Below are 57,322 nucleotides of genomic sequence, written 5' to 3' on the forward strand. Positions count from 1 at the left end.
GATCAAGTGCCTCGCAGGTTCTGCGTGCCCCTGGATCAGCCGCCTTCGCCTGGCGCTTCGGAGAAATACTTCTCCAACTTGCCCTCTTCCCCGTCGCGCTCCTCAGCTTCAGGAAGCGGGTCTTTCTTGGAGACAATGACGGGCCACATTTCAGAATATTTGCGGTTGAACTCAACCCATTTATCCATGTCCGGTTCCGTATCCGGGCGGATCGCATCCGCCGGGCATTCCGGTTCACAAACACCACAATCAATACATTCATCCGGGTGGATCACCAATGTGTTCTCACCCTCATAGAAGCAATCGACCGGACAGACTTCGACGCAGTCGGTGTATTTGCAGGCAATGCAGTTATCCGTAACGACATAAGTCATGGTTGGCCGAGTCCCGTAGCTGTTTGGCTTGTAGCTAAATCACCGAAGCGCCGGCTTCAAGATGTCAAAACGCACCATCCCTGCGACTAAGATCAAGCGCTCTGCGCTCTTTCTTATCCGGGCGACCTTTTCCCTCGTAACGCGGGTTGCGCGGCACGGGGTCCTGTTTTTCGGTCAAATCAAAGTACAGCGCCTGTGCCTCTGGGGCCGGTCCGCGCCGTATTCCGAGGGCTTCGATCCGCACGGTTCGGATGATGCGGCCCTGCGGGAAGGTCAGAACGTCCCCGGAAGAGACGTTCTGAGCCGGTTTTGCGATTTTGCTGCCATTGAGACGAAGATGACCGCCACTGACCATTTTGGCGGACAGGCTGCGGGTCTTGAAGAACCGCGCCTGCCACAACCATTTGTCAATTCTGATCTTCTCGCTCACCAGCACACTCTTCGGTTTCAGCAGCCGATCAATCGGATTGCTTCAGCCCCATCAGCGCTGCGGCAAAGGGGTTGTCCGGGTCAATCTGCTTTTCCTTCTTCGGCGGACGCGCCGAATAGGTCTTGCTGCCCTGATCTTGACGGCCGCCCTTCTTACCAGGTTTACCATCACGACCGCCCGGCTTGCCGCCGCGCGGTTTGCCCTTGCCACGCGGGGCATCGCCACCGCGTTTGGCACCACCGCGTTCGCCGCCAGCCTCCTGACCGCGCCGATTGCCGTTGCGGTTGCCACCGGTCTTGCGGGCGCGGCCCCAGGTGAAGGTATAGAAAACCTCGGTTTCCTGTTCATCAACCTTCGCATCGGCCGCATCGCCGACAGGTGTCTCAATTTCTGCGGTTTCCGGAATCGGATCGGCAGCAACCGGATCTGCGAGCTCTTCCGCCACGGGCGCAACGCCCGCATCTTCGATCCCGGTAACCTCAACCGGGACGTCAGCAGGCACGGCCGGGTCGGCAACAACCGCATCGGTGGTTGCCGCGGTATCAGCCTCATCCGGCGCAGCGGCGGGCGTGTTCTCAACCTGCTGAGCGGCGTCCATAACAGGTACGTCGGCCTCGGGTGTGCCGGTTTCAGTCACCACGGCATCAACGGCCTTGGCTTTCACCCGTTCACCCTTGTCAGCCTGATAGCCAAGCCCCTGCATCAGGTCGGCAAACTGCTCAAGCGTCATACCCGTGATCGACAGCATATCGGCCTTGGCTTCAAAACCGCCACGACTGTCTTCGGCTCGCAGCATATCTGCAAGGCGTTCCAGCATATCGATACGGATCATGCGTTCGCCTGCGTTGCGATACCCGCACATGGTATCATACCCCTGCGGTGCATCCTTGATAACCGGTACGGTCACAAGGCCAGCTGGTGGTGCATCCGGGAACTCCCCCAGACCTTCGGCAAGCGCCCAGAGCACCAGACGCAGTCGGGTCGGTGCCGGCTTCAGCAGCAGCGGCATGAAGATGGTGAACTGGCCAAACCGAATGCCGTGCTTGCGCAGCGCGCCACGGGCATCCTGATCCAGATCCTTCACCTCTTGCGCGACGGCTCCACGCGGCAGAAGGCCCAGCCCCTCGACCATGCGGAAGGCAAAGCCACGCGCAAGGCCGGTTAGCTCTTCGTCCCGCTGTAGGTTGAGCAGCGGCTCAAACAGCGCGTTGATTTTGCGGGAGATGAAATGCTGCAGGCGGCGTTCGACTTTCTGAGCGACGTCTGCCCCGGCAGCGTCATCGACAAAAACCTCGATGCGTGGGTTCAGCGGATCTGCGCCGGCCACCAATTTGCCAACAGCGTGTTCGCCCCACATCAGGCCGCCCTGATCGGTAAAATCAATTTCAGTATCCGGCGCGTTGTAAAAACGGTCAGCCCGGAGATGGAAATGCGGTGCGAGTGCTTGCAGGGAGGCGGATTTCAACGCCTTTGCCTCGGCGCCCTGAGCGCTTTTGTCCGGCGAGAACCGGAACCCTTCAAGACGACCAACGAATTCACCTTCGACGGTCACTTCACCCTTGTCATTCACTTCGGCCAAAAGGGCCTCCTTCTGTTTGAGCCGGCGCAAAAGCACGGATGTGCGCCGGTCCACAAATCGCTGAGTCAGACGTTCGTGCAAGGCGTCCGACAATCTGTCTTCTACAGCGCGCGTCTCTCCGCGCCAATGACTTTCATCACGGACCCAGCCGTTCCGTTGTGCAACGTAGGTCCAGGTTCGGATAAAGGCCAAACGTTTCGACAATGCGTCAATGTCGCCATCAACCTTATCGATCCGTTTTATCTGTCGTGCCAACCAATCGTCCGGCACTACACCGGACCCGTGCAGATACTGGAACAAAACGCCCAAAAGGCCAGAATGTTCCGACTGAGAGATGCCGCGAAAATCAGGCACCCGGCAGACATCCCACAGCAACCGCACAGAGGGAGCGTTGGTTGTCCGCGCCAGAATTTCATCCTGCTGGGAAAGCGATTTCAGCGCGATGAGATCATCCGCTTCGCGTGCGCGAACAAGATTCTGGTCCTCTGGTGCTGATTCGAGGGAACGGATCAGCGCTTCTACAGTGCCAAATTGAAGCTTGGAGGAACGCCAGTTCAGCTTTTTCAGCGGCGTGAACCGATGCTCCATGATGGCTTGCGCCACACCATCGTCCAGCGGCGGTGCGTCACCGGTTACCCCGAAGCTGCCGTGGCTCATGCCGCGCCCTGCCCGCCCGGCGATCTGCGCCAGTTCATTGGGCGCCAGCTGCCGCATCCGGCGCCCATCAAATTTGGTCAGCGAGGAAAAAGCAACGTGATCAATATCGAGGTTAAGCCCCATGCCGATGGCATCGGTCGCGACCAGATAGTCCACCTCTCCGTTCTGGTAGAGCTCCACCTGGGCGTTGCGAGTCCGTGGGCTGAGCGCGCCCATGACCACCGCCGCGCCGCCCTTCTGGCGGCGTAGTAGCTCAGCAATGGCGTAGACATTGTCGATGGAAAACCCGACGATAGCTGTGCGCGCGGGCATCCGGCTGAGCTTTTTTGAGCCGGAATAGACCAGATCCGAGAGCCGCTCCCGGCGCAGAAACTGGACACCGGGGATCAGTGCCGCGATCGGACCGCGCATGGTATCCGCACCCAAAAACAGCGTCTCCTGCGTGCCACGCGCCCGCAGCAGCCGGTCAGTGAACACATGCCCGCGTTCCGGATCGGCGCAGAGCTGGATCTCATCAACCGCCAGAAAATCACAGCCCATGCCCTCGGGCATCGCCTCAACCGTGCAGATCCAATACTGCGCGCGGGGTGGAACGATACGCTCCTCCCCGGTGACCAGCGCCACCACCGAAGGGCCCCGGGCCGCCACCACCTTGTCATATACCTCCCGCGCAAGAAGACGCAGCGGAAACCCCATGACACCGGTGCGGTGCCCCAACATGCGTTCGATTGCATAATGGGTCTTGCCGGTGTTGGTCGGTCCCAGAACCGCCAGGACCCGGGAGGTCCCGGAACTCTGCATGCCTGTCATGATATCGCCCTCAACACCCGAACCGCGTACAATTGTCCGCCTTACAGCTCTCTGCCTTCGACTGTGGTCTTCAGCCGGTCGAGCGCGTTGCTTATCGCCTCGTGATGCGGATGTATAGCCTGCGCCCTCTGATAGGCCTCATAGGCGTTTTGCGGATCATTAAACTGTTCAAACATCGCTCCCAGCGCGAAGATCGCGTTGTAGTCATTGGGGTTCAACATCAACGTCCGCTCCAGATCCGCCACCGCAGGCCCGAAAAGCCCCGCAGTGAAATAGGCCCGCGCACGTTCGTACCAACCCGTCGCAAATCCGGGCGCATGATCGGTCAGCGCGGTCAGATGCTCAATGGCAATGCGGGTGTCGCCCCGCTCCAGAGCGTCCTTGCCTCGTTTCAGCAAAAGGTCCATCGCCGGAGAACCACTGCTCCCCCAAAGCGCCTGCAACGATCTATCCAGACCGATCGCCTCGTCCGGATCAGACTGGGCCAGCGCCGCAAGCAATCCGGCCTCATCCACAGGGTCCTGCGCGCGCGCCTGCAAAGGCATGGAAAACAGGACTGTCAAAGACGTTGCCGCCACGATAGCTTTGAGATTGGAGAATTTTGCAACCATGATGGGTTAAGTGTAACCGCGCAGCCTGCGTTTTCCAGAGCTGGAGGGTCTTCCCTCACATAAATTTGCAGCTGCGGACCAAATATGAGGACTGAACATGAGCGAAACGCTGACCCAAGCGGCAGAAACGCTGAACGAAAAAATGGACGGCGGCTTTGATGGCTCTGCCAAATTCGACATCACCGGCATGGGCAGCATCGTGCTGGATCAGAACGGCGCCCGCGTCGCCGACGACGAAGCCGACGTCACCATGACCGCCGATGCAGAGACTTTTCAATCCATCATCGAAGGTGAGTTGAACCCCACCACCGCCTTCATGAGCGGCAAGCTGACCATTGACGGTGACATGGGCACCGCGATGAAGCTGGCATCGGCAATGGCCTGATGGACGCGCCCCTGATGGATCTGACACCCGCCCCATTCTTTGCCGATATCGCGCGAGGACCCGACGGTGGGCAGGCTCATTGGGTGACCACGAGCGATGGCCTGCGCATCCGCGTGGGCCATTGGCGTCCGGATGGCGCCGAAAAAGGTACGTTGTTGCTGTTTCCGGGACGCACTGAATATATCGAGAAATACGGCGCCGCAGCCCAGGACCTGGCCAATCGCGGCTATGCCACATTGGCCATTGACTGGCGCGGTCAGGGGCTTGCCGACCGGATGCTGCCCGAGCGCCTTCTGGGCCATGTTGTTGCGTTTCGCGATTTTCAGAAAGATGTCGACGCTGCCGTGGATCTGGCGGAGCGACTGGCGTTGCCAAAGCCTTGGTTTGTGCTTGGACACTCCATGGGCGGGGCCATAGGGCTGCGCGCCGTGATGGAGGGGCTGCCGGTGAAAGCCTGTGTGTTTTCCGCCCCGATGTGGGGCATTCAGATTCCCCCGGCCCTGCGCCCTGTGGCGCGGCTGCTCAGCGCGATGGGCGACCGGTTCGGCATTGGCGCGATGCGGACCCCGACAACCACCCTTGCTCCTTATGTGCAGGCCAGCCCGTTTGAGGGCAATTCGCTCACCAATGATGCGGAGATGTATCGTCTCATGCAGGATCAGCTGGCGGCACAGCCGGAACTGTCGCTCGGCGGGCCGACGGTGCGGTGGCTGGGTGAGAGTCTGCGGGAATGCGCCGATCTCGCAAAAATGCACTCGCCTGCACTGCCTTGTATCACCTTCCTCGGGACGCAGGAACAGATCGTCAATACCGCAGCCATCCATGATCGCATGGCCCGCTGGCCCGGCGGAGAACTGGATCTGGTCAAGGACGCGCAGCACGAGGTGATGATGGAAGGGGCTGACACACGCCGCAGCATTTTTGACAAGATGACCCGGCTGTTTGACCAATACGCCGATTAGGCTGCCCCTTCGGGTAAGGCTGACCCGGAGCGCACCGCCCTCGTCTTGCGCATAAATCACTACAACACACAGGGCGGTTGCTTGTGATCCCCTGCCCCCGCGCTTAGATGTCGAAGCAGACATAAAACAGCCTGAGGTGCCCTGATGATCAACGCTCCCTTCCTTGACCGCGACCTGATGCGAGACGTCAATGCCAATGCCGCAGGTGGGGCTGGGCCGGACGGGTTGGGCAATCTGCCCGAATGGGACCTCAGCGATCTCTACACCTCTGAGGATGCGTCTGAGCTGGACCGGGACCTGGCCTGGCTGGAAGAGGAATGCGCAAGCTTCGCGGCTGATTACGAGGGCAAGCTGGCTGATCTGGATGCTGATGGCCTGCTCAATTGTGTCCTGCGCAATGAAAAGATCAACGCGATTGCTGGCCGGATCATGTCCTTTGCCGGATTGCGCTATTATCAGCTGACCACCGATGCAGGTCGGGCGAAGTTCATGTCCGACATGCAGGAGAAGATCACCATCTTCACCACACCGCTGGTTTTCTTCACATTGGAGATCAACCGGCTTGAGGACGCCGTGCTAGACGGCCACTTCGCCGCCAATAGTGATCTCGCCCGCTACAAACCGATCTTTGACCGAATCCGCGCGATGAAGCCTTATCAGCTGTCGGATGAGCTGGAGAAATTCCTGCATGACCTGGGCGTTGTGGGCGATGCCTGGGAGCGGCTGTTTGACGAGACGATTGCCGGTCTGACCTTCACCGTGAACGGCGAAGAGCTGAATATCGAAGGCACGCTTAATCTCCTGACCGAACAAGACCGCAGCAAGCGCGAGGCCGCAGCGCGGGAGTTAGCGCGTGTCTTCGCAGAGAACATCAAAATCTTCGCCCGCGTCCACAACACCCAAGCCAAGGAAAAGGAAATCCTTGATCGCTGGCGCGGCATGCCGTCGCCGCAGATGGGGCGCCACCTGTCCAACCATGTCGAGCCGGAAGTTGTCGAGGCCCTGCGCGAAGCCGTTGTGGCCGCCTACCCCAAGCTGTCGCACCGCTATTATGAACTGAAGCGCAAATGGCTCGGCCTGGACCGGATGCAGGTCTGGGACCGCAACGCGCCCTTGCCGATGGAAACCTCGCGCACCGTGAACTGGGGCGAAGCCCGCAAGATGGTGATGGACGCCTATAGCGCCTTTGACCCGCGGATGGGCGATCTGGCCGAGCCGTTTTTTGACAGAGGCTGGATTGATGCAGCTGTGAAACCGGGCAAGGCGCCCGGCGCATTTGCCCACCCGACCGTGACCGACGTGCACCCCTATGTGATGCTGAACTACCTCGGCAAACCGCGCGACGTGATGACCCTCGCGCATGAGTTGGGCCACGGTGTGCATCAGGTGCTGGCGGCGGATCAGGGCGAGATGCTGTCATCGACACCGCTGACACTGGCCGAGACCGCCTCGGTCTTCGGCGAGATGTTGACCTTCCGCAAGATGCTGGAAAACGCCAAGGATAAAACCGAGCGTAAGATCCTGCTGGCAGGCAAGGTCGAGGATATGATCAACACGGTCGTGCGCCAGATCGCGTTCTACGATTTCGAGTGCAAACTGCACGCCGCCCGCGCCGAGGGGGAGCTGACACCAGACGATATCAACGCGCTGTGGATGTCAGTGCAGGCCGAAAGCCTTGGCGAGGCTTTTGACTTCATGGAAGGTTACGAAACCTTCTGGACCTATGTGCCGCATTTCGTCCATTCCCCGTTCTACGTCTATGCCTATGCCTTTGGCGACGGGTTGGTGAACGCGCTTTACTCGGTCTATGCCGAGGGGGCTGAAGGGTTTGAAGACAAGTATTTCGAGATGCTGAAAGCCGGTGGATCCAAACACCACAAGGAACTGCTGGCGCCCTTTGGCCTTGATGCGTCTGATCCCACGTTCTGGGACAAGGGGTTGAGCATGATCTCCGATATGATCGACGAGCTGGAGGCGATGGAGGACTGATCCTCACGCATATCTCCGGACGAAGAAAGGAAGGGCGTGGTCAATCGGCTGCGCCCTTTACTCTTTGTCGGCGGTTATTTGAGCTGACTGTCCTTGCTGCCACGCCGGTTGGTACCACCCCGCGCGCTGTAGGCACTGTCGCGATCCTGCTGGCACTCGATACAGAGCTTCACTCCCGGAATGGCCTTGCGGCGCGGCTCCGGGATCGGTTCCTCGCAATCGGCACAATGGGTGAGGCTTTCGCCCACTGGCGCAGGCCGAGACTTAAGACGCGCTAGCTCGTCACTGATCGACGCCTCGATCTGTTCGCTCACCGCGCCGTCGCGCGCCCATCCTCCGGCCATGGTCCATCTCCTCTCATAGGGCTACATCCTATCACATCCGGCAGGCATATGCTGCAATTGCCCCTGATGTGATGTGATCGCTGTGGGTGAAACACCTGACTGGGCATGCTGGTTCCACTCTCCGATAACTCCGATGCGCCGCAGCGGCAGGCCCCAGGAACAAAATCGCGCCCCAAACCGTTGGACACACAACGGCGGCGAAAAGGCCGCCCTTCCTTTTGCGACCGAGTTCTGGAGACCCCCCCCCGCCTCCCACCCCAATCCGAAACCGACACCCTCTGCAAGGAGACGCCGCCCATGCTGACGATACATTGCCTCGCCTATTCGCGCGCGATCCGCCTGATCTGGCTGATGGAAGACCTGGGGCAACCCTACACCGTTGTCACCTATGACCGCACCGCCTCCTTCAGGGCGCCCGAAAGTCTGGCCAAGGTACATCCGCTGGGCAAATCCCCCGTGATCGAGGACAGGGACATAATGATCGCGGAATCCGCAACCTGCTTGCGCTACATTACCGACCGATACGGGGATACCCATCATCACCCCTCCCCCGGCAGCGCTGAGGCGGTGCATCACGAAGAACTGCTCGACTATGTCGAAAGCTCCTTTGCAGAAGTCGCCATGGGCGTGCTACTGCCTGCCCTGAAGGGTGAAGAGGCCACTCAGGCGGCCAGCCGTGCCATGGCTCAACACCTTGATTATCTTACCCAGAAGCTGCCCGAACAGGGGCTGCTGTTTGGCGACACCGCCACGCTGGCGGATATCCAGTTTTCCTACATCCTCGCCAATCTGGCAGCTATCAGCGCGTTAGAGAACGCGCCACGGGTTGCGCGCTATTGGACCGATCTGCAGCAACAGCCTGGCTATCAAGCCGCCGTGGCCAAGGTGGGTCCGATGGCTCCATCGTTCTGAGCCGCCAGCTGTCGGCCACCAATATCATTCACAGGAAATAAGGAGATCACCATGCAAGTTCTCGTAGTCGGCGCCACAGGCAATACCGGTCGCCGGGTCGTTGAAAAGCTCCTGCGTCTCGGCCACCACCCAATCGCCCTGATCCGCGAAGGGTCAGACACAAGCATTCTGCCGCGCGGCACCGCCACCCGACACGGAGACCTCACGGATCTGCCAGCGGAGGCCTGCGCGGGATGCGATAGCGTCGTTTTTGCAGCGGGATCCGGCGGCGACACATCGGCGGAGATGACAGAGAAGGTGGACCGCGATGGCGCAAAAGCCCTGATTAATTCGGCCAAACGTGCGGGTGTTTCCAAGTTTGTCATGCTCAGCTCAATCGGCGCGGACGACCCTGCTCCGGACAGCGACCTCGCCCATTACCTACAGGCCAAACATGACGCCGACGAACACTTGATACAGTCGGGACTAGACTACGCAATCCTGCGTCCGGTTCGCCTGACTGATGGCGATGGCAACGGTGACATGCTTTTCGGTGAGGAGGTCGATCCCGACGGGGTCGCTGCGCGTGGTGATGTCGCCACTGCCCTCGTAGATGCTGTCACAAATCCGGCATGGACGTGTAGGACAGCACTGATGCAGTCACTGTAATCAACTTGGATCGGCCGCGAACCACAAAAGGCCCCGGTGCATAGCAGCCCGGGGCCTACTATTTGCTAACGCAGGCGCTGCTCGGTCTCCCCGTCGAAGACATATGCATCCGCATCATCAAAGCCCAGGGCAACGGCCGTCCCCTCAGGCAAGGCTTCGTCGCCGCGGGTCTCAACTATGAGCTTTTCACCGGTTGGCGTGCTGAGATAGTCGTAGGACACACCGCCAAGTCGCTCCCTGAGGTCCAGAACCAAGCTGCTGTCCGCCGCTGTCACGCTCAGATGCTGTGGGCGCAGACCCAACAGCACCTTGCTGCCGTCTGCTGGCAAGGCCACTGAAGTCGCAACTCGGCGATTCTCAAGCGCGGGCACAACGACACCGTCGCCCTGCACCGTACCTTGAAGGAAGTTCATGCTGGGTGAGCCGATGAAGCCCGCCACAAAGCGATTATCAGGATCTGCATAAAGCTCCATCGGGCTGCCGACCTGCTCCACACGTCCGGCGCGCAGCACCACGATCTTATCCGCCAGTGTCATCGCTTCGACCTGGTCATGGGTCACGTAGATCATCGTCGCGCCGATTTCCTTGTGCAGGCGCGCGATTTCGACACGCATGTCGACCCGCAGTTCGGCGTCAAGATTGGACAGCGGTTCGTCGAACAGAAACACCTCAGGCCCCCGCACAATCGCGCGGCCAATCGCAACCCGCTGACGCTGACCGCCTGACAGAGCCTTGGGCTTGCGTTTGAGATAGTCGTCCAGCTTCAGGATTCGGCTGGCTTCTGCCACTTTCTCACGGATCTTCTCCTTGGGGTGACCGTTCATCTTGAGGCCAAAGCCCATGTTGTCTTCCACCGTCATATGCGGGTAAAGCGCATAGGACTGGAAGACCATCGCAACGCCGCGATCTGCCGCGTCAAGGCGGGTCACTTCCCGATCGCCGATATGAATATTACCGCTGCTGGTTTCTTCCAGCCCGGCAATCATGCGCAGCAACGTTGACTTCCCGCACCCCGAAGGACCAACGAAGACACAAAATTCGCCGTCGTCAATGCTCAGATCCACATCATGGATCACCTGCACATCTCCGTATTTCTTGACGGCCTTGGCCAAAGTGACCCCTGTCATACGTCTTCTCCCCTTCGGTTAACTTGGAAATTGCCAGGTCTCGGCAGCGGTTGCGATATCCTTGGCCGTTTGAAGCAATGCCGGGCGCAGGGCCGTCAGCCCCTCCAACGATTGGCGTTGCAGCGATGATGTGATCGACAGCCCGCCCATAACCTTGCCCGCCTCCGACAGGATCGGGGCGGCGATGCAGATAATACCCGGTTCATGCTCTTCCCGATCAAAGGCCACGCCATCACGGCGGATCTCGGCAAGCTCGGCCAGCAGCGCCTCAGATGTTGCAAGGGTGTGAGCGGTGTGGGCGAAAAACGCCTGCCTGCGAATGGCATCGGCCTGTGCCTCGGCTGACAGATGGGCAATCATGGCCTTACCAACGCCGGTGCAATAGCCCGGCCCGATCTTTCCAGCCTGACTGAACATTTCAATCGGCGTTTCGGCATTGCGCTTGTCGACATAGAGCACCTGCCCATGGTCAAGCTGCGCCAGGTGGATGGTTTCCCCAACATCTGCTGACAGTTGGTCCAGATAGGGACGTGCCACGGGTGCCAATGCGCTTTGCCGCCACGCAGCATGGGCCAGCCGCACCAACCGCAGGCCCGGCGCATAGGTCTGATTGGTTTCGTCGTAGGCCAACATCCCCTGATTGGTCAGGGTCTGGACCAGCCGATAAAGCGTTGCTTTGGGATGATCGGATGCGGCCAGCACCTCGCCAAACCGCATCGGGCGACCAGCCTCGGCAATCTGATCCAGCACCGCCAGCGCCTTGCCGACGGTACCATCCGACTCTCGTGATTGGGGCGCAGCTTTCGCCATCACAGTCCTTTCCCTGACCGAACCCAGCCGATGTAACTGTTGACATCCTTAGCTCGACCCGTTCATAGTTTCAATAGTTGGAATTTGGTTCCACTATATGAAACCAAAAGCCCCACGTCAATAGGGAGGACGTCATGAAGACTTTGAAAGGTACGGTTGCGGGTCTCGCTCTCAGCCTTGGCCTGGCCACTGCGGCACAGGCTGAATTGAGTGGCACGCTCAAGATTTTTTCGGACATGTCCAATCCTGCGCCCCGCGCAGTGATGGAGCAGATGGCGGAGGAATTCGACGCCATGCATCCCGATCTGTCAGTCGAACTGACCGTGATCGACCGCGAAGCCTATAAGACACAAATCCGCAACTTCCTGTCGGCGAACCCGCCGGATGTGGCCAACTGGTATGCCGCGAACCGTATGCGGCCCTACGTCTCTGCAGGTCTGTTCGAAGATATCAGCGACCTATGGGCGGAACCTGAAATCGCCGATGCGTTGGCCTCCACCAAGGGCGCGATGACGCTGAATGGTAAGCAATGGGGCGTGCCCTATACCTACTATCAGTGGGGCGTTTACTACCGCGAAGACATCTACAATGAGCTCGGTCTCGAAGAGCCCAAGGACTGGGCGACCTTCAAATCCAATTGTCAGAAGATCCTCGATTCCGGGCGCAAGTGCTTCACCATCGGCACCAAGTTCCTGTGGACCGCAGGCGGCTGGTTTGACTACCTGAACATGCGCACGAATGGGTATGACTTCCACATGGCGCTGACCAATGGCGAAGTCGCCTGGACCGATGACCGCGTGAAGCAGACCTTCGCCAACTGGCGCGAGCTGATCGACATGGGCGCCTTCATCGACAACCACCAGTCCTACAGCTGGCAGGAAGCCCTGCCGTTCATGGTCAAGGGGGAGGCAGCGGCCTATCTGATGGGTAACTTTGCAGTAGCGCCACTGCGCGAAGCGGGCCTTGGCACGGATCAGCTGGACTTCTACCAGTTCCCCAGCATCAACCCTGATGTTCAACTGGCGGAAGATGCGCCAACCGATACCTTCCACATCCCGTCCGGTGCACAGAACAAGGAAGCCGCGCGCGCCTTCCTGCGCTTTGTTGTCTCCGCAGACAACCAGACCAAGATCAACGGCGGCAGCGCCCTCGGTCAGCTGCCCGTCAATTCCGGCTCTTCGGTCGATGATGACGAAATGCTCAATCAGGGGTTCGAGATGCTGTCGTCCAACGCCCCGGGTGGTATTGCACAGTTCTTTGATCGCGATGCGCCTGCCGAAATGGCCTCGGTCGCGATGGAAGGCTTCCAGGAGTTCATGGTGTTCCCGGACAATCTGGATGACATTCTGAACCGCCTGGAGAAAGCCCGCGAGCGGGTCTACTGATCGCCATCAAGGTTCTAAAAATCGCGCAAGGCTGACTCACCATGGTCGGCCTTGCCGCCCCTTCCCCAGACCCGACGGCGCGGTATGCTGACAGCATTGACCAAGCGCATTGACGCAAGCCGTCATTGATACACAACAAGGGAGATCTCCCGTGGCTGAGATGAACCTCGCTCCAGAAACCGGATCGTCTGCCACCTCACCCGGTGTCAGTGACAGCTGGCTTAGGCGCAACCGGCAAGCCCTTGCGCCTTGGCTGTTTCTCGCACCCGGTGTGATTTTCTTTCTATTCTATGTAATTTTCCCAATTCTGCAGAGCTTCAACCTATCGTTTTATCGCTGGGACGGTCTGGGCGACCCGCAGTTCATCGGAATGGAGAACTATCGCGAGCTGATGGATGACCGCGCATTCGAGGTCTCTCTGTGGAACAATCTCAAATGGCTGCTGCTTTACCTCCTTGCGATCCCGGCAGGCCTGTTCATCGCCTTGTTCCTCAATCAGACCGTGACAGGTATCCGCCTCTACAAATCATTGTTCTTCTTTCCGTTTGTGATCAGCCAAGTGGTTGTCGGGTTGGTGTTCAGTTGGTTCTATGACCCCACATTCGGCCTGCTCAATCAGGTGTTGGGCTGGGTCGGCCTCGGCCCGATCAATGTGCTGGGCGATCCGACACTGGTGACCTATGGCATCATCATTGCCGGCCTGTGGCCCCAGACAGCCTATTGTATGATCCTCTATCTCACCGGCCTCAACGCGGTTGACCCCGAACAGGTCGAGGCGGCGCGCCTGGATGGCGCGAAAGGTGCCAAGATGCTGTGGTATGTGATCATCCCACAATTGCGGCCTGCGACCTTTGTGGCCTTTGTCGTGACGATCATCGGCGCTCTACGCAGCTTTGATCTGATTTCCATCATGACCAACGGTGGTCCGTTTGGATCAAGCCGGGTGCTGTCGTTCTATATGTTTGAGAAAGCGCTGTCCGAATATGGCTTCCGTATGGGCTATGGCGCGGCCATCGCGGTTGTGCTGTTCCTGATCATGCTGTGCTTCATCGCCTATTTCCTGTGGTCCATGTACCAAGACGACAAAGGGGGCCGCTGATGTTTCCAAAACCCATTCAGAACAGCTCGCGCGCGTGGCAGACAACCTATCAGGCGCTGGTCCCGGCGGCCCTTGTCATGTGGCTGCTGCCGCTGATTGCCGTGGCGATTTTCTCGATCAAGCCTGAGGCCGATTTCACCACCGGAAACTACTGGGGTGTGCCGTCATCCTTCGAAGGGGTCAGCAACTACGGACGGGTCTTCTTTGGTTCCGACATGCCGCGCTATCTGCTGAATTCTGTCCTCATTACAGTCCCCACTGTGATCGGTGCCGTCGCGCTCTCCTGCATGACCGGCTTTGCGCTTGGCGTGTATAAATTCCGCGGCAACCTGTTGCTGTTCTTCATGTTTGTGGCAGGCAACTTCGTCCCGTTTCAGATCCTTATGGTGCCGGTGCGCGATCTCACACTGGACATGGGGCTTTATAATACCAAAACCGGTCTGGTGCTGTTTCACATTGCGTTCCAAACCGGGTTCTGCACGCTGTTCATGCGTAACTTCATCCGCGCCCTGCCATATGAGCTGATAGAGGCGGCCCGCGTCGAAGGTGTCGCAGAGTGGCGGATCTTCTGGTTCGTAGTTCTGCCGCTGATGAAACCTGCAATTGCCGCGCTCAGCGTCCTGATTTTCACCTTCATCTGGAACGACTACTTCTGGGCCGTTGTCCTGACGCAGGGCGCCGAGAGCCAGCCTGTCACAGCAGGTATCACATCGTTCAACGCGCAATACCGCGCGGCTTACCATCTGATGAGTGCGGGCAGCATCGTCGCTGCCCTGCCGCCAGTTGCAATGTTCTTCCTGATGCAACGCCACTTTATCGCCGGTCTGACTCTGGGGGCGGTGAAGTGAACACGGCCACCGCTATCCGCTGTTGGGCGCTTCAGGATCAGAGGCAAAGCCTGATCCTCGCCGCCCATGGCACAGGTCTGCCAGAGATCATCTACTGGGGGCCGCGTCTGCCAGATGGGACTGATCTGGAGATGCTTGTTGCCGCCGCGCGCATGGATGTGACGGGCGGCATGCTGGATGCCATGCCGCCGCTGTCGATCTGCCCTGAGGCCCGGCGGACCTTTCCCGGCCAGCCGGGTCTGTCGCTCACAGACAGCACAGGCAAGGCGCTGCTGCCCCGGTTTAGCTTTGAACGGGCAGAAGAAGGCGACCTGAGCCTCATCCTACATTACCGCGACGCCGAAAATGGCCTTCACTATCAGGCAGAGTTTGCACTGACGCCAACAACCGGCATGATCTGTGCGCAGGCCTCTCTCACCTCCGAGCAGCCGATCAGCCCGACCTGGTTCTCCGCCCCGGTTTTCCCGGCACCGCAGAACAGTCACGAGATGATCGACTTTCATGGTCGCTGGATCGGAGAGTTTCAGACCGGCAGGACGCCCTGGAGTGCCGGCGCGCGGCTACGGGACAATCCCACCGGTCGCACCGGGCATGAGTATTTCCCCGGCCTGATCGTGCCCTGCACAGGCACCACAAACAGCCAGGGGTCCGCCTACGCTTTTCACTATGGCTGGTCCGGAGGCCACAAAATGCTGGCTGAGGAGCTGCCCGACGGGCGGCGCCAGATCCAATGGGGGCACGCAACCGGCAGCCGCCGCACACCCGGCACCCAGTTTGAAACCGCGCCGCTATATGCCGTATTCTCGGATCAGGGACTCAATGGCTGCGCCGTTGCGTTCCAGCGCCACCTGCGCGACGAGATCCTGAAACTGCCCGTCCCAATCCGCCCGCGTCCGGTGCACTATAACTGCTGGGAAGCGGTCTATTTCGACCATGACCACGCCACGCTCTGCGATATTGCAAGCCGAGCCGCTGCGCTTGGTGCCGAACGGTTCGTGCTGGACGATGGGTGGTTCGGCAAGCGCGATGACGATACCAGCTCCCTTGGCGACTGGACAATCGATACGCGCAAATATCCCGATGGGCTTATGCCCCTGATCAACCATGTGCATGCAGAGGGCATGACATTCGGCATCTGGTTTGAACCGGAAATGATCAACCCGGACAGCGACCTATTCCGCGCACATCCCGACTGGGTTCTGGGGGACACGGATCAGGTGTTGGGCCGACAGCAGATGGTGCTGAATATCGCCCTAGCAGAGGTTCAGGACTATCTCTACGAACGTATCGCAGCTGTGCTGGCCGCTCATCCTATCGACTATGTGAAATGGGATCACAACCGTGTCCTGCCGGAACCAGACAGCGCGCAGGCTGAGGCAGTTTATGCGCTCTTTGATCGGCTGCACACAGACTTCCCCACGGTGGAATTTGAGAGCTGTTCATCCGGCGGCGGGCGTATCGACTTTGGCATTCTGTCGCGCACCCACCGGATCTGGCTTTCAGATAGCAATGATCCAATCGAGCGGCTACGGATTCAGCATGAAGCCGCGCTTTTCCTGCCGATGGTCGTCACGGGCAGCCATGTCGGTCCACGCAAATGCCATACCTCTGGTCGCATTACAGACATCCGCCTGCGCGCCTGGGTCGCGGCACAGCGGCATATGGGGTTTGAAATGGACCCGCGTGAGCTGACAGAGGATGAGGTCAAGGTCCTGCGCGACGTCACCAACTGGTGGAAAGACAACCGGCATTGGACCGAGCGAGCAGATATTCTGCGCCTCGACAGTGACGATCCGGCAGTAATCGCAGAGCTGCAACGCGCCGAGGATGGCAGTCGGTTCGTCGCCTTTGCCGGTCTCTCAGAAGCCAGTGCGCAGATCCTGCCCCGCCCGCTGCGCCTCACTGGACTGGAGGCGGATGCGACCTATGACATCCGCCTGCTGAACCGCGACGACGCCCCCGGCCTGTCACGTGGCTCGCCGCTCCTGAAAACCGAAACCGCCCCCCTCAGCGGCCAATATCTGATGCACCAAGGGATCACCCTGCCCTGGACCTTCCCACAGTCGATCTGGGTGATTGAAGGAACACGCCTATGACCAAAGACAGACGAAATCGCGCCTGGTACGGCAAACTGGACAAAGACGGCTTCATCCACCGCAGCTGGATGAAAAATCAGGGCTTTCCCGATCACGCTTTTGACGGCCGTCCCATCATCGGGATCTGCAATACATGGTCAGAACTGACGCCCTGCAACTCCGGCCTGCGCGATCTCGCCGAAGGGGTGAAGCGCGGCGTCTGGGAAGCGGGCGGGTTCCCTGTGGAATTCCCGGTGATGTCGCTGGGCGAAACGCAGATGAAGCCAACCGCGATGCTGTTCCGCAACCTCCTTGCCATGGATGTGGAAGAGTCGATCAGGGCCTACGGCATCGACGGTGTTGTGCTACTCGGCGGTTGTGACAAGACGACTCCCGGCCAGCTGATGGGCGCCGCCTCTGTCAATCTGCCCGCAATCGTGGTCAGTTCCGGGCCGATGCTGAACGGGAAATGGCAGGGCAAGGATATCGGCTCTGGCACGGATGTATGGAAGTTCTCCGAAGCGGTGCGTGCAGGGGAAATGACGTTACAGGACTTCATGGCCGCCGAATCAGGCATGAGCCGCTCCAAAGGGGTGTGCATGACCATGGGCACGGCCTCCACCATGGCGTCCCTCGTTGAAGCGATGGGGATGAGCTTGCCAACAAACGCCGCCCTGCCCGCTGTGGATGCCCGCCGCATGGCGCTGGCGCATCTGACCGGCAAGCGGATTGTCGAGATGGTCGAGGAGGATATCAAACCCTCCGACGTGCTGACCCGTGATGCGTTCATCAACGCGATCATGGCCAATGCGGCGGTTGGCGGCTCCACCAATGCCGTTGTCCACCTTCTGGCGCTGGCGGGTCGCGTCGGGGTGGAACTGACGCTGGATGACTTCGGCCTTGGCAGTGAAATCCCACTCTTGGTGAACTGCATGCCGTCCGGCAAATATCTGATGGAAGACTTCTGCTATGCCGGCGGTGTGCCGGTTGTGCTGAAACACCTGGCCAACGAGGGTCATCTACGCAGCAATACCACCGTTCTGGGCGGCGATATCACGGCCTACGCCGAGGGTGCCGAGTGCTTCAATGATGATGTCATCAAGAGTTTTGACAACCCGGTCAAACCAGCCGCCGGCCTGCGGGTCCTTCGCGGCAATCTTGCGCCCAATGGTGCCATCGTCAAACCCTCGGCTGCGACCGATCATCTGCTGGAGCATGAAGGCGTCGCCCATGTGTTCGAGACCATTGAGGACATGAAGGCCAATATCGACCGCGACGATCTGCCGGTCACCAAAGACAGCATTCTGGTGCTGAAAGGTGTTGGCCCCAAAGGCTATCCCGGCATGCCAGAGGTCGGCAATATGCCGATCCCGCGCAAACTGGTCCGCGAAGGGGTGCGGGATATGATCCGCATTTCAGATGGCCGCATGTCCGGGACGGCTTTTGGTACGGTGATCCTGCATGTTTCGCCAGAGTCTCAGGCAGGTGGTCCCCTTGGGTTGGTGCAATCCGGCGACCGGATCCGGGTCAGCGCTCAGAACGGCACGCTTGATCTGCTGGTGTCCGAGGATGAGCTGACAGCGCGCCGGGAGGCCTGGCTGCCGGAGCCGCCGCATTACACCCGCGGTTATGCAAAACTCTACATCGACAGCGTGCTTCAAGCTGAGCAAGGCGCTGACCTTGATTTCCTCGTGGGCAAAGATACCCGCCCCGTCACACGGGAGAGCCACTGATGAGCGATACTGCGACATTTCCCGACCTTACCGGTGCGTCCGTTTTCGTCACAGGTGGCGGCTCCGGCATTGGCGCTGCGCTAAGCGAAGGATTTCTGCGGCAAGGCGCAAAGGTTGCCTTTGTCGGGCGCTCTGACGCCTCCGACTTTGTTGAGCGCATGGAGGCCGAGACTGGAAACCGCCCGATGTTTATCCAATGCGACATCACCGATATCCCCACCCTGAAGTCAGCGATTGAACAGGCGGCAGAGGCACATGGCCCAATCACCACGCTGGTGAACAACGCCGCCAATGATCAACGCCACGCGACATTGGATGTGGACGAGGAATTTTGGGACTGGGCGCAGGCGATCAATCTCAAGGCATATTTCTTTGCCTGTCAGGCGGTGTTGCCGGGGATGCAGGCCGTAGGTGGCGGATCGATCGTCAACTTCACCTCCATCAGCTACATGATGGGCAACAGTGGCTACCCCGCCTACACCACCGCAAATGCTGGCATAAATGGGATGACCCGGAGCCTCGCCCGCGAGTTCGGCCCCGACCGTGTACGGGTGAATGCGCTGGCCCCGGGATGGGTGCTGACGGACAAGCAGCTCGATAAATGGGCCACCCCGGAGGCGCTTGCCGCTCATCTGGAACGTCAGTGCCTGAAGGACCATTTGACCCCTCAGGACATTGTCGGCTCGACGCTATTTCTGGCCTCGACCACAAGCCGGATGATCACTGGCCAGACACTGGTGGTGGACGGCGGGGTTGTGGTGACGGGATGACAGCACCAGCCGATCTCCTCCCTGATAAAACACCAGTCATATCTGCACCTGCATGGATCGCGGTTGACTGGGGGACAAGTCAACTGCGGCTGTGGGTGATGGATGCTAGAAATAAAGTGATTGATCGTATCACATCTGACCGAGGTATGTCGCGGCTAGGGGCACAGGACTATGAACCGACGCTTCTGGGCCTGCTTGATGGTCATCTGTCATCTGGTGATAGCAGCGACGCCGATCCAATTCCCGTCATCTGCTGTGGGATGGCGGGATCACGTCAGGGGTGGGCTGAGGCCCCCTACGCCGCCGCCCCCTGCCCGCCTCCAGGCATCTCAGACGCAACGATGCCGCGAACACAGGACCCGCGTCTTGAGGTCTACCTCTTGCCGGGTATCAAGACCGCAGACCCGGCAGATGTGATGCGTGGAGAAGAGACCCAGATTGCAGGTTTTCTCGCCCAGATGAACGGCCTGGGCGAACCGCAGATCATTTGCCTGCCCGGCACCCACAGTAAATGGGCCAGGCTTGATCGTGGGCAGGTCACGACCTTCACCACCTTCATGACCGGTGAGATGTTTACCCTGTTGCAAGGGCAATCGGTCTTGCGTCACTGCGTCTCAGGCGATGGCTGGGATGACGCAGCATTCAAACAGGCCGTTGCCGAGACCTTCGCTGCGCCATCCGGGATATCTGCCCAATTATTCCGCCTGCGTGCAGATGCGCTTTTGTCCGGGCAAAGCCCCGAAACAGCTAGGGCCCGCTTATCGGGTCTGTTGATCGGAGCGGAACTTGCTGCCGCGCAGACATACTGGTCCGGCAAACCCGTAGCTGTTCTGGGCACTGATGCCCTTGCCCGTTGCTATGAAACAGCCCTGTCCACGCTGGGGTGCGTCCCCCAGCGCGTTGACGGCGAAACCCTGACCCTTGCCGGCCTCTCAGCCGCATATGACCAATTGCAAAAGAGCCGAACCCCATGAGCCGAAATATCATCGCCATCCTGCGCGGTCTGCGTCCCGAAGAAGCACGCGCCATGACGGATGCCCTCATCGATGCTGGCATCACCAAAATCGAAGTCCCGCTGAATTCGCCGCAGCCCTACGACAGCATCGCCGCGATGCTGGATCAGGCAAAGGGGCGCGCCACAATCGGCGCAGGGACTGTGCTTGACACCGATGCGGTTGCTGAGCTCTCAGCCATGGGGGCACAGATGGTGGTCTCCCCCGACAGCAACCCGGATGTGATCCGCGCCACCAAAGCCGCTGGCATGTTGTCCTATCCAGGCGTTTTCACCGCGTCAGAGTGTTTCTCTGCCCTTCGAGCCGGAGCGGATGGTCTGAAATTCTTCCCCGCCTTCAAACTGGGTCTCGACGGGTTTTCGGCGCTAAAGGCAGTGTTGCCGACGGACGCTGACACCTACGCCGTGGGTGGTGTCGGTCCTGAGGATTTCTCAGCTTGGCAGAAGGCTGGCGTAACCGGTTTTGGCATGGGGTCGTCTCTTTATAAACCCGGCCATTCGGTCGAAGATGTCGCCCATCTCGCTGCAGAAACCGTTGCTGCCTATGACGAGGCCTTTGATGGCAAATGACCCAACAGTTCACGCCGTGACGGCACAGATCTTCAGCGAAACCCGCTGTACCCTTGGTGAGGGGCCACTGTGGCACCCGATCCGCAAGCAGTTGTTCTGGTTTGATATCCTCGAAAATCGGCTGCTCAGCCTCGCCGAGGGCAAGGAGATCAGCTGGCAATTTGATGGCTGCGTGTCCGCTGCTGGCTGGGTCGATGAAACGACCCTTATCATGGCCAGCGCCAGCGCGCTTTGGCGGTTTGATATCGAAAGTGGCGCGCGGACCCATTTGGTAGATCTGGAAGCGGATCAGCCGCTGACCCGCTCGAACGATGGTCGGGCAGATCCCTGGGGCGGCTTCTGGATCGGGACTATGGGCTATAAGGCGGAGCGCGGCCTGGGCGCGATCTATCGCTACTACCGGGGCGAGCTCCGCCAACTGATAACAAACCAGACCATCACCAATGCGATCTGTTTTGCCCCGGACAAATCCTGCGCCTATTTCACCGACACCAAGACGGGCAAGATCATGCAGCAGCCATTGGCCGCAGAAGACGGATGGCCGATTGGCGCGCCATCAGTGTTCATCGATCTTAGCGGCGAAGATTTCGGTCCCGATGGCGCCATTGTTGACACAGAAGGCCGGTTCTGGAACGCGCAGTGGGGGGCAAGCCGTGTTGCTGTGTACACCCCAACGGGGGAGCTGACAGCGATCTATCCGGTCCCGACCGCGCAGGCCTCCTGCCCCGCACTCGGTGGGGAAGACATGTCAGATCTGTTCATCACCACTGCCGCAGATGGGCTGGATGATCCGGCTGCGGGCAAAACCTACTGCATTCATACAATGGCCAAAGGCCAGCGCGAACATCGCGTCATTCTCTGAGAGTTTTCATGCAGCGCACACTTGGCACCTGCTATTATCCCGAACACTGGCCTGAAGATATCTGGCAGGAGGACGCCGCACGAATGGTCGCGGCGGGGCTCACCTGGGTCCGCATTGGCGAATTTTCTTGGTCTCGGATCGAGCCGACCCCCGGCGATCTGCAATGGGACTGGCTGGATCGCGCCATCAATACCTTGGGCGCGGCCGGGTTGAAGGTGGTACTGGGCACCCCCACCGCCACACCACCAAGGTGGATGGTGGACCGCCACCCGGATATGTTTGCGCTGGATGCAGACGGCAAGCCGCGCGGCTTCGGTTCGCGTCGCCACTATTGCTTCAGCCACAAAGGATACCGCGCAGAGGCCCGGCGGATCGTCACCCTGATGGCGGAACGCTACGGCCCCGGCGGTCGCATTGCCGCATGGCAGACGGACAATGAATACGGCTGCCACGACACCACGATCAGCTACTCTGACTCAGCCCGTGTGGCATTCGTGCGGTGGCTGGAAGAGCGGTATAACGGTGACATTTGCGCGCTGAACGCTGCCTGGGGGAACGTGTTCTGGTCGATGGAGTATGAGCGCTTTGACCAGATCGGGTTGCCGAACCTCACCGTGACCGAACCGAACCCAGCCCATGTTCAGGCGTTCCGACGGTTTTCATCGGATCAGGTGGTCAGCTTCAACCGCGATCAGGTGGAGATCCTACGCGCCCATTCCGACGCGCCGATTGCGCATAACTACATGGGGCGGGTGACCGACTTTGACCACTACAAGGTTGGCGTGGATCTGGAGATTGCAAGTTGGGACAGCTACCCTTTGGGCTTTCTTGAGGACCGGGTTGGTGCCAGCCCCGAGGACCAGCGCCGCTACGCGCGGCAGGGCGACCCGGATTTCCAGGCCTTTCACCATGACCTTTACCGTGCTGTCGGACGCGGTCGCTGGTGGGTGATGGAACAGCAACCCGGCCCGGTCAACTGGGCGCCCTACAATCCCGCGCCCCTGCCCGGCATGGTGCGCTTCTGGACCTGGGAGGCGTTTGCCCATGGGGCAGAGGCGGTCTGCTATTTCCGCTGGCGGCAGGCGCCTTTTGCGCAGGAACAACTCCATGCTGGTCTACTGCGGCCTGATAGTGCAGAGACCCCCGCCATCTCCGAGGCACGTCAGGTCGCTGAAGAATTGGCAAGCGCGGGTGAGGTTGGGCCATCGCAGGCTCCTGTCGCGCTGATCTTCGACTATGACGCAGAATGGGCCTGGCAGGTGCAGCCGCATGGTCAAGGTCTGAGCTACTTCGACCTTGTGCTGGACCACTACCGTGCCCTGCGTCGCGCGGGTCTGTCTGTTGACATCGTCCCGCCGACCCAAAGTGATTTCACCGGATACGAGTTGATCCTTGCCCCCGGCCTGATGCACCTCCCGGATGACCTGCGGAGGGCATTGGCTGATGCGCCAGGTCTGCGTCTTTATGGTCCGCGTACAGCGGCGCGGGATGAGGATTTCAAGATTCCAACCGCGCCGCTGCCGCCCGCTCTTCAGGGGCTGGACGTTGTCATCGCAGCGGTCGAAAGCCTCCGACCGGATATGCCGCTGCCACTCGCAAACGGCGATGGCGCTGTTGTCTGCTATCTGGAAACGCTGGAGGGTGAGGCGGATGTTCTGTTCGAAACCTCAACCGGTCATGCAGTCGCTGTCGCTGCGGGCAATCAGGTCTATTGTGCCGGGTGGCTGGATATGGCGGGCCTGGACTGCTTGATCGCAACGCTCTGCGCCCGCGCGGGGGTGACCATCCGCAAGATGCCTCAGGGTGTCCGTGTACGCCAGACAGCGACGGAGGAATTCTGGTTCAACCATCTCGCCGAGCCGGTAGAGGCCGTGGTCGGCACGCTCCCGCCCGCAGGTGTTCTGCGCAGGGCGCGCCAAGAGGTTTAAAACAAAAGCCGCCGGAGAGCGTACGCCCCGGCGGCTTTCTCAATGAATATGGTATGGCTTCAGACCGTACCGCCAAGGCTTCCCTCAAGCGTTGCCAGCTCCTGCCCGCCTGCCATCATGTCCTGCAATTCCTCGGCAGTGATTTCGCCGCGCTGCGCCGTCCCAAGGGTCTGGCCGCGGTTCAGAACCGTGAACCGGTCGCCAACCGCCAGGGCGTGACGCACGTTGTGGGTGATGAAGACCACGGCCACGCCCTGCTTGCGCACCTTGTCGATAGTGGCGAGCACATTGGCGGTCTGCCGTACCCCCAATGCCGATGTTGGCTCATCCAGGATCAGCACCTTTGCGCCGAAATGAACTGCGCGGGCGATAGCCACAGTCTGACGTTCTCCCCCCGACAAGGTGCCAACAGCCTGATCTGGCCCACGCAGGTTGATGCCCATCTTGCGCATCTCTTCCATGGTGATGCGATTGGCATAGTCATGGTCAAACAGCTTCAGCGGCCCGATCTTGCGGATCGGCTCATTCCCCATGAAGAAATTGCGGCTGACCGACATGAGTGGGATCATCGCGAGATGCTGATGCACCGTGGCAATCCCTGCGGCAATCGCATCGCGAGGATCCGCAAAATGCAGCGGCTGACCTTCGAACAGGATTTCGCCCTTGGTGGGTTTATGCACCCCAGACATCGTCTTGATGAAGGTAGATTTCCCCGCGCCGTTGTCACCAAGCAGGCAGTGACATTCCCCCGGGAAGACATCTACCGACACCCCTGCAAGCGCAATGACGCTGCCAAAGTGCTTTTCGATACCCTGCATGCGGATCAAAGGTTGAGACGTAGCCATATCAGCGCTCCCCCGTGATGACGCGACGAATATAGGTGTTGAGGATAACCGCAAACAGCAGGATCAAACCCAGGAATACCCGGAACAGCGAGCTTTCGACCCCGGCAAAGAACAGCCCCTGTTGCACCACCCCAAAGATCAGCGCTCCGAGCGCGGCCCCAAGGACCGAGCCATAGCCGCCCGTGAGAAGTGCGCCGCCAATGACCACCGCAATAATCGCCTCAAATTCCTTCAGCAGACCCCGGTCCGATCCGGCCCCACCAAATTCCATCACCTGACAGGTTGCAAAGACGGTCGCGCAGAAAGCGGTGAACATGAACATCAGGATTTTTACGCGGTTGACAGGCACCCCGGAATTTCGCGCGGCCTCGGCGTCACCACCTGCAGCAAAGATCCAGTTGCCAAACCGTGTTTTGGTCAGAATGACATGACCGATGATGACCAGGAGGATAGCCCAGACGATGAGCATGGGCAGCCCCTCGACCACCGGCTGCCCCTTGCGGGTGCCGCGTTCAAAAACGGCGATCCAGCCGTTGTCGCCCAGCCACTGGAACAGGCCGGTCAGAATTTTACCTCCAAACAGCGCCGCCATCCAATCGCCCTCGGCGGCGTCAGCCACCCCGCCGATGATGGTCTTACGTTCAATGGTCTGCGGCAAATAGATTGCAAAGCCGCGCAGGATGAACAGGAACGCCAGTGTCACGATGAAACTGGGCAGCCCCGTCCTCACGACGATAAACCCGTTTAGTGCCCCGATCGCCGTCGCCAGCACGAAAGTCACCGAAATCGCCAGCCAGACTGGCCAACCCAGTGTCACGCTGAAGATAGCGATCAACATACCGGCAAACCCGATCATCGACCCGACCGACAGGTCAAATTCGCCCGCGATCATCAGCAGGCAGGCCCCAACTGCGATGATCATGAACTGGGCGGAAATCTGGCTCCAGTTCATTACCCCCTGGCTGTTGAACATGCCGCTGTCACCGGCAAAAATAAGGAACATCGCGAATACGGTGATGGTGCCGATAATGCCGCCCAATTCGGGTCGGATCATGGCTTCGCGGAATTTCGAACGGGTTTTGATCCGCTCGTCTTCCGCAAATTGGGTAGGTGCGTCAGACATAGTGCTCTCTCTAAAATAAGGGGCGGCCGATATGTTTCAGCCGCCCGCACTTGGTGAGATGATTACCGGTACTCGCCCGCGAACTCTTCGACCTTTTCCAGGCCGTCCTTGGTCACGAAACCAGGGCCAGAGTTGATGTTGTTGCCGGGCAGCACGCCGTAGCGGTGATAGTTGGTCAGAACCACAACAGGCAGATAGGCCTGCAGGAAGGGCTGCTGATCAATGCCCCAGTTGATAACACCCGATTTCAGACCTTTGACGATTTCCTCACCCAGATCGAACGTGCCGAAATAGATGTCGCCAGCCATGCCGTTTTCTTCCAGCGCCAGCAGGGTCGGATCCGCCGAGGTCGGGCCGAGTGTCAGAATCGCGTCAGTTTCCGGGTTGGTGTTGAGATAGGCCAGAACGCGGTTCTTGATTTCCGCAGGATCCTGTCCACTATCGATCATCTGATCGCCGAGATCCACACCCAGACCGTCGGCAAAGCCCTGACAGCGTTCTGTCGAAGATGGCGAGCTGATGTAGTGATTCACGCAAAGGAAACTGCCGACACCGTCCGCTTTGGCGCGCATACCCGCCGCATGACCTGCGTCATACTCCGGCTGACCAACATACATCAGAGCGCCAACTTCGCGGGCCTGATCCGGGGTGCCGGAATTCATGATGATCACATCCACGCCGCTGTCCACGGCCGCTTTGATCGGGCCGGACAGCACATCATAGTCGGACAGGGTTGTGATGATGCCGTTGGGCCCTGAGGCCGCAGCCTGCTCTATGATCCGCGCCATATCGGCAAGGTCACCAGTCGGTGGGTTGCGATACTCCACCTCAACATTCATCTGCTCGCCCGCCAGGGCGATCCCGTTCTTAATGGTGTTCCACCAGCTGTCGCTGTCAGGCGCGTGACTGACGAGGATATATTTCTCACCCTCGGCAGAGGCTGTTGTTGCCAGCATCATTGGCGCCGCTGCAACCGTTGTTGCGAGCATAAATGTCTTGAAGATTGACGTCATTCTTTCCTCCCAAAGTTTTTCCGTCACGATCGCGTCCGGGCGGTCCCTTTCGCGTCGGGGACCAGAATAACCACGAATCGATTTTTTTTGCAACCGGTTGCAATTTGTGGCAGCATTTTTTCTGCTGAACTCGAATTGGATCCGCGATAGACACTCTGATCCGGTACGCAGCCGGTTGCACGGGTGGATGGGCCACAGATGGCCCTGACAAGAGGAAGACCAAGAATGGCCGTAACACTAAAAGATGTGGCAGAACGAGCGCAGGTCTCACGATCAGCAGTGTCGCGCACATTCACAGATGGCGCATCAGTTTCCGAAAAAATGCGGCGTAAGGTCGAGAAGGCTGCGCAGGAACTTGGCTACAGTCCGAACGCATTGGCTTCCTCTTTGACAACCGGACGCACCAAACTGATTGGTCTCGTGTCGAACAACTTTCACAACCCGATTTTCCTTGAGGTTTTCGACCGGTTCACGCGTCGCCTGCAGGATCGCGGCCTGCGGCCACTGCTGGTCAATCTCTCCGATGAAACCGATCCCGAGAACTCGGTCCGGATGTTGCGGCAATACTCTGTGGATGGCGTGGTGGTAGCCTCTTCGACTCTCCCGCCAGGCTTTGCCAAGGCATTTCGCGATGCTGGCGTGCCGGTGGTTCACAGTTTTGGCCGCTCGTCATCCACACCGCAGGTCCATGTTGTAGGGATCGACAACGTCGAATGTGGCCGAATGGCTGCACGGACACTTGTAGCTCGCGGATATAAAACGGTCGCTTTCATGGGTGGCCCGCAGGCCGCAACCTCAACTCAGGATCGTTGCAAAGGGTTCACATCCGAGATGGAAGCCCATCCAGAGATCACTACGACGTATAGTTTTGCCGATGATTATTCCTTCGAAGCGGGCCGTCGCGAAATGCTTGGCCTGCTACAAAAAAATCCGGCGGAAGCTTATTTTTGCGGTGATGATGTCTTGTCGATCGGGGCGCTCAGTGCGATTCGCGAACGGGGCTTGCAGGTGCCGCAGGACATCGGGGTTATCGGCCTCAACGACATGGAGATGGCACGCTGGGAGAATATTGACCTCACCACTATTCACCAGCCGATTGAGCAGATCGTTAATTCCTCAATTGAGCTGGTCGCGGCGATGCTGGATGAACCTGATCGCTATCCAGAGGCCCGTATTTTTCCCTGTCATGTGGTGGAGCGCGGAACGCTACGCCCGCAAAAAACCTAACCCACTTAGCAAGGAAGAGGGGCGCCAACAAACCGACGCCCCTGCTTTAAACCAACGTTTTGATCAGCGGAACATCGGCGGGCGGGCATCTACCCACGCCCCGTCTGTCGCGCCGCTCTCTGCGACCGCAAAAACCGCCGCCATGGAGCGCAGCCCGTCTTCCGCTCGCGGGTAGAGATCCGCGGCAGGATCGATTGGGCGACCAGCCTTTTCAGCCCTGATCGCCTCAGCCAAATCACTGTAAATATTGGCAAAGGCAAGTGGCATCCCCTCGGCATGACCAATGGTCACGCGACTGGTGCGATCTGCCTCAGGGCTGAGGTTGGCCTCTCCACGTTCGATCACCTGCAACCGCTCACCAAGGGGCATCCAATAGAGCTGATTTGGCTGCTCCTGCGACCAGCGCAAGCCACCTGTCTCACCAAACACCTGCAGGGTCAGCCCGTGCTGGCGTCCGATTGCCACCGACGAGGTCCAGAGCCGCCCAACAGTACCACCGTCAAAGCGCATGTTGACCATGGCATCATCTTCCAGAACTCGGCTTTCGATGCAGCTGACCGTGTCTGCCGATAGGCGTTCCAGCTCCTGCCCAATGACAAAACTTGCCATGTGCAGCGCATGAATGCCGCAATCCGCGAATTGGGCAGAAACACCGGCCTGCGCGGGATCATAGCGCCAGCGCACCCTTGGATTGTCTGCATCAGCTGCATCCGCATGGTGGCCATGGGCGAACTCCGCCTTCACAAGGCGGATTTTACCGAGATCACCACGCGCCACCATTGCCTTCATGTGGCGGACCAGGGAATAGCCGGAATAGCCATAGTTCACGGCGCAGATCTTTCCCTGCGCTTTGGCGATTTTGACGATTTCCTCGCCTTCTTCCACAGTCATCGTCATCGGCTTTTCGCAGAGGACGTGGAAGCCTGCTTCCAGAAACCTCTTGGTGATTTCGAAGTGCGTGGCATTCGGTGTCGCAACGGTGACCAGATCAACCCGGTCCGGGCGGTTGCGCTCCCCTTCCAGCATCTCCGTCCAATCGCCATAGGCGCGATCCGCCTCAAGCCCCAGCCGCTGGCCATAAGCACGCCCCTCTTCGGGACGGTGATCCAAGGCCGCTGCCGCGAAATCAAAGGCGCCATCGAGCCCTGCGCCCAAGCGGTGAGCCGGCCCGATCTGGCTGCCTTCGCCGCCGCCAATCATACCCCATTTCAATTTTGTCATGGTGCCGTTCCCTAGTTGAAACCGATAGATTCGAGGTATTCGCGGTTGGCTCGCGCATCGCCAATGGGATCAGGATCCAGCGTCGGATCGCAATCCTGCTCCACCGTACACCAACCAGAAAATCCAGCATCGACAAGCAGTTGTCGAACTTTCGGAAAATCGACATCCCCCTCACCGAGATTGCAGAAAATCCCCTGCCCGCAGGCATCATAGAAATTTGTCCGCTTGGCAATCACATCTGCTTTCACTTTGGGATCGATATCCTTGAAGTGCATGTAGCTGATACGATCCATATGCCGTTTCATGAAGGCAACCGGATCAAATCCGGCATAGGAGTGATGGCCGGTGTCGAAACAGATCTTCAGGATTTTGTCGTCAACCTCGTCCAGCAAGCGCTCCAGTTCCGGCTCAAAATCCATGAACCCTGCCGCATGGGCGTGAATGCCGACGGTCAAGCCATATTCTTCTGTCCCGATCCGGGCGACGGTGGCCAAACGATCACGAAACGCACCCCATTCGGCTTTGTCCATCTGCTCCGCCTCGGCGGCACGGCCTGCGGTGGGCGCGCGCCGTTCCGAGATCGAATCGATAAGGACCATATGCTTGGCGCCATGCGCTTTGAGGGCCTTGCAGGTGCGATGCGCCCCATCCAGCACATCGTCCCATTGATCCGGGTCATGAAAGGCACGAAAGACAACTCCGCCAATCAATTCCAGATCATATTCCGCCAGCGCATCCCGCAAAATTGCGGGATCTTCGGGCATATAACCCACCGGCCCCAATTCGATGCCCTTGTAGCCGGCTTCGGCGCAGTCCTTCAGAACACTGCGCCAGTCCGGGTTGCGGGGATCCTGTGCAAATTCTACCCCCCAGGAACATGGGGCATTGCCAATTCTGATTGTCATTTCACAGAGCTTTCTTAGAGACTTAGAACGTTGATACGGTTTGCCAGGACCGCGCCTTGGAGGCTGCCATGGCCGCGGCAATCACCTGATTGACGGCCATACCATCCTCGAATGTTGGCCAGACTGGCGTTTGTGTTTCGATCGCACGCAGGAAGTCCCGCGCCTCGATCAGGATCTGATCTTGATAACCGGTGCCGTGCCCCGGCCCTTGGCAGAATGGCAGATAGTCGGGATGCGCAGGCCCCGTCAGAATCTTACGGAAACCGCGTGTGCCTTCTTCGCCATCGCTCAGATAAAGCCAAAGCGCATTCTGATCCTCTTGATCAAAACGGATCGCGCCCTTTGTTCCTGTGATTTCATAGGCGTAGCCCATCTTGCGGCCGGTCGCGATACGGCTGAAGAACATCTGCCCCATCGCCCCGTTGGTAAAGCGACACATCATCTGACCTTGGTCGTCATTGCTGACACGGCCACCAGGACGGTCTGTATGAACGGTCTCAACTTCGGCAATCAGCTCCGCAATCGGGCCGATCAAAGCCATAGCCCCGTTGATCATATGCGGCGCCAGATCGCCCATGGTGCCGTTCGCGTCCCCCTCAGTGCGCCACGTCGCCGGTGCCGAGGGGTCGGCGTAGAAATCCTCGGTATGCTCACCGCGGAACCAGGTGACATCACCAATGGTGCCATCCGCAATCAACTGCCGGGCATATTGGCTTGCAGGGGTTCGAATGTAGTTGAACCCGACCATATTCGGACAGCCCGACGCCTCTGCCGCTGCCACCATGGCACGACTGTCCGCCAGCGATGCACCCAGCGGCTTTTCGCAAAAAACAGGCTTACCCAGCGCAAAGGCAGCTTCTGCAACGACACGATGCGTGTGTTGCGGCGTCGCGATCACGATGGCTTCGACTTTAGGGTCGTTGACCAATACCTGCCAGTCGTCCGTTGCGCGTTGAAAACCATAGGCCTGGCGATACCGTTCGGCGCTGGCAGACGTTGAGGCACAGACCATTTCCAATCGCGGACGCAGTGCAGTGTTGAAAACCGCCCCAACCGCAGACATGGCAACCGCATGGGCTTTGCCCATATAGCCACCGCCGAGAATTCCGATACCGATTTCGGTCATTCTGGCCTCCCAACCTATGAAATTCAATTTGCAACCGGTTGCAAAACTTGTATCTTGGGATTCGACATCTCGCAAGATCAAATCGACCCGAATACAGACCATCCCAGGGATCCCGCTCATGACGACGCCACCCAGAACAACAACACTGACAACCGCCCAGGCCATCATCCGATGGCTCTCCAACCAGTTCATTGAGATCGACGGTGAGGAAATGCGCCTATGTGGTGGCGGCTTTGGCATCTTTGGTCATGGCAATGTGACCTGCCTTGGCGAAGCGCTCTATGAGGCGCGTGACGCGCTGCCGCTCTATCGCGGCCAGAATGAACAAAGCATGGGCTTTGCGGCAGCTGGATATGCCAAGCAATGGCTGCGCCAGCGATTCATGTTCTGCACAGCCAGTGCCGGCCCAGGCACATCAAACCTACTCACCTCTGCGGCGCTGGCCCATGCCAACCGCCTGCCGATGCTAATGCTCTGTGGCGACACATTCCTGACTCGCCTGCCGGATCCGGTGCTGCAACAGATGGAGAATTTTGACGACCCGACCTTTGGCGTGAACGATGCCTTCAAGCCTGTGTCGCGCTATTGGGATCGCATCACGCATCCAGCGCAGATTATTCAATCCTTGCCCGCTGCAATTGCGACCATGCTGGATCCCGGCGACTGCGGCCCAGCCTTCCTTGGTCTGCCACAAGATGTGCAGGGGTGGACCTATGACTACCCCGAGATTTTCTTTGAGAAGAAAATCCACCGTATTCGCCGCATCGCACCGGATGCGACCGAAATCGCCGATGCTGCGGAAGCCCTACGTGGCGCCAAACGCCCGATGATCATTGCTGGTGGCGGGGTGCAATACAGCCGCGCCGTGGCCGAGCTGACCAGTTTTGCCGAAACGCATCAGATCCCGGTTGTTGAAACTATTGCTGGCCGCGCCAACCTGCGTGACACCCATCCGCTGAATATCGGCCCTATCGGCGTCACCGGATCAGACAGCGCCAATGCGATCGCCGCTGAGGCAGATGTGATCCTTGCGGTTGGCACACGATTGCAGGATTTTACCACCGGTTCCTGGACCGCATTTGCGCAGGATGCCCAGTTCATCTCGATCAATGCGGCCCGCCACGACGCAGGCAAACATCGCTCATTACCAGTGGTTGGGGATGCCCAGCGCAGTCTTAAGGATCTCGCCACTGCCAGCCAAGGCTACAAAACACCAGAAGGCTGGGTGACCCACGCGCAGGCAGAACGCCGCAGCTGGGTGGAATATGTGGCTGAGAATGTTTCCTATGAGGACAACCGCCCCAACTCCTATGCGCAGGCCATCGGTGTTGTGAATGCACTTTGCGACCCCAGGGACCGGGTGGTTGCAGCGGCTGGTGGCCTTCCGGCTGAGGTCACCGCCAACTGGCGCACACTGGAACCCGGCACCGTCGATGTGGAGTTCGGGTTTTCCTGCATGGGCTACGAAATTGCTGGAGCCTGGGGGGCACGCATCGCCCAGTCCGAACGCGAGCCTGAGCGAGACACCATCGTCTTTGTCGGTGATGGATCCTACATGATGCTGAATTCGGATATCTACTCCAGTGTTCTCAGCCGCAAAAAGCTGATCATTCTGGTGCTGGACAACGGTGGCTTTGCCGTTATCAACAAGTTGCAAAACAACACCGGCAACACGAGTTTCAACAACCTGCTTGAGGATTGCCCCACCATTCCCGAGGCCTTTGGTGTTGATTTTGTCGCCCATGCGTCCTCGATGGGGGCACTCACCGAAACTGTCGCAAATCCCGCAGAGCTAGGCGAGGCCTTCCAGCGTGCTCAAAGCAATGATCGGACAACTGTCATTGTTATGAAGGTCGACGCCTATGAGGGCTGGACCACCGAAGGCCACGCGTGGTGGGAAGTCGGCACACCGCATATCACCAACGACCCAAAGGTACGCGAAGCCCATATCGACTGGGAATCCAGCCGCAGCAAACAGCGCCGGGGCGTGTAATGACCCAATCAGCAAAGACAAACCTGTCGAAGCGCAACTTCCTCGTCATTGGACGGGTGGGTATGGATCTCTGCCCCACCCCGGCGGGCACAGCAACACCTGATGCCCAGGACATGATGGTGGCGATGGGCGGAAGTAGCGCCAATATCGCCGCAGGTCTGGTCAAGATGGGATGCAGCGCCGCGCTGGTCACCAGCGTGTCGGATGATGCGGTGGGGTGGTACTGCATCAACCAGCTGGATCACTACGGTGTTGACCGGACTCACGTGAAACGCATCACCGGTGAATATCGGACCTCTCTGGCAGTCTATGAAAGCCGGGTGCAGGACCATCAAAGCGTGATCTATCGCAACAATGCCGCCGATTTCCAGATGACCATCGAAGATGTCGAGGCGGTGGACTACAGCCAGTATGGTGCTCTGATCACGGCAGGCACGGTTTTTGCTGCGGAGCCATCGCGCAGCGCCACCTTCCGTGCCTTTGAACTTGCGCGCGCGGCCGGGCTGCCGATCATCTTTGATGTGGACTACCGGCCCTACAGCTGGCCCTCTCCCGAGGTTGCAGCGGATGTCCTGTCCCGTGCCGGCGACATGTCCGATATCATTGTCGGCAACGATGAGGAATTTGGCTTCATGGCTGGCGGCATCGACAAAGGCCTCGCAAAGGCAAGGTCTTTGGCGCAAACCTCTGCCTCCATCGTTGTCTATAAGATGGGACCCGAGGGCGCCGTCACCTTTGCCGATGGCCAAGAGATCCGCACCGGTATCTACCCCGTTGATGCACTGAAACCAACCGGCGCCGGCGACAGCTTCATGGCTGGTTTCCTCGCCTCACTCTCCGAAGGGCGTCCGATGAAGGATGCCATTCTGCGCGGCTCAGCCTGTGCCTCCGTCGTGGTGGCCAAACCCGGCTGCGCCCCCGCCATGCCCGACCTTGCCGCGCTGGAGGCGTTTCTTGCAACGCACCCTGGCGCCACCGAAATTTGAAAGGACCCGCAAATGCATATCGCCCCTCATGACAACCAGAACAAAGCCATCGTCGATGCCGAGAACGATCTGGTGCCACTCAATTATTTCAACATCGTCAAGCTGACCAAGGGCCAGACCTTTGAGTATCAGGTCCCAGGCTATGAGACCTGCATCGTTCCCGCGACTGGCACTGTCGATATTGAGGTCGAAGGCCTCAGCTACGCAGGTGTTGGAAATCGAACCATCGATGTCTGGGATGGTGAGCCGGAGGGCGTCTATATCCCTGTCGGCGCCAAGGTAACCATCACGTGCACAACGGATGCGACCGAAACCTTCATCGCCGGGGCCAAATACGACAAGGTTCTTGAACCCTTCGACGTACGCGCAGGCGGAATCGACAAGGTTCAATATGGTTCTGACGATACCAAGACCCACCGTAAGATCAAACACATCCTCGGCCAGAAGCAGCATGACAAGGTCGGCCGCCTCTTGGTGTCTGAACTGTTCACTGTCGGTCAGGGCGGATGGTCCGGCTTTCCGGCGCACAAGCACGACACCGACCGCAAAGACGCCGATGGCAACATCATCGAAACGCGTCACGATGAGACCTATAACTTCCGCTTCCGTCCCAACCATGGCTCTGGCGTACAGATCCTGCAGCGTGAAGAGGGCAAGCCGGGCGATGCCTATCAACTGATGGATGGCTCCACGATCATGATCGACAAGGGGTATCACCCCTGCGCCGTGATGCCCGGATATGAAATGTATTATTTCACTATCCTCGGCGGTCTGAGCCAGCGCAGCCTGATCCAGTATTTCCAGCCGACCCATGCCTATCAGGTCGAAACGATCCCTGGCATCAAAGACATGGTGGCTAAGTTTAAATGACCGTTGCAACTCTGGCTGAGGTCCTTCAACCGGCCCTGCACAATGGCTATGCCGTCGCGGGGCTGGTAACACTCGGATGGGAAGACATGCGCGCCTATGTGGCTGCTGCTGAAGCCGAAGGCGTGCCGGTCATCCTGCAGGCTGGACCGTCCTGTCGCGCCCATACCCCCCTTCCGATCCTGGGCAAAATGTTCCGCCATCTGGCAGAGGGCGCATCGGTCCCGGTTGTCGCCCATCTCGACCATGGCTACACGGCTGAAGACTGCCGCATTGCCATCGACAGCGGCTTTACCTCTGTCATGTTCGATGGCTCGCGCAAACCACTGGAAGAAAACACCGCCGAAACCCGCGCCATCGTTGAGATGGCCCATGCGGCAGGTGTTTCATGTGAGGGTGAGATTGGTTTTGTCGGCTATTCCGGCGGCGAAGGGTCCGCCGGCACAGACCCGGACGAGGCCCGCCGTTTTGCGCATGACACCGGCGTCGACGCTATGGCGATCTCGGTCGGCAATGTGCATCTGCAACAGGACAAGGAAGGTGGCCTCGATATCGACCGCATCCGCGCCATTGAGGCGATCACCGAAGTGCCGCTGGTGATCCATGGCGGGTCCGGCGTGCCCGTGACACAGCGTAGGATGCTGGCACGCGGGTCGCGTATCTGCAAATTCAATATCGGCACCGAATTGCGCATGGCCTTTGGGGCCGCATTGCGCGATGCGGTAAATAGCGATCCAGACCGCTTTGACAGGGTGAGTATCCTGTCCGAAACCCACGATCCGGTCGTTGCTGCGGCGCGCAGTGTCCTTCGCGCCTTCAAGGGAGAGACACAATGTTAAATATCGGCCTTCTGGGCTGCGGGCGCATCGGGCAGGTCCATGCCCGTTCTATCGGGCAACTGGACGGGGTGCGTGTCACCGCGGTTGCAGATGCGATGCCGGATGCCGCGAATGCACTGGCCAGCAAGATCGGTGCGGATGTACGCGAGGCATCTGCGCTGATCACCGGTGATGATGTCGATGCCGTGGTGATCGGTACACCTACCGACACCCACTACGACCTGATCCATCAGGCGGCGGCAGCGGGCAAAGCCATTTTCTGCGAGAAACCGGTCGATATGTCGGCGGACCGCATTCGCGACTGTCAAAAAGCCGTGACCGATGCCGGTGTCGCCTTTCTTACCGCATTCAACCGGCGGTTCGATCCGAATTTTGCCAATCTGCAACAGCGCCTGCGGGCCGGTGAAATCGGCGATGTGGAGATCGTCTCGATCCTGTCGCGGGATCCGTCCCCGCCACCCGTCAGCTATATCAAGACCTCTGGCGGGTTGTTCCGAGACATGATGATCCACGATTTTGATATGGCGCGCTTCCTATTGGCTGAAGAGCCCGTACAAATCTTCGCGGTTGGGGCGGCCCTCGTCGATCCTGCCATTGGCGAGGCTGGGGACGTCGACACTGCCGCCGTAACTCTCACCACGACCAGCGGCAAGATTTGCCAGATCTCCAATTCCCGACGGGCCACATATGGCTACGATCAGCGGGTGGAGGTGCATGGCTCCAAGGGTATGCTCCGTGCCGCGAATATGCTTGAAAACACGGTAGAAGTGGCCGGAACCGACGGTTTCCAGACCGCCCCTGCCCAGCACTTCTTCCTTGAACGCTATGAAGCGGCCTATCGCAACGAGATGGCGCGATTTGTCGAGGCCGTTCAGGCAGGTACCACGCCGTCGCCCAGCATCCATGACGGGCTGCGCGCCCAGATGTTGGCCGATGCCGCCGCCCAATCGCTTGAGACGGGGGCACCGGTCGCTTTGTAAGCGATCAAGTTCTTATGACTGGCGGCGCGTGTCCTGCGCCGCCAGCGCCTCAGTGAAACGCGCGGCCGTCCACCCCTCAGCAAGAGCCTGGTGAAATAGCCCAGCCTGCGTTTGTGGGGCCAAACCACCCACCGGCGGGTCCCGGTCCAGATTGGTTGGGAAAGAATACCCCTCAGCGCAGGCTGCAATCGCTGCCGCCTGATCAGGCTCACTCATAACGGCGTCGCGCTTCAGCTGGACCAGTGCCGGGAAAAGCCGCTCCGACATCCCGCGCCGATCCACTGTCTCCATCGCGCGCCCAAAGGCGGATGAGACCTGCAACAGGTTCGCCATCCGCTGAACATCCTCCGATCGGTTGGCTCCCGCAGCATGAAACAAAGCCGGGTTGAAGAAGACGGCATCGCCCTTTGCCAGAGGCAACTGCACACAATGCTCTTCGAAATAGGCTCGGAAGTCCTCGCGCCGCCAAGCTGCGTAGCCCGCACGGTATTGCTGCGAGAACGGAAGCAGCTTGGTCGGACCGCTTTCCACCGGCATATCGGTGTGGGCCACCGCGCCCTGCAAGGTCAAAACGGGCGATAGATCATGCACATGCGCCGGGTACTGCGAAGAAGTTTCCGCTGTTTGAAAACCCAGGTGATAGTCACGATGCGCCTGCTGGGCTGCTCCGCCCGGACGCACCAGATTAATTTGCGCCGTCATCTGGTAGTTGGGGCCAAGCCAGGCCTCGCAAACGGCGGCGATAGATGAGTTACCAAAATAGCGCGCGAACACATCAGGCGCCGCTACGCAGAGCTTTTGGAGCGCATTCCAAATCCGGTCGTTTGACCCCGCTGCAGCGAAATGGTCTGCCCCGCCGCCGTTGGCTGCTTTCTCCTGCGCGATGATCTCCTCAAAAACCTCAGAGGCTGCATCGATGGGCGAGACATCTCGATAGGCGCCCTGCAACACCAGCACACCAGCGCCATCTCTCAATCCATACGCCCATTCGGCCATCAGGTCTCGACGCGCTTCAGCCTCGCCGAGCATACTGCCAAGCGCGCCCATGTCGTAGATCGGTATGTTCTTCTCAATCGTTTTTGCCAGCGGTACATCCTGAGGCGTCAGCTCTTGCTCCACCAATTTCTGGAAATCCGTCAGTTCGCACCCCTCCGGGGAGAAATAGGCATGTGCCAGCCGTTGTTGAGTATTGGTCATCAGGACCTCCTGTTCGCAGTCATATAGTTTATGCGGATAAAGTGGCGTGACAGCCCCTTGCCGTCAGGGCGCAGATCCATCAAAAATACATCAATGAGCCATCGCTTTCCGATCAAGGATATCGCCCTGCAATCCGGGCTAAGCACCGCAACGGTGGACCGGGTGCTGAATGGACGTGCCAATGTCAGCCCCCGCAGCCGGGCCCGTGTAAGCGCAGCCATTGCCGAGTTGGAGGGCCAGGAACAGCAGCTCTCCGCCCGTGGACGGCGGCTTTATTTCGACGTCGTGGTGGAAGCACCCGAACGGTTCAGCCGGGAAATTCGGCACGCAACTGAAGCAGTCCTGCCGACCATCGGCCCGGCGGTGATCCACACCCGCTACAGTTTTCGCCAGATCATGGCCGCGCCTGACTGCGTCGCCCTGCTGCGACACGTCGTCAAACGTGGCAGTCATGGCGTGGTGCTGAAGGTCCGGGATTTGCCCGAGGTCAACGCCATGGTCGCTGAATTGGACAGTAAGGGCATTCCGGTTGTCTGCGCCTTTACCGACCTGCCAGGAAGTGTTCGCCGCGCCTATTGCGGCCCCGATAACTACGCAGCGGGCCAGTCAGCGGCTTATATGATCGACAAATGTCTGCCGGAAAGCACTCCACCCGGGGCAACCCTCCTGACCACGCTCAGCCAATTGGCCTTTCACGGCGAGGCTCAAAGACGACAGGGCTTCCTCAAGCTGATCTCAGAACGCCGCCCTGATCTGCGGCTGATAACGGTCGAGGCCGGGGCCGGCCTTGCGCTTGAGACCAGAGCGTTGTTGCAGGAGAAGCTGTCCAATCCGGACCTCGGGCCAATACTCGGCGTCTATTCCATGGGCGGGGCCAATCGCGCCATATCGGAACTTCTGAAGAGCTATGGTCACTTCCCCCGCGCCTATGTCGCCCATGATCTGGATAATGAGAACCGAACGCTTTTGCGGCAGGGAAGCATTACCGTTGCCTTGCAGCACGACATTGCCAGCGACATGCGCAATGCCTTCCTTAGCTTGCTCTACGCTAACCAGATCCTGAAGGCACCGCCCGTCGCGACTCAGAGCCGCATGTCCATGGTCACGCCCTTTGATTGTGTCGAAAATTGATCGCGGCACGCAGTTCCTACGCGGATCACCCCTCAGAAATAAAATCGCCATCTGGCGGGTTTCGGTAGCGCCAAGCCGCATATGACCTTTTGAATACTCACTCCAACTTGGGACCTGTCAGAGCTGCGCGCCGAACAGCTATTTTTCACCCCAAGAACTGCAATTTTTGTTCCTCTTTGCCGTCGTTCTTGGAATGCTCCGGGAAACAGCCAGCAGGGAGAGCGGCATGAAAGTAGGATTTATCGGTCTGGGAAACGTTGGTGGCAAGCTGAGTGGCAGCCTGCTGCGTAACGGCATTGATCTCAGCGTTTATGACCTGAATGAAGCGCTGGTTGCAAAGGCAGCGGAGGTTGGCGCCACAGAAGCAAATGACCCGGCAGAGTTGATGCGCAATTGTGACGCGGTGATCACCTGTCTGCCATCGCCCGCGGCTTCTGATCAGGTCATGCAACAGATGCTACCGGAGATTGGGCCCGGCAAAATCTGGATGGAGATGTCCACGACGGATGAGGCAGAGGTCAAACGCCTTGGCGCCATGGTCGAACAGGCAGGTGGAACCGCCGTGGACTGCCCCGTATCCGGTGGCTGTCACCGGGCGGATACCGGCAATATCTCGATTTTTGCCGGCTGCGACCGTGAGACCTTTGAGCGGATCGCGCCGCTGCTAAAAACCATGGGGCGACGCATCCTGCACACAGGGCCAATCGGTTCAGCCTCGGTCCTGAAGGTGATCACCAACTATCTGGCAACAGCCAATCTGCTGACCTGCTGCGAGGCTTTGGTGACCGCAAAAGCCGCCGGAATGGATCTCAACACCGCCTATGAGGCGATCAAAATTTCCTCCGGCACCTCCTTCGTACATGAAACCGAAAGTCAGGTGATCCTGAATGGATCCCGCGATATTTCCTTCACCATGGATCTGGTCTCAAAGGATATCGGCCTGTTCCAGGCCGTCGCCGACCGCCATGATGTCCCGCTGGAGATCAACCCCTTGATGATCAAGATCTTCAAAGATGGTGAAGAGCGATTGGGCAGCCGTGAACTGTCTCCAAATATCATCAGACGGCTGGAAGAAGCCACTGGCCTGGAGATCACTGCCCCCGGTTTTCCACCTGAAATGACCGATGATGAGCCGGAGGAACCCGGCTACGAGGTCATCCCCACCGGTCGCAATGGCAGCCCTGCCTGATAGGCCTTCTTGCGCTGGAAACCTTCAAAGGCGGCTACTCACTGGCCGCCTCCCACTTTGCGGCAGACCCTGACGAGGTCGGGAAAAACCTTGCCAGACTCAATTTTCCCGAATTACGATACAAGTGTCCATATTCCGGGAATCGCATGCAGGACCGACAGATCCTTCTTCTGGAGGCAGTAGCCTCCTCCGCCTCACCGGTAAGCGCAAGCGAACTGGCCCAGATGACAGCGACCCCCCGTGCCAGCCTTTATCGCCATATCGCCGCGCTCCTTGAATGCGGCTTTCTGGAGGAGACCGAGACTGGCGGCCGGTATATTCTAGGACTTCGGTTTGTAAAGATCGCGCTGACGGGAAAGTCCGACACTCATGTTATCAACGCGGTTTCAGCCGTCTTACAACGGGTGGTGAAGGATCTGAGTGAGACCGCGTTTCTGGCGCGCTATCGCGGCGGTCGCGTTGATCTTATTCACACGCAGGTCCCGGCGGATCCATCGGTTCCCTACATCTATCCAGGGTTAGGAACCCGCCCGGTTCATGCCTGTTCTTCGGCCAAGGCAATTGCCGCCTTTCTCGCGCCGGAGCTTCAGGACGACCTGATCGACACATTGCCGATGCGATTTACCGACAAGACACGCACTGACCCAGAGCAGATTGCCCGCGAGCTACAGCAAGTGCGTCGCTATGGTTATGCCACCTGCGATGGTGAGATTGACATCGGGGTCACCAGCGTTGCGGTGCCAATCATTGTCGATCGGCTCGGCGCCATTTTTTCGATGGGCGTAGTCGGCCCGACCAGCCGTATCACACCTGCCATCCAGCCCAGAATTTTACCCATTCTAACAAAACAAACCATTCATGCCGCCGCGGCCATTCAACATTGCTCGGTCGTTGAGGCGGAAACCACCAATGCCAATTCACTGGCGGCTGCACAGGAAAGGGCTGGCCAACAACACTGATATTTTTGAAGGGAGAGAGAACATGAACAGAAGAGAATTCGGCGGGTTATCCGCCGCCGCGCTGGCCATGGCTGGCCCATTCCGCGCCTTTGCGGATGAGACCTGTCAGTCCCCCTATATGCCCAAGATTACGGGCCAGGAAGAATTCGTCTACGTCTGGACCCTCGGGGTGGAGGGAATGGGGGACGAGCAAGACAAAATGGTGACGATTGACCTGCGTCCCGGTTCACCAACCCGCGGAGAGGTCATTCACAGTCTCTCAGTCGGAGGTCGAAACGAGGCCCATCATGGCGGCTTCTCAGCCGATCGCCGTTATTTCTGGACTGGCGGACTTGATACCAATCGTATCTTCATCTTCGATATTCACAGCGATCCCGCAGCGCCCAAGCTGCATAAGGTGATTGAGACCTTCGTCACCGATTCCGGCGGTGTGGTTGGCCCCCACACGTTTTTTGCCCTGCCCGGCAGCATGATGATCACCGGGCTGAGCAATCAGGACGACCACGGCGGCCGGACAGCCCTAGTGGAATACAACGATGACGGTGACTACGTCGCCACATACTGGATGCCGACCGCTGATGACATGCAAGGAGCCGTCGCGGTGGATGGCGCAGTCGCGGATGGTTACGGCTATGACATTCGCGCCCTGATCCGCAAGAACGTGATGCTCACCTCGTCTTTCACGGGGTGGTCAAACTACATGATGGATTTCGGCCAGATGCTGCAGGACGCCGAGGCGATGAAACGCTTTGGCAACAGCATGGTGCTCTGGGATCTGCACACCCGTCAGCCCCGCAAGGTGTTTAACGTGCCCGGCGCGCCGCTCGAAGTGCGCTTCCCTTGGGGTCCAAATGCCAACTATGCCTTCTCAACCACCGCACTCACCTCGCAGCTCTGGCTGATCTATGAGGATGACGACGGCGAATGGCAGGCCAAATCGGTGGCAGACATCGGCAACCCCGAAGATATTCCGCTACCCGTCGACATCTCCATCGCCGCCGATGACCAGACACTTTGGGTCAACTCGTTCATGGACGGAAAGACCCGGCTGTTTGATATCTCCGATCCGCACAACCCGGCACAGATCTATGAGAAAACCATTGATCGGCAAGTCAATATGGTCAGCCAGAGCTGGGACGGAAAACGGGTCTATTTCTCTTCATCCTTGCTCGCCAATTGGGACAAGAAGGGCAATGACGATGTGCAGTACCTGAGGGCCTACAACTGGGACGGCAAAGAGTTGGCCGAGGATTTCAACATCGACTTCTACGCCGCAGGCCTGGGTCGCGCGCACATCATGCGCTTTGGCAGCGCTGCGCTCTATTCCGCATAAGAGACTGCTTTGGGGCGGTATGCTGCCGCCCCGATCTTCCCTCGCGGATCTCACCTTGCCGGAGGAACTCCATGCGCAAGCAAACTCTCGCCGTTTCCATAGCCGCTGCTGCGGTGGTGCTGACAGGTGTTGTGGCCCTGGCCGGAACCTGGCGCCCTGCGGATCTGATGGCACGGTTGACGCCCGCTGCATTGCGGGCCACGCCCGCCCGCCTCTCAGCGCTATTCCCAAGCGATCCAGCCTTCCAGTTCAGCCCGCCGGAACCCGGATCTTATCGGCTGAACCGATTGAAACCTGCTCCGGATGGCACGGTACTGACAGCCGATGGCACTAGGGACCGGCTGCACCAGCTGATCAATGGCAAGATCACGCTGATCAGTTTTGTCTATCTGACCTGCGGCGATGTTGATGGCTGTCCGCTGGCCTTCTCGACGCTTTATGACATTCACGACGCCAGCGCACAGCTTCCAGATCTTCGGCAGGATGTGCAACTGATGACCATCAGCTTCGACCCGGAGCGCGACACGGTCGAGGCCATCGCCGCTTTTGCCCACCCGGTGAGCAGTGATCCCGCCAGCGCCCAGAAGCTGGGTTGGCAGGTGTTGACCACACCAGATACCGCTGCGTTGCAACCTCTATTGGACGGGTTTGGGCAGGTCGTGGACCGTGGCGGCGCAGACGACCAGATCAACCATCTGCTGCGCATGTATCTGGTCGACCGTCATGGTATGATCCGCAATGTCTACGGGCTGGGCCTGATCGACCCGCGCCTGTTGATGACGGATGTGGAGACATTGCTCTTGGAAGAGGCCGGAAAGTGATCCGTCTGCCTGCCCGTCTGCAGCGTTTCGTGCCGCTCGACGGAGCCGCTGTGCTTGCGATGTTTTGCACCGCGTCGATAGCTCTCGCCGACGGAGATGCTCTTGCAGAGCCGAACTATCTTCCAATGCAAATTTCGGCTGACAGCTGCCCACAACCCGCCGATGAAGACTGGGCGGAGAGAGCCGCCAGACGCAGCCTGACGCCGCAGCTGGGTCTGCCACCTTTGGTCTACCCGGCGGACAATCCTCCGACAGCGACGCGGATTGCGCTGGGGCGGCAGATATTCTTTGACCGCGCGCTGTCGATCAACAACACCATGTCCTGCGCGATGTGCCATGTGCCGGAACAAGGGTTTGCCAACTGGGAGCTCGCGACTTCGGTCGGTGTGGAAGGGCGCAGCGTGAAACGCAACGCGCCAAGCCTGATCAACGTCGGCCTGCTGAATCCGCTATTTCACGACGGCCGCGATCCCATGCTGGAAACCCAGTTTATCGGGCCCCTCACTGCCCGAAACGAGATGGCCAACCCATCCGCCGGACGGGTCGTTTTTCACCTTCAAACCGACAATGCCTATGACAGCTTATTCAAAGAGGCATTTGGGGCGCCCGCCTCGCTAGATCGGATTGGCATGGCGTTGGCCGCTTACCAACGGGCGTTGACCGTCGGCAACAGCCCGTTTGACCGGTGGTTCTATGGCGGCGATCCCTCTGCTGTGCCACCCAGCGCAAAACGCGGGTTCGAACTGTTTCGCGACAAGGCGGGATGTGCGTCTTGCCACAGCGTTGGCCCGGAGGATGCGTTGTTCACCGATCAGCAGTTTCATGACACCGGATATGGTCAGATGCGGGAATTGGAACGCCAAAATCCACCAAAAACCCTACCCGTTCAGGTCGCACCAGGCGTGATCCATCATGTGGACTATGACCTGGTCCGCGCGGTCAGCGGTCCACGGGATGCTGATCTTGGGCGCTATGAGGTGACCGAGGACCCGCAGGACCGATGGCGCTTTCGAACGCCGACCTTGCGCAATCTCTTGGTCTCCCCACCCTATATGCATGATGGAGGCTTCAGTACACTGGCTGAGGTGATTGACTATTATGACAGCGGAGGTGCCGGGCTGCCCGGTCAGGACCCACGTGTGCGACCACTCGACCTGAGCGACCGGGAAAAGACTGAACTCCTGGCGTTTTTAAGCACTCTGACGTCTTCGGAACTGGACTGTTTGGTCGCAGAAGCCCGCCAGCCGTAAGACGCTAATCCAGATGGTAGCCGCGAAATTCCTTCACGGTAGACACCCCAAGCAATGTCTTCATCTGCGCAACCGAAGGGATTTCCGACAATCGGTTGCGATAGAGTTTCTCATAAGCATCCGTATTGCGCGCTGCGACGCGCATGAGATAGTCGAATTCCCCTGAGATCAAATGACACTCCAACACCTCGGGCATATGCGAAATGGCATCTTCAAACGCCTGAATATTCTCCCGCTGCTGGCTGACCAGCTTGATCTCGATAAAGATTTGCAGCTCAAGACCAACCTTCTTGCGGTCCAGCCGCGCGGCATAGCCTTCGATCATGCCATTGGCCTCCATCATCTTGACACGACGATGACATGCGGACAAAGACAGCCCAACTTTTTCCGACAGGCGGGCCATTGATATCTGACCGTCCTGTTGCAGGGCGGAAAGAATGCGCGAATCCAGCAAGTCCATCGGAATTTTTCCCAATAGTAAGTCGTTATCCGCACATTTTTCCGAAATTTTCCCAATACACAAGGAAAACGAGAACCTTTCCTATCAACAACGTCATAAAATTGAGACACTTCGTCACAGGGATGACGTAAACCAAGGGAGGGTCAGATGGCCTCAAAAATCGTAGTTGGCTACGACGGCAGCACGAGCGCACGCACCGCGCTCAACTTTGCGCTGGACGTGGCAAAGGCACAGGGCGGTAGCATTGTTGTTGCGCATGTCCTGGAATGGTCACCGTATTCGTTTCTGTCCGCCTCCGAGCTGGCAGAGCGCCACAAGCGCCGTACGGAAGAGCTGGAGCGCGCCGAAACCGCACTGATTCAGCCACTTCTCAAGGATCTGGAAACCAGCGGCGTGGATGTCACCGCCACTGTAAAATACGGCAATATCGCCGAAGTGCTGGTGTCCATCGCCAAATCCGAAGGTGCCAATCACGTCGTTATCGGACGCACCGGCCACTCCGCGCTCTCGTCGCGGCTGTTTGGTTCGGTTGCAGGCAGCCTGGCGCAGGCTGCGCCGGTTCCGGTCACCATTGTCCCATAACTGATTGACAGGGGTCATCATGAACACTCTCTCAAAAGCGGCTGCTCTGGCCGTCCCCGGCGCCCTCGGGCTGTCGGGCCCGCTGATGGCACAGACCATCGACGAAAAGGTGAATGAGCTGTTTGCCAGCTCCACCGGCTGGTTTGTCAATTTCATCTTCAGCCCATTCCCGGGCACCAGCTTTCCTTGGATCGTTGCGTGGCTGGTGATTGCGGCAACCATTTTCACCATCTACTTCGGACTGATCCAGTTCCGCGCCTTCCCGCATTCGATCTCCTTGGTCAAAGGCGACTATTCGGATCCGAATGACGCAGGCGAAGTGAGCCATTTCCAAGCGCTGGCGACGGCCCTCTCCGGCACTGTCGGCCTCGGCAATATCGCCGGTGTTGCGGTTGCCGTTGGCATCGGTGGCCCCGGTGCGACATTCTGGATGATCCTCGCAGGCCTGATGGGCATGGCGTCGAAATTCACCGAATGTACGCTGGGCGTGAAGTATCGGAATGAATACCCCGATGGCACCGTCTCCGGTGGTCCGATGTACTATATGACCAAAGGTTTTGCCGCACGGGGTCTGCCGGGTGGCAAGTTCATGGCGGTTCTCTTCTCGATCTTCTGTATCCTCGGCGCCTTTGGTGGCGGCAACATGTTCCAGGCCAATCAGGCACATGCGCAGCTGACCAATGTTCTTGGCGATTATCCCGGCTGGATCACCGGCGTCATCTTTGCCGGTGTGGTTTTTGCCGTGATCATCGGTGGCTTGAAATCCATCGCCAGTGTCACCGAAAAAGTGGTGCCGTTCATGGGGGTTCTCTATGTGCTGACCGCGCTGGTGATCATCCTGTTGAACTTCGACAAAATCGGCTGGGCCTTTGGCCAGATCTTCGACGGGGCCTTCACCGGTCTCGGCGTTGCAGGCGGTATGGTCGGGGCGCTGATTCAGGGCTTCAAACGCGCGGCCTTCTCCAACGAAGCCGGTGTTGGCTCGGCGGCGATTGCCCACTCCGCTGTGCGAACCAAAGAGCCGATCACCGAAGGTTTCGTGTCGCTGCTGGAACCCTTCATCGACACTGTGGTTATCTGCACGATGACAGCGCTGGTGATCATCATCACCGGTCAGCTGGTCAGCGACCCTGAAACCGGTCTCTATGTGCTGAACGAAGCGGGCAGCGCCATCCAGACCGTCGATGGAAACTCCGGAGTGGCACTGACATCTGCGGCGTTCTCCTCCGCATTTGGCTGGTTCAAATACATCCTGGCCATTGCAGTGATCCTGTTTGCTTTCTCCACGATGATCAGTTGGTCCTACTATGGCCTCAAGGCCTGGACCTTCCTGTTTGGTGAAGGCAAGACCACTGAACTGGTGTTCAAAGTGATTTTCTGCCTGTTCGTCATCATCGGTGCCGCAGCCAGCCTGGGTCCGGTCATCGACTTCTCCGATGCGGCTATCTTTGCCATGGCGGTGGTCAATATCGTGGCACTCTACTTCCTGATGCCAATCGTCAAAGGCGAGCTGAACAGCTATCTGGGCCGCCTCAAAACTGGCGAAATCAAGAAGTACCAGTAAAAAAACTCGACCCGGCTACCAATGGTGGCCGGGTCCTCCTCCCCTGTTGGGGGCTTACCTGAAATTTTCACGTCCTGAGGACAACAGCACACGTGCCTCGTGGCTGCGCAACGAACGCCGCGCCGTTGGAAAGGCGCGCCCCATGCTCTCCAGCTCCGGGAACAGATGGCACAATTCGGACCGCTGGGCCGCATCCATACCCGACAGCGTCAGATCGCCCGGCTGGAAACTCTCGCTCCAGGCTCCATCCACACAGATAATTTCATGCTGATCAAACAGCAGATGGATGTAAGTTACATCCATCGCCCGCGCGCGGCGGATATCGCGATCATTGAGCAGATGCACCGCCGCCACCAGCACCTCGTTGGACCCGAAGAGCAACTCGGCGCGGCTTCCGGTCAGCAACATCCGGTGCTGCGGTGACACCATCAGATCCCGGTTCGGCACGAGTTCGCCACCATCAGAACCCAGCGCGCCTGCTTCGATGAGGATGGGCTGGAACTGTGGTCGCCGCGCAAGATCGTTGTTGGTCACGGTGCGGCGCGCGGTCCAGCGCAAAGTCTGCGGCCCGCCATCGCGCGTCACCACCCGGTCGCCCACTTCAAGCGCTTCCACCGGCACTGCACCATTGGGGGTCAAAACAAGGCTGCCCGGTGTAAAACAGGGAATGACCTCTTCGATGTTGGAGAACGTCAGCCTGCTGACAAATTCGCCCTGATCATTTCGGACCTCAACCCGTCCGTCTTCCCGGTCAGCACTGGTGTAGACGACACGCGTATCGCCCAGCGCACGCAGCTCGCTGATATCTAGGCGATCATAGTCATCCCCGCCTTCGCCGCCATCAACGACATCTCCAGCCCCACCAATAAACAAATCCCGATCGTCGTCCCCGTAAAGGCTGTCAGCGCCGGTTCCGCCAATGAGCGTATCAGCCCCGGTCCCGCCTTCGATAATGTCATCTTCGCTGCCGCCATCAAGCGAGTCACCACCCGCGCCGCCGCTCAGCCGGTCATATCCCTCGCCCCCCAGCAGCGTGTCATTTCCAACGCCGCTGTTCATCACATCGTCGCCACGACCACCTTCCCCGTAGAAGGATGATCCGGCGGAGCTTCCGTCCAGAAAATCGTTCCCATCGTCGAGGAAAATGCGATCGGAATCCTCATAGACACCGATAAAGGCCAGATCATCGCCGTCGCCGCCATGGATCTCATCATTGCCCTGGCTGCCCGCCAGAATATCGTTTCCGGCGCCGCCCCAGACGGTATCCGTTCCCATACTGCCGATCAGCGTATCATTGCCATCTTCGCCATAGATCAGGTCATCCTGATCACGGCCAAAGACATGGTCGTCGCCGTCACCGGCATAGATCAGATCATTGCCATATAGCCCTTCGAGCCGATCATTGCCGTCGCCACCGTAGAGCGTGTCATCGCCGTGGCCTGCAGTAATGGTATCATCGCCATCGCCGCCCAATAGGAGATCGTTGTCGTCACCGCTACTCAGTGAGTCATTGCCCGCGCCACCTTCCAGAGTGTCGCGTCCCGCACCACCCTCAAGTGTGTCGCCGTCAATGCCCCCTTGCAGCAGGTCATTGCCAGCCCCGCCTTGCAGCAGATCACGCCCACCACCGCCGGAGAGCGTGTCGTTGCCCCCGCCACCTTCGACGGAATCATTGCCCGTGCCGACGTCAACGAAGTCGTCCCCCTCACCGGCCCGAACCGTATCGTCCCCGCCACCGGCCACGATCACATCATCCTGAGAGCCGTCAGCCGCGTCCCCATTGTCGACACGATCCCCCTCGGGGTCACCCAGATAATCGATATCGATCCGCTCGCCTGCATCCGTGCCTTCCACGATATAGTCGAGTGCGGGCGGAATTGAAAATGTGAAGTCCGAAAGCCCGGCACCGCCGGAGATCGGCGCGTCGCTGCCATTGTCAAAAGTCACATCGAGCTGCGAAATCGGCCCGTCAATTGCGACGCCTATAGTGGCAGCTGTCCTGCCCTCCCCTTCAATGGAAACCGTACCATCCGCATTGATCGTCACCTGATGGTGGGTCACCCCGGTCAGTCCAGCAATGACCTGTGCCGCAGGGACTAGAACGCCACTGGCATCCAGAACCCGCAGGGTGAATTTGTCGTCGTGGGAGCTGCCATTGGAATTCACGTGCTGCAGGTCAAACCGCAGATCGCTCACCGGATTGGAAAAACCATAGCTTGCGGTGATCGGCTCACTGACGCCAAAGGCGCCGAAATCGGATACCCGGTAGCCGCTTTGCGAGTTGTCCCAACTGCCCGGCGTGAATGTACCCGTCACGACGGTGGAATTGCCGCCTTCGCTCAGCGTTGTTGAACCGTTCTGCGCTGCGCCGTTGTTACCGGTTAACCAGATCGCATTGTCAAGAGTGGCCATGTCTCACGTCTACCTTGTGCCTATCACTACCCCGCAGTGACAAAGTCCGCGGATACCTCATCGCCGTTACAACTGGCGGAGCCGTCTGAGATGTTGCCCCGTCCCACAACGCAATCAGCCGCCTGGCGCACAGGTAACGACACATCCCTTAGGGAACGATTAACCCGCAAAGACGCCCGACGCGGGACCAGTCTAGGGCCAACACCAGTCCATTTTGCGTTGAGAATATGGCGAAGGACACAACCAACAGCACTTCAAGAGGATGATCGACTGGTCTACGCCGCGAATTTCCAACGCAAAATCAATAGCCATGGCAGCGAAAACCAGACTAGACTTCCGCCAGACAGAGCGCGGGTACCCGCGTTGGCTGTTCAACAACAAAGTGGTTCGTTAACAGGGACAAGTAGCATGCTTCAGGAATTCAAAGACTTCATTGCCAAGGGCAATGTGATGGATATGGCCGTCGGCATCATCATCGGCGCAGCCTTTACGGCAATCGTCAAAAGCATGGTCAGCGACCTGATCAATCCGATCATCGGTGTCTTTACCGGCGGTGTCGATTTCACCAATTCTTATCTCGTACTGGCGGGCACTGTCCCTGAAGGCGTCAGCCTTGAGGCCGCACGCGAAGCCGGGGCCGCCGTTTTTGCCCACGGTGCCTTTTTGATGGCCGTCATCAATTTCCTGATCATTGCTTTCGTGGTGTTCATGCTTGTGCGCTATGTTAACCGCCTCAAAGACGCCGCCTTCAAGCAGGAAGACGTTGCTCCAGCCGAGGAGGCCCCCGCTGGCCCAACCGAACTGGATGTGCTGTTGGAAATCCGCGACTCTCTGAAACGTTGATCTGCTGAAATCTGATCCGCGGGTGACAGCCCAGCCGGGTCCGACTATGCCCGCAGCGAATGCACCGGCCACCTCCTGTTGCTGGTGATGGGCATTTCCATGAGATCGTGACAAGGACCAAACAACACTATGGAACAATGGATTGAACAGCTGGGTGCCCTTTGGCCCCTGCTCGTCAGCGCTGCCAAAGCGCTGGTCGTACTGGTTGTCGGCTGGATTGCAGCCGGTCTGATCAGCGGTGCAGTACGCCGTCGCATCAACGCCACCCCGCACCTTGACCAGACTCTCGGCAACTTTGCCGCCAGCGCAGTGCGTTGGGTGCTGCTGGCCATCGTGCTGGTCGCCGTTCTGGGCATATTCGGGATCGAAGCCACCAGCCTGGTTGCAATGCTCGGCGCTGCAACCCTCGCCATTGGCCTGGCCCTGCAGGGCACGCTGAGCGATCTGGCTGCGGGTGTGATGCTGGTCATGTTCCGTCCCTATAAGCTGGGCCAATACGTCGATATTGGGGGCACCTCGGGGACGGTGGTGGATCTCAACCTCTTCGTGACAGAGCTGGTGACACCTGACAATGTTCAGATCATCATTCCCAACGGCCAGGCCTGGGGCGCTATCATCACCAACTACTCGGCGCATGATACGCGTCGCGTTGATATGGTGTTTGGCATCGACTACGGCGACAGCGCAGACGCCGCGAAGGAGATCATTCTCGATCTCGCGAACGCAGATGCGCGCGTCATGGCAGATCCCGCACCATGGGTGCGGGTTACCAATCTCGGCGACAGTTCGGTCGATCTGACAGCGCGTCTGTGGTGTAAAGCGGCCGACTACTGGGAGCTGAAGTTCGCGATGACGCAAGCGGTCAAAGAAGCCTTCGACGACAAGGGGATCTCCATCCCCTACCCGCACAGCGTGGAAATCAAGAAAGAAGCCTGATTCCGGCAACAGCCGCCCCGCCAGATCTGTGGGGCGGCTTATTCGTCACATCGATCAGCGCGTGATTGTCCGCGTCATAACCAAAGTCGGCTCCTCACGGTACAGCGCATCGTGGCTCGGCTGATACCCGAGCTTCCTAGCGACTTTCACCGAAGCTGCATTTTCAGGGTCTAGAAGACAGCAGGTACGCTCCCATTGCGTGGCCTCCGCAGCCCATCGATGCATCCGGTCAACAGCCTCTGTTGCCAGCCCTTTCCCGTGGGCGGCAGGCATCAGGGCCCAGCCGGCCTCTGGTACCGCGCCAATCGGTGGATCAATGTCACGGTGATAATCCGCAAACCCTGCCGCCCCGATATAGCGCCCGTCCTCTCGCAGCGTCACCGCCCAGTAGCCAAAGCCAAGGGCCTGCCAGTGACCGATGTAGCGTAGCAACCGGGTCCAGGTCTCCTCGCGGCTGGCCGGGCGACCGATTGTGTGGCGCACCACCACAGGGTCCATCCACAACGCCAGCAACGCCTCGAAATCATCCAGCTGGTGCGGACGCAGAAGCAGGCGGTCCGTTGTCAAAGTTGGTCCTGTCACGCAGGCAGGCTCCCCTTCAGCACATAGCGTAGGATTTCAACAACCTGCGCTGGCTCCTTCGCCACCGCCAGTGCGGCAGCATGAACTTCCTTCAAGGCGTGCTGATGCTCATCCTGTGACAGCACGATCAACGACTTACCAAGGGCTGCCGCATAACCGGCATCAAAAGCCGCGTTCCACTGTTTATACTTCTCACCAAATCGCACCACGACGATGTCGGCCTCTTCGATCCCCTTGCGGGTCCGGATCGCGTTGATCTTGGCTCCCTTGTGATCATGCCAGAATTTGTTTGGCTCCGCCCCCAGAATGGCAACACCGCAATCGTCGCTGGCGTCATGATCGGTTACCGGGCTGTTGAACCGCACGTCCAGATCCTTAGCCCCGGCGATGATCTGATCGCGCCAATCGGTGTGAATTTCCCCTGAGAGATAGATGTTCAACATCATGAAATGTCCTTTCCTGCGCCAGCGACAGGCGGGCGTAGCAAGACGTGCCGCATCCGTTTCACCGCTGGGGTCGTTCATTGATTGATGCCATTGCACCAGACACGGTGCCCGGCCGGTAAGCAGGCGGAGTATTCACCAGCCGGGAGCCTTCGTCCAGCCGACCTTAACGACGCCGGGCCACCAGGTAGCGACCAGGGGTAGATACCGGATAGTTGCCGGTTTCTACAATTTCGAAACCCGCCTGTTCCATCGCGGCCTCTAGATCTGCGACGCTGAGGAAACGCACGTTGCTCGGGGCCTGTCCAACCAACCGCATAAGCGGGATCACGGTCAGGAACATCCAATATTTGAAGCTGCCCCGTGCCTCACCCAGACAGGGCGTCTTGGAGATGAATAACTTGCCACTGGGCAGGCGTTCGGCAACCGACGAAAGCGCAGCGTCCAAATCCGGCACCAGATGCAACAGGTTGAAGGCCATCACGGCGTCAAACGGTCCGGCGGGCAACCCATCATCGCCGCATTGCTCAAACTGAATATTACCGGCTCCCGCCTCGGCAGCCCTGTCGCGGCCAATATCAAGCATGGCATCCGACAGATCAGTTGCGGTGATCCTGCCAACTGCATCCGACAGTGCAATTGCTGTCGACCCGGTCCCACAGCCGATTTCCAATGCATGATCCCCCGCCGTGAGATAAGATCTGGTCCGCTCCAATGTGTATTGATAGGCGGCTTCATCCCTGATCTTTGATTTGGCGTATCTCTGGGCTATCCGGTTCCAGAAGCGAGCGTCGGCTGTCATCAGTCTTCTCCTTGAATGAGGATGACTTACCCATACGGGAACCAGCAATAAATTGCTGAAATTCGCAAGAGTGCTATACATTTCCGTATGGATGATCCGGACTGGAACCACATTCGCGCCTTCTTGGCGACCTCTGAGACAGGCTCTTTGTCTGCAGGGGCGCGCAAACTGGGCCTGACCCAGCCGACCCTGTCGCGACAGGTTGCAGCGCTTGAGGCAGACCTCGGAGTTCTGCTGTTCGAACGATTGGGGCGCGGCCTCGCGCTGACCTCGGCCGGACATGATCTGCTGAGCCACAGCCGCAAGATGGGAGCCGCCGCTGAGGCACTGTCGCTCGCCGCCACCGGACAAGCGCAGGCTATCGAGGGCACGGTCCGAATAACCGCAAGCGACGTCATGTCGGCTTATGTGCTGCCCCCGGTCCTCCACCAGCTGAGACAGCGCGCGCCTAGGCTAACGATTGATGTGGTGGCTGCAAATGACATTCGTGATCTGATGCGACGCGAGGCGGATATCGCCATCCGCCACGTGCGCCCGGATCAGCCCGAGCTGATTGCCCGTCTGGTCAGAGAGTCACACGCCCATTTCTACGCTGCCACCAGTTATCTGAAGCGCCGGGGCCGCCCGCACTCACCCGAAGAAATGTCGCATCATGATTTTGTAGGCTTTGCCGATCTGGAGCGGTCGATTGAATTCATGGCCCCACTCGGCATCCACCTGACAGCGCAGAATTTTCGGATCAAATCAACCAGCGGCCTCGCTTCTTGGGAGTTGGTCAAACAGGGGTTTGGCATCTGTCCGATGATGACAGCTGTGGCAGATCCAACGCCCGGTATCGAACGCCTGTTGCCCGGTCTGGACCCGATCACCTTCCCGATCTGGCTAACCACACATCGGGAATTGCACACCAGCCGAAAGATCCGGCTGGTCTTTGATCTGCTCGCAGATTTCCTCAGCCACATATGAAAAACGCGCCCGGAGCCGGGCGCGTTTTCCACATCATACCACCGGATAGGACCAATTGCCCTCAGTCTGCTGTTATCCGCGCAATGTGCCGCCAGTCGCCTTTGTGACCTTGGCCACGATCTTGGCGCTGACCGCTTCGATGTCCTTTTCGGTCAGGGTCTTGTCGGTCGGTTGCAACCGCACGGTGATGGCCAGAGATTTGCTGCCCTCCCCCAGACTGCCGCCGATGAACTCATCAAACACTCGCACGTCATCGATCAGTGTCTTATCCGCGCCAGCCGCTGCGTTGACCAGGGTCAGCGCCTCGACATCATCCGCCACGACAAAAGCAAAGTCACGCTCCACCGCCTGAAGATCGCTTTGGACCAATGCACCACGGTTGGCGCCGGATTTGCGCGGCATCGGCACCTCATCGGGCCAGATGGTAAAGGCCACGGCGGATCCTTTGATGCCCATTTCGCTCAGCACCTTGGGGTGCAATTCCCCAAAGACACCTAGCACCTTCTTCGGGCCGAGGCAGATCTTACCGTGCCGTCCCGGATGCCACCAGGACTGTGCCCCGCGCAGGATCTGTACCTTGGCAGGGGCGCCGATCGCCGCCAGAACCGCCTCAATATCAGCCTTGGCATCAAAGGTGTCGACCGCGCGGCTGGCACCATGCACATCCTTAGGACCGGTCCGTCCAACCAGCAGGCCTGAAATCAGGTTATGCTGCTCACCCGGCTCGCCGCCGTGAAACGCAGGGCCTGCCTCGAACAACGCCAGATCCATGAAGCCCCGCGCCTGATTGCGTGCCGCAGCCTGGAGCAACCCCGGCAGCAAAGCCGGGCGCATATGCGACATCTCGGACGAGATCGGATTGGCCAGCATAGTGGCATCATCGCCACCGCCGAACAGCGCCGCAGAGGCCTTGTCAATGAATGTGTAGCTCACCACCTCATTGTAACCAAGGCTGGCACAGGTCCGGCGCGCGATCTGCTGGCGGCGCTGCTGAGGTGTCATCACCGGTGCAGGCACACCATCGGTCAGTCGCGGCAGAGGTTTGCCTTCCAGCTTTGTCAGAGACGCGATCCGCGCCACTTCCTCAACCAGATCGGCCTCCCCCATCACATCGGGGCGCCAGCTGGGAACATGGGCCATATTGCCTTCCAGGCGGAAGCCGAGCCGGGTCAGTGTCTGGCGTTGTTCGGATTCCGGGATATCCATGCCGACCAGCGACTGAACCCGCTCAGGATCCAACTTATAAGCCCGCGCTTGATCTGGCACGGCCCCGGCGGTCACCACATTCGACGGCTCACCACCGCAGAGATCAAGGATCATGCGGGTGGCATGGTCCAACCCCTCGCGCGTGTATTCAGGGTCGACGCCCCGCTCAAACCGATAGCGCGCGTCAGAGTTGATCTTGAGCGCCCGGCCCGTGGTCGCGATCTGAACATGGTCCCAAAAAGCACTCTCCAGGAAGACATCGGTGGTGCCTTCAGTGCAACCCGTCTCAGCCCCACCCATGATACCGGCAATGCTTTCTGCGCCATTGTCGTCAGAAATCACCATCTGCCCCTCGCAGAGGGTGTAGTCCTTCTCATCCAGCGCCGTCAGCGTCTCGTCACCAGCGGCGCGGTGAACCCGCAGATTGCCAGCCACTTTTGCTGCATCAAACACATGCAGTGGACGGTTCTGATCGAAGGTGAAGTAGTTGGTGATATCCACCAAGGCCGAGATCGGGCGCAGACCGATGGCGCTCAGCCGGTCCTGCAGCCACTGCGGGCTTGGGCCGTTCTTCACGCCCCGGATCAGGCGGCCGGTGAACAGCGGGCATCCGTCCAATGTATCCTCGGCGATCGCCACCTTGATTGGGCTGTCATAGCCGCCCTCAACCGGCTCAATCGTGAGCGGTTTCAGCGTGCCCAGACCGCGCGCGGCCAGATCACGGGCGATGCCGCGCACACCCAATGCATCCGGGCGGTTCGGAGTGATGGCAATCTCGATCACCGGATCCACCTTGGCCGGTTTATGCTCAGCCAGCCAATCGACGAAGCGATCCCCAACCTTTCCCGAGGGCAGCTCAATGATCCCGTCATGCTCGTCCGACAGCTCCAGCTCCCGCTCGGAGGCCATCATGCCAAAGCTCTCAACGCCGCGGATCTTGCCAACACCGATGGTGATATCCAGGCCCGGAATATACATGCCCGGTTTACATACCACCACGGTGATGCCCTCGCGGGCGTTGGGCGCGCCGCAGATGATCTGCATCTCGCCTTCATCCGTGTCGACCTTACACACCCGCAGCTTGTCCGCGTCGGGGTGTTTCTCAGCATGTTTCACATAGCCCAGGGTAAAGTCCTTGAGCCGGTCGGCGGGGTTGGACACGCCCTCCACCTCAAGACCGAGATCGGTCAGGGTTTCTGTGATCTCCTCGACCGATGCGTCGGTCTCGAGGTGGTCTTTCAGCCAAGAAAGAGTGAATTTCATCGGTCCGGTTTCCTATGGCAAGCCATGCATGTTGCAGCAGGCAATGACAAAGATTGCCCCCATGTGCAAGCCTTGGCGCGGCTCAGAGCCTAAGGATAGCTGGGGGTGAGGCCCAAAAGCTCATCCAGCTGCCGCCCGATCCAACCGTGCGGAATGAAATGCCCGCCGGGATGCAGATCCAGCGTGACATCGTGCCCCGCGCAGCTCCAGCTGGTGCGAGAAAAGGTCAGAAAGCTGCGCGCCTGCCAGTCCTTCTGCGGCGCACCTGCGCCCTCGCAACCAAATGCTCGCCGCCACAGAGCCACCGGATAGGTCACATCCTCCCCCGGCCCCATCGG

At 59.0% G+C, this 57,322-nt stretch carries 53 protein-coding genes (1 of these 53 running past the window's edge); 32 read left to right on the top strand and 21 right to left on the bottom strand.

The genetic code is table 11. The features are described 5' to 3' along the window. Nucleotides 1–35: 35 nt before the first annotated feature. The 4 genes from fdxA to GAL_RS13400 all read right to left on the bottom strand — a co-directional run bounded on the left by fdxA (nt 36) and on the right by GAL_RS13400 (nt 4,461). A complete protein-coding gene (gene fdxA / locus GAL_RS13385) occupies nt 36–374 on the bottom strand; it encodes a ferredoxin FdxA (RefSeq protein ID WP_014873843.1) in 339 nt (112 codons plus the stop codon). Nucleotides 375–438: 64 nt separating this feature from the next. Beyond that, nucleotides 439–804, bottom strand: coding sequence for an RNA-binding S4 domain-containing protein (locus GAL_RS13390; RefSeq protein WP_024098103.1), 366 nt, complete (start codon nt 802–804; stop codon nt 439–441). 28 nt (nt 805–832) lie between these two features. Then, nucleotides 833–3,850 (bottom strand): helicase-related protein, encoded by a 3,018-nt coding sequence (locus GAL_RS13395; protein WP_024098104.1) that lies wholly within the window; start codon nt 3,848–3,850, stop codon nt 833–835. Nucleotides 3,851–3,891: 41 nt separating this feature from the next. Continuing rightward, on the bottom strand, nt 3,892–4,461 hold the full coding sequence (locus GAL_RS13400) for a tetratricopeptide repeat protein (protein ID WP_024098105.1): 570 nt from the start codon (nt 4,459–4,461) through the stop codon (nt 3,892–3,894). Between the two features lie 97 nt (nt 4,462–4,558). Here GAL_RS13400 and GAL_RS13405 point away from each other — a divergent pair, with 97 nt between their 5' ends. The 3 genes from GAL_RS13405 to GAL_RS13415 all read left to right on the top strand — a co-directional run bounded on the left by GAL_RS13405 (nt 4,559) and on the right by GAL_RS13415 (nt 7,797). After that, nucleotides 4,559–4,846 (top strand): SCP2 sterol-binding domain-containing protein, encoded by a 288-nt coding sequence (locus tag GAL_RS13405; protein WP_024098106.1) that lies wholly within the window; start codon nt 4,559–4,561, stop codon nt 4,844–4,846. Then, nucleotides 4,846–5,808, top strand: a complete 963-nt coding sequence (locus GAL_RS13410; RefSeq protein WP_040104092.1) for an alpha/beta hydrolase — start codon at nt 4,846–4,848, stop codon at nt 5,806–5,808. Before GAL_RS13405 ends, GAL_RS13410 begins: the two co-directional genes overlap by 1 nt. Before the next feature lie 144 nt (nt 5,809–5,952). Then, nucleotides 5,953–7,797 (top strand): M3 family oligoendopeptidase, encoded by a 1,845-nt coding sequence (locus tag GAL_RS13415; RefSeq protein WP_024098108.1) that lies wholly within the window; start codon nt 5,953–5,955, stop codon nt 7,795–7,797. A 74-nt stretch (nt 7,798–7,871) separates the two neighbouring features. Here the strand turns inward: GAL_RS13415 and GAL_RS13420 are convergent, their stop codons facing one another. Further along, on the bottom strand, nt 7,872–8,141 hold the full coding sequence (locus GAL_RS13420; RefSeq protein ID WP_024098109.1) for a DksA/TraR family C4-type zinc finger protein: 270 nt from the start codon (nt 8,139–8,141) through the stop codon (nt 7,872–7,874). Between the two features lie 297 nt (nt 8,142–8,438). On the opposite strand from GAL_RS13420, the gene GAL_RS13425 reads away from it, so the two are divergent. Together GAL_RS13425 and GAL_RS13430 are read left to right on the top strand one after the other, a co-directional pair. Then, the gene (locus GAL_RS13425; protein WP_024098110.1) at nt 8,439–9,053 is read left to right on the top strand and encodes a glutathione S-transferase family protein; all 615 of its coding nucleotides are present in this window, start codon (nt 8,439–8,441) and stop codon (nt 9,051–9,053) included. Between the two features lie 51 nt (nt 9,054–9,104). Then, complete coding sequence (locus tag GAL_RS13430) at nt 9,105–9,701, top strand: SDR family oxidoreductase (RefSeq protein ID WP_024098111.1); 597 nt, start codon at nt 9,105–9,107, stop codon at nt 9,699–9,701. A 65-nt stretch (nt 9,702–9,766) separates the two neighbouring features. Here the strand turns inward: GAL_RS13430 and GAL_RS13435 are convergent, their stop codons facing one another. Beyond that, entirely contained in the window at nt 9,767–10,828 is a 1,062-nt protein-coding gene (locus GAL_RS13435; RefSeq protein ID WP_024098112.1) for an ABC transporter ATP-binding protein, read from the bottom strand. A gap of 18 nt (nt 10,829–10,846) precedes the next feature. Then, the gene (locus GAL_RS13440; RefSeq protein WP_024098113.1) at nt 10,847–11,638 is read right to left on the bottom strand and encodes an IclR family transcriptional regulator; all 792 of its coding nucleotides are present in this window, start codon (nt 11,636–11,638) and stop codon (nt 10,847–10,849) included. A 134-nt stretch (nt 11,639–11,772) separates the two neighbouring features. Here GAL_RS13440 and GAL_RS13445 point away from each other — a divergent pair, with 134 nt between their 5' ends. The 10 genes from GAL_RS13445 (at nt 11,773) to GAL_RS13490 (ending at nt 23,920) form a co-directional block, all read left to right on the top strand. After that, a complete protein-coding gene (locus tag GAL_RS13445) occupies nt 11,773–13,023 on the top strand; it encodes an ABC transporter substrate-binding protein (protein ID WP_024098114.1) in 1,251 nt (416 codons plus the stop codon). A 160-nt stretch (nt 13,024–13,183) separates the two neighbouring features. Continuing rightward, nucleotides 13,184–14,122, top strand: coding sequence for a carbohydrate ABC transporter permease (locus tag GAL_RS13450; RefSeq protein WP_173674648.1), 939 nt, complete (start codon nt 13,184–13,186; stop codon nt 14,120–14,122). Beyond that, nucleotides 14,122–14,970, top strand: coding sequence for a carbohydrate ABC transporter permease (locus tag GAL_RS13455; protein ID WP_024098116.1), 849 nt, complete (start codon nt 14,122–14,124; stop codon nt 14,968–14,970). The genes GAL_RS13450 and GAL_RS13455 overlap by 1 nt, the downstream gene beginning before the upstream one ends. Then, nucleotides 14,967–17,066 (top strand): alpha-galactosidase, encoded by a 2,100-nt coding sequence (locus GAL_RS13460; protein ID WP_024098117.1) that lies wholly within the window; start codon nt 14,967–14,969, stop codon nt 17,064–17,066. The genes GAL_RS13455 and GAL_RS13460 overlap by 4 nt, the downstream gene beginning before the upstream one ends. Further along, nucleotides 17,063–18,778 (top strand): IlvD/Edd family dehydratase, encoded by a 1,716-nt coding sequence (locus tag GAL_RS13465; RefSeq protein WP_024098118.1) that lies wholly within the window; start codon nt 17,063–17,065, stop codon nt 18,776–18,778. The genes GAL_RS13460 and GAL_RS13465 overlap by 4 nt, the downstream gene beginning before the upstream one ends. Then, nucleotides 18,778–19,548, top strand: a complete 771-nt coding sequence (locus GAL_RS13470) for an SDR family NAD(P)-dependent oxidoreductase (protein ID WP_024098119.1) — start codon at nt 18,778–18,780, stop codon at nt 19,546–19,548. The genes GAL_RS13465 and GAL_RS13470 overlap by 1 nt, the downstream gene beginning before the upstream one ends. Next, complete coding sequence (locus GAL_RS13475) at nt 19,545–20,522, top strand: 2-dehydro-3-deoxygalactonokinase (protein ID WP_024098120.1); 978 nt, start codon at nt 19,545–19,547, stop codon at nt 20,520–20,522. The genes GAL_RS13470 and GAL_RS13475 overlap by 4 nt, the downstream gene beginning before the upstream one ends. Further along, nucleotides 20,519–21,130 carry a 2-dehydro-3-deoxy-6-phosphogalactonate aldolase gene (locus tag GAL_RS13480; RefSeq protein WP_024098121.1) on the top strand — a complete coding sequence of 204 codons (612 nt, stop codon included), beginning with the start codon at nt 20,519–20,521 and terminating at the stop codon, nt 21,128–21,130. Before GAL_RS13475 ends, GAL_RS13480 begins: the two co-directional genes overlap by 4 nt. Further along, nucleotides 21,120–21,992, top strand: a complete 873-nt coding sequence (locus GAL_RS13485) for an SMP-30/gluconolactonase/LRE family protein (protein WP_024098122.1) — start codon at nt 21,120–21,122, stop codon at nt 21,990–21,992. Before GAL_RS13480 ends, GAL_RS13485 begins: the two co-directional genes overlap by 11 nt. 8 nt (nt 21,993–22,000) lie before the next feature. Next, nucleotides 22,001–23,920, top strand: a complete 1,920-nt coding sequence (locus GAL_RS13490; RefSeq protein ID WP_024098123.1) for a beta-galactosidase — start codon at nt 22,001–22,003, stop codon at nt 23,918–23,920. A 59-nt stretch (nt 23,921–23,979) separates the two neighbouring features. On the opposite strand, the gene GAL_RS13495 is transcribed toward GAL_RS13490, so the two are convergent. The 3 genes from GAL_RS13495 to GAL_RS13505 all read right to left on the bottom strand — a co-directional run bounded on the left by GAL_RS13495 (nt 23,980) and on the right by GAL_RS13505 (nt 26,901). Continuing rightward, nucleotides 23,980–24,765, bottom strand: a complete 786-nt coding sequence (locus GAL_RS13495; RefSeq protein ID WP_024098124.1) for an ATP-binding cassette domain-containing protein — start codon at nt 24,763–24,765, stop codon at nt 23,980–23,982. A gap of 1 nt (nt 24,766) precedes the next feature. Continuing rightward, a complete protein-coding gene (locus GAL_RS13500) occupies nt 24,767–25,888 on the bottom strand; it encodes an ABC transporter permease (protein WP_024098125.1) in 1,122 nt (373 codons plus the stop codon). Nucleotides 25,889–25,950: 62 nt separating this feature from the next. Then, nucleotides 25,951–26,901 (bottom strand): sugar ABC transporter substrate-binding protein, encoded by a 951-nt coding sequence (locus tag GAL_RS13505; RefSeq protein WP_024098126.1) that lies wholly within the window; start codon nt 26,899–26,901, stop codon nt 25,951–25,953. 225 nt (nt 26,902–27,126) lie between these two features. Between GAL_RS13505 and GAL_RS13510 the strand changes: the two genes are divergently transcribed. After that, nucleotides 27,127–28,128 carry a LacI family DNA-binding transcriptional regulator gene (locus GAL_RS13510; RefSeq protein ID WP_024098127.1) on the top strand — a complete coding sequence of 334 codons (1,002 nt, stop codon included), beginning with the start codon at nt 27,127–27,129 and terminating at the stop codon, nt 28,126–28,128. 63 nt (nt 28,129–28,191) lie between these two features. Here the strand turns inward: GAL_RS13510 and GAL_RS13515 are convergent, their stop codons facing one another. From GAL_RS13515 to GAL_RS13525, 3 genes are read right to left on the bottom strand one after another with little or no spacing between them, the layout of a single operon-like run. Next, nucleotides 28,192–29,349: a Gfo/Idh/MocA family protein gene (locus GAL_RS13515; RefSeq protein ID WP_024098128.1), complete on the bottom strand. Its 1,158-nt coding sequence runs from the start codon at nt 29,347–29,349 to the stop codon at nt 28,192–28,194. Between the two features lie 11 nt (nt 29,350–29,360). After that, a complete protein-coding gene (locus GAL_RS13520; protein ID WP_024098129.1) occupies nt 29,361–30,254 on the bottom strand; it encodes a sugar phosphate isomerase/epimerase family protein in 894 nt (297 codons plus the stop codon). A 22-nt stretch (nt 30,255–30,276) separates the two neighbouring features. Beyond that, a complete protein-coding gene (locus tag GAL_RS13525; RefSeq protein WP_024098130.1) occupies nt 30,277–31,380 on the bottom strand; it encodes a Gfo/Idh/MocA family protein in 1,104 nt (367 codons plus the stop codon). Between the two features lie 118 nt (nt 31,381–31,498). Between GAL_RS13525 and iolD the strand changes: the two genes are divergently transcribed. From iolD to iolG, 5 genes are read left to right on the top strand one after another with little or no spacing between them, the layout of a single operon-like run. Then, complete coding sequence (gene iolD / locus GAL_RS13530; protein WP_024098131.1) at nt 31,499–33,373, top strand: 3D-(3,5/4)-trihydroxycyclohexane-1,2-dione acylhydrolase (decyclizing); 1,875 nt, start codon at nt 31,499–31,501, stop codon at nt 33,371–33,373. Then, entirely contained in the window at nt 33,373–34,359 is a 987-nt protein-coding gene (iolC, locus tag GAL_RS13535) for a 5-dehydro-2-deoxygluconokinase (RefSeq protein ID WP_024098132.1), read from the top strand. The genes iolD and iolC overlap by 1 nt, the downstream gene beginning before the upstream one ends. A gap of 12 nt (nt 34,360–34,371) precedes the next feature. Beyond that, nucleotides 34,372–35,229, top strand: coding sequence for a 5-deoxy-glucuronate isomerase (locus GAL_RS13540; RefSeq protein WP_024098133.1), 858 nt, complete (start codon nt 34,372–34,374; stop codon nt 35,227–35,229). Continuing rightward, nucleotides 35,226–36,065 (top strand): class II fructose-bisphosphate aldolase, encoded by an 840-nt coding sequence (locus GAL_RS13545; protein ID WP_024098134.1) that lies wholly within the window; start codon nt 35,226–35,228, stop codon nt 36,063–36,065. The genes GAL_RS13540 and GAL_RS13545 overlap by 4 nt, the downstream gene beginning before the upstream one ends. Continuing rightward, nucleotides 36,059–37,045 carry an inositol 2-dehydrogenase gene (gene iolG / locus GAL_RS13550; protein WP_024098135.1) on the top strand — a complete coding sequence of 329 codons (987 nt, stop codon included), beginning with the start codon at nt 36,059–36,061 and terminating at the stop codon, nt 37,043–37,045. The genes GAL_RS13545 and iolG overlap by 7 nt, the downstream gene beginning before the upstream one ends. A 12-nt stretch (nt 37,046–37,057) precedes the next feature. Here the strand turns inward: iolG and GAL_RS13555 are convergent, their stop codons facing one another. Further along, nucleotides 37,058–38,242, bottom strand: a complete 1,185-nt coding sequence (locus GAL_RS13555) for a phytanoyl-CoA dioxygenase family protein (RefSeq protein ID WP_024098136.1) — start codon at nt 38,240–38,242, stop codon at nt 37,058–37,060. A 93-nt stretch (nt 38,243–38,335) separates the two neighbouring features. Here GAL_RS13555 and GAL_RS13560 point away from each other — a divergent pair, with 93 nt between their 5' ends. From GAL_RS13560 to GAL_RS13585, 6 genes are all read left to right on the top strand, one after another. Further along, nucleotides 38,336–39,373, top strand: coding sequence for a LacI family DNA-binding transcriptional regulator (locus GAL_RS13560; protein ID WP_024098137.1), 1,038 nt, complete (start codon nt 38,336–38,338; stop codon nt 39,371–39,373). Between the two features lie 226 nt (nt 39,374–39,599). Beyond that, entirely contained in the window at nt 39,600–40,562 is a 963-nt protein-coding gene (locus GAL_RS13565; protein WP_024098138.1) for an NAD(P)-dependent oxidoreductase, read from the top strand. Between the two features lie 146 nt (nt 40,563–40,708). Next, nucleotides 40,709–41,521: an IclR family transcriptional regulator gene (locus GAL_RS13570; RefSeq protein WP_024098139.1), complete on the top strand. Its 813-nt coding sequence runs from the start codon at nt 40,709–40,711 to the stop codon at nt 41,519–41,521. Between the two features lie 22 nt (nt 41,522–41,543). Further along, a complete protein-coding gene (gene mtoX / locus GAL_RS13575) occupies nt 41,544–42,854 on the top strand; it encodes a methanethiol oxidase (RefSeq protein ID WP_040104094.1) in 1,311 nt (436 codons plus the stop codon). 71 nt (nt 42,855–42,925) lie between these two features. Next, nucleotides 42,926–43,675 (top strand): SCO family protein, encoded by a 750-nt coding sequence (locus GAL_RS13580; RefSeq protein ID WP_024098141.1) that lies wholly within the window; start codon nt 42,926–42,928, stop codon nt 43,673–43,675. Further along, the gene (locus GAL_RS13585) at nt 43,672–44,925 is read left to right on the top strand and encodes a cytochrome-c peroxidase (protein WP_024098142.1); all 1,254 of its coding nucleotides are present in this window, start codon (nt 43,672–43,674) and stop codon (nt 44,923–44,925) included. The genes GAL_RS13580 and GAL_RS13585 overlap by 4 nt, the downstream gene beginning before the upstream one ends. Before the next feature lie 4 nt (nt 44,926–44,929). On the opposite strand, the gene GAL_RS13590 is transcribed toward GAL_RS13585, so the two are convergent. Next, nucleotides 44,930–45,385, bottom strand: coding sequence for an Lrp/AsnC family transcriptional regulator (locus GAL_RS13590; RefSeq protein ID WP_024098143.1), 456 nt, complete (start codon nt 45,383–45,385; stop codon nt 44,930–44,932). Between the two features lie 147 nt (nt 45,386–45,532). On the opposite strand from GAL_RS13590, the gene GAL_RS13595 reads away from it, so the two are divergent. Next, a complete protein-coding gene (locus GAL_RS13595) occupies nt 45,533–45,967 on the top strand; it encodes a universal stress protein (RefSeq protein ID WP_024098144.1) in 435 nt (144 codons plus the stop codon). 19 nt (nt 45,968–45,986) lie between these two features. Further along, entirely contained in the window at nt 45,987–47,531 is a 1,545-nt protein-coding gene (locus GAL_RS13600; RefSeq protein ID WP_024098145.1) for an alanine/glycine:cation symporter family protein, read from the top strand. Nucleotides 47,532–47,585: 54 nt separating this feature from the next. Here the strand turns inward: GAL_RS13600 and GAL_RS22910 are convergent, their stop codons facing one another. Continuing rightward, entirely contained in the window at nt 47,586–49,943 is a 2,358-nt protein-coding gene (locus GAL_RS22910) for a Hint domain-containing protein (protein ID WP_024098146.1), read from the bottom strand. A 408-nt stretch (nt 49,944–50,351) separates the two neighbouring features. Here GAL_RS22910 and mscL point away from each other — a divergent pair, with 408 nt between their 5' ends. Together mscL and GAL_RS13615 are read left to right on the top strand one after the other, a co-directional pair. Beyond that, nucleotides 50,352–50,786, top strand: coding sequence for a large conductance mechanosensitive channel protein MscL (gene mscL, locus GAL_RS13610; RefSeq protein WP_024098147.1), 435 nt, complete (start codon nt 50,352–50,354; stop codon nt 50,784–50,786). Nucleotides 50,787–50,915: 129 nt separating this feature from the next. Then, the gene (locus GAL_RS13615; RefSeq protein ID WP_024098148.1) at nt 50,916–51,722 is read left to right on the top strand and encodes a mechanosensitive ion channel family protein; all 807 of its coding nucleotides are present in this window, start codon (nt 50,916–50,918) and stop codon (nt 51,720–51,722) included. 54 nt (nt 51,723–51,776) lie between these two features. On the opposite strand, the gene GAL_RS13620 is transcribed toward GAL_RS13615, so the two are convergent. From GAL_RS13620 to GAL_RS13630, 3 genes are all read right to left on the bottom strand, one after another. Further along, nucleotides 51,777–52,304: a GNAT family N-acetyltransferase gene (locus tag GAL_RS13620; protein ID WP_024098149.1), complete on the bottom strand. Its 528-nt coding sequence runs from the start codon at nt 52,302–52,304 to the stop codon at nt 51,777–51,779. After that, nucleotides 52,301–52,750 (bottom strand): YtoQ family protein, encoded by a 450-nt coding sequence (locus GAL_RS13625; RefSeq protein WP_024098150.1) that lies wholly within the window; start codon nt 52,748–52,750, stop codon nt 52,301–52,303. The genes GAL_RS13620 and GAL_RS13625 overlap by 4 nt, the downstream gene beginning before the upstream one ends. Nucleotides 52,751–52,913: 163 nt before the next feature. Further along, nucleotides 52,914–53,549 (bottom strand): class I SAM-dependent methyltransferase, encoded by a 636-nt coding sequence (locus GAL_RS13630; RefSeq protein WP_024098151.1) that lies wholly within the window; start codon nt 53,547–53,549, stop codon nt 52,914–52,916. A gap of 87 nt (nt 53,550–53,636) precedes the next feature. Here GAL_RS13630 and GAL_RS13635 point away from each other — a divergent pair, with 87 nt between their 5' ends. Further along, nucleotides 53,637–54,515, top strand: coding sequence for a LysR family transcriptional regulator (locus GAL_RS13635; protein WP_024098152.1), 879 nt, complete (start codon nt 53,637–53,639; stop codon nt 54,513–54,515). A gap of 72 nt (nt 54,516–54,587) precedes the next feature. Here the strand turns inward: GAL_RS13635 and pheT are convergent, their stop codons facing one another. After that, nucleotides 54,588–56,984: a phenylalanine--tRNA ligase subunit beta gene (gene pheT, locus GAL_RS13640; RefSeq protein ID WP_024098153.1), complete on the bottom strand. Its 2,397-nt coding sequence runs from the start codon at nt 56,982–56,984 to the stop codon at nt 54,588–54,590. Nucleotides 56,985–57,073: 89 nt separating this feature from the next. Further along, nucleotides 57,074–57,322: the end of an alpha/beta hydrolase family esterase gene (locus tag GAL_RS13645; RefSeq protein ID WP_040104095.1), read on the bottom strand. The gene runs 570 nt beyond the window's last position; the window shows 249 of its 819 coding nt (coding positions 571–819); its start codon lies off the right edge, out of view; its stop codon occupies nt 57,074–57,076.

The organism is Phaeobacter gallaeciensis DSM 26640 (assembly GCF_000511385.1).
In the GTDB taxonomy this organism is placed as follows: domain Bacteria; phylum Pseudomonadota; class Alphaproteobacteria; order Rhodobacterales; family Rhodobacteraceae; genus Phaeobacter; species Phaeobacter gallaeciensis.

What these genes read in the sequence shown, in the direction of transcription:
- fdxA (WP_014873843.1), bottom strand. Translation starts at nt 374, where the DNA reads ATGACTTATGTCGTTACGGATAACTGCATTGCCTGCAAATACACCGAC.
- GAL_RS13395 (WP_024098104.1), bottom strand. Translation starts at nt 3,850, where the DNA reads ATGACAGGCATGCAGAGTTCCGGGACCTCCCGGGTCCTGGCGGTTCTG.
- GAL_RS13400 (WP_024098105.1), bottom strand. Translation starts at nt 4,461, where the DNA reads ATGGTTGCAAAATTCTCCAATCTCAAAGCTATCGTGGCGGCAACGTCT.
- GAL_RS13405 (WP_024098106.1), top strand. Translation starts at nt 4,559, where the DNA reads ATGAGCGAAACGCTGACCCAAGCGGCAGAAACGCTGAACGAAAAAATG.
- GAL_RS13410 (WP_040104092.1), top strand. Translation starts at nt 4,846, where the DNA reads ATGGACGCGCCCCTGATGGATCTGACACCCGCCCCATTCTTTGCCGAT.
- GAL_RS13415 (WP_024098108.1), top strand. Translation starts at nt 5,953, where the DNA reads ATGATCAACGCTCCCTTCCTTGACCGCGACCTGATGCGAGACGTCAAT.
- GAL_RS13420 (WP_024098109.1), bottom strand. Translation starts at nt 8,141, where the DNA reads ATGGCCGGAGGATGGGCGCGCGACGGCGCGGTGAGCGAACAGATCGAG.
- GAL_RS13425 (WP_024098110.1), top strand. Translation starts at nt 8,439, where the DNA reads ATGCTGACGATACATTGCCTCGCCTATTCGCGCGCGATCCGCCTGATC.
- GAL_RS13430 (WP_024098111.1), top strand. Translation starts at nt 9,105, where the DNA reads ATGCAAGTTCTCGTAGTCGGCGCCACAGGCAATACCGGTCGCCGGGTC.
- GAL_RS13435 (WP_024098112.1), bottom strand. Translation starts at nt 10,828, where the DNA reads ATGACAGGGGTCACTTTGGCCAAGGCCGTCAAGAAATACGGAGATGTG.
- GAL_RS13440 (WP_024098113.1), bottom strand. Translation starts at nt 11,638, where the DNA reads ATGGCGAAAGCTGCGCCCCAATCACGAGAGTCGGATGGTACCGTCGGC.
- GAL_RS13445 (WP_024098114.1), top strand. Translation starts at nt 11,773, where the DNA reads ATGAAGACTTTGAAAGGTACGGTTGCGGGTCTCGCTCTCAGCCTTGGC.
- GAL_RS13450 (WP_173674648.1), top strand. Translation starts at nt 13,184, where the DNA reads ATGAACCTCGCTCCAGAAACCGGATCGTCTGCCACCTCACCCGGTGTC.
- GAL_RS13455 (WP_024098116.1), top strand. Translation starts at nt 14,122, where the DNA reads ATGTTTCCAAAACCCATTCAGAACAGCTCGCGCGCGTGGCAGACAACC.
- GAL_RS13465 (WP_024098118.1), top strand. Translation starts at nt 17,063, where the DNA reads ATGACCAAAGACAGACGAAATCGCGCCTGGTACGGCAAACTGGACAAA.
- GAL_RS13470 (WP_024098119.1), top strand. Translation starts at nt 18,778, where the DNA reads ATGAGCGATACTGCGACATTTCCCGACCTTACCGGTGCGTCCGTTTTC.
- GAL_RS13475 (WP_024098120.1), top strand. Translation starts at nt 19,545, where the DNA reads ATGACAGCACCAGCCGATCTCCTCCCTGATAAAACACCAGTCATATCT.
- GAL_RS13480 (WP_024098121.1), top strand. Translation starts at nt 20,519, where the DNA reads ATGAGCCGAAATATCATCGCCATCCTGCGCGGTCTGCGTCCCGAAGAA.
- GAL_RS13485 (WP_024098122.1), top strand. Translation starts at nt 21,120, where the DNA reads ATGGCAAATGACCCAACAGTTCACGCCGTGACGGCACAGATCTTCAGC.
- GAL_RS13490 (WP_024098123.1), top strand. Translation starts at nt 22,001, where the DNA reads ATGCAGCGCACACTTGGCACCTGCTATTATCCCGAACACTGGCCTGAA.
- GAL_RS13495 (WP_024098124.1), bottom strand. Translation starts at nt 24,765, where the DNA reads ATGGCTACGTCTCAACCTTTGATCCGCATGCAGGGTATCGAAAAGCAC.
- GAL_RS13500 (WP_024098125.1), bottom strand. Translation starts at nt 25,888, where the DNA reads ATGTCTGACGCACCTACCCAATTTGCGGAAGACGAGCGGATCAAAACC.
- GAL_RS13505 (WP_024098126.1), bottom strand. Translation starts at nt 26,901, where the DNA reads ATGACGTCAATCTTCAAGACATTTATGCTCGCAACAACGGTTGCAGCG.
- GAL_RS13510 (WP_024098127.1), top strand. Translation starts at nt 27,127, where the DNA reads ATGGCCGTAACACTAAAAGATGTGGCAGAACGAGCGCAGGTCTCACGA.
- GAL_RS13515 (WP_024098128.1), bottom strand. Translation starts at nt 29,349, where the DNA reads ATGACAAAATTGAAATGGGGTATGATTGGCGGCGGCGAAGGCAGCCAG.
- GAL_RS13520 (WP_024098129.1), bottom strand. Translation starts at nt 30,254, where the DNA reads ATGACAATCAGAATTGGCAATGCCCCATGTTCCTGGGGGGTAGAATTT.
- GAL_RS13525 (WP_024098130.1), bottom strand. Translation starts at nt 31,380, where the DNA reads ATGACCGAAATCGGTATCGGAATTCTCGGCGGTGGCTATATGGGCAAA.
- iolD (WP_024098131.1), top strand. Translation starts at nt 31,499, where the DNA reads ATGACGACGCCACCCAGAACAACAACACTGACAACCGCCCAGGCCATC.
- iolC (WP_024098132.1), top strand. Translation starts at nt 33,373, where the DNA reads ATGACCCAATCAGCAAAGACAAACCTGTCGAAGCGCAACTTCCTCGTC.
- GAL_RS13540 (WP_024098133.1), top strand. Translation starts at nt 34,372, where the DNA reads ATGCATATCGCCCCTCATGACAACCAGAACAAAGCCATCGTCGATGCC.
- GAL_RS13545 (WP_024098134.1), top strand. Translation starts at nt 35,226, where the DNA reads ATGACCGTTGCAACTCTGGCTGAGGTCCTTCAACCGGCCCTGCACAAT.
- iolG (WP_024098135.1), top strand. Translation starts at nt 36,059, where the DNA reads ATGTTAAATATCGGCCTTCTGGGCTGCGGGCGCATCGGGCAGGTCCAT.
- GAL_RS13555 (WP_024098136.1), bottom strand. Translation starts at nt 38,242, where the DNA reads ATGACCAATACTCAACAACGGCTGGCACATGCCTATTTCTCCCCGGAG.
- GAL_RS13560 (WP_024098137.1), top strand. Translation starts at nt 38,336, where the DNA reads ATGAGCCATCGCTTTCCGATCAAGGATATCGCCCTGCAATCCGGGCTA.
- GAL_RS13565 (WP_024098138.1), top strand. Translation starts at nt 39,600, where the DNA reads ATGAAAGTAGGATTTATCGGTCTGGGAAACGTTGGTGGCAAGCTGAGT.
- GAL_RS13570 (WP_024098139.1), top strand. Translation starts at nt 40,709, where the DNA reads ATGCAGGACCGACAGATCCTTCTTCTGGAGGCAGTAGCCTCCTCCGCC.
- mtoX (WP_040104094.1), top strand. Translation starts at nt 41,544, where the DNA reads ATGAACAGAAGAGAATTCGGCGGGTTATCCGCCGCCGCGCTGGCCATG.
- GAL_RS13580 (WP_024098141.1), top strand. Translation starts at nt 42,926, where the DNA reads ATGCGCAAGCAAACTCTCGCCGTTTCCATAGCCGCTGCTGCGGTGGTG.
- GAL_RS13590 (WP_024098143.1), bottom strand. Translation starts at nt 45,385, where the DNA reads ATGGACTTGCTGGATTCGCGCATTCTTTCCGCCCTGCAACAGGACGGT.
- GAL_RS13595 (WP_024098144.1), top strand. Translation starts at nt 45,533, where the DNA reads ATGGCCTCAAAAATCGTAGTTGGCTACGACGGCAGCACGAGCGCACGC.
- GAL_RS13600 (WP_024098145.1), top strand. Translation starts at nt 45,987, where the DNA reads ATGAACACTCTCTCAAAAGCGGCTGCTCTGGCCGTCCCCGGCGCCCTC.
- GAL_RS22910 (WP_024098146.1), bottom strand. Translation starts at nt 49,943, where the DNA reads ATGGCCACTCTTGACAATGCGATCTGGTTAACCGGTAACAACGGCGCA.
- mscL (WP_024098147.1), top strand. Translation starts at nt 50,352, where the DNA reads ATGCTTCAGGAATTCAAAGACTTCATTGCCAAGGGCAATGTGATGGAT.
- GAL_RS13615 (WP_024098148.1), top strand. Translation starts at nt 50,916, where the DNA reads ATGGAACAATGGATTGAACAGCTGGGTGCCCTTTGGCCCCTGCTCGTC.
- GAL_RS13625 (WP_024098150.1), bottom strand. Translation starts at nt 52,750, where the DNA reads ATGATGTTGAACATCTATCTCTCAGGGGAAATTCACACCGATTGGCGC.
- GAL_RS13630 (WP_024098151.1), bottom strand. Translation starts at nt 53,549, where the DNA reads ATGACAGCCGACGCTCGCTTCTGGAACCGGATAGCCCAGAGATACGCC.
- GAL_RS13635 (WP_024098152.1), top strand. Translation starts at nt 53,637, where the DNA reads ATGGATGATCCGGACTGGAACCACATTCGCGCCTTCTTGGCGACCTCT.
- pheT (WP_024098153.1), bottom strand. Translation starts at nt 56,984, where the DNA reads ATGAAATTCACTCTTTCTTGGCTGAAAGACCACCTCGAGACCGACGCA.